The sequence below is a fragment of the Limnohabitans sp. JirII-31 genome (genome assembly GCF_002778315.1).
In the GTDB taxonomy this organism is placed as follows: Bacteria; Pseudomonadota; Gammaproteobacteria; order Burkholderiales; family Burkholderiaceae_C; genus Limnohabitans.
Genome location: NZ_NESA01000019.1, coordinates 1 through 42243, shown reverse-complemented (window position 1 = coordinate 42243; position 42243 = coordinate 1). Strand labels below are relative to the sequence as shown.

Annotated in this window: 24 protein-coding genes and 1 pseudogene; 16 read left to right on the top strand and 9 right to left on the bottom strand. The window is 59.2% G+C overall.

Annotation, left to right across the window (positions count from 1 at the left end; translation table 11 throughout):
* The first annotated feature begins 434 nt into the window (after nucleotides 1-434).
* Genes B9Z41_RS16420 through ureG form a run of 7 tightly spaced genes read left to right on the top strand, consistent with a single transcriptional unit; the run spans nucleotide 435 to nucleotide 4974 of the window.
* Entirely contained in the window at nucleotides 435-737 is a 303-nt protein-coding gene (locus tag B9Z41_RS16420) for an urease subunit gamma (RefSeq protein WP_100148165.1), read from the top strand.
* Nucleotides 738-779: 42 nt separating this feature from the next.
* Nucleotides 780-947: a hypothetical protein gene (locus tag B9Z41_RS17070; RefSeq protein WP_158236208.1), complete on the top strand. Its 168-nt coding sequence runs from the start codon at nucleotides 780-782 to the stop codon at nucleotides 945-947.
* Between the two features lie 12 nt (nucleotides 948-959).
* The gene (locus tag B9Z41_RS16415) at nucleotides 960-1289 is read left to right on the top strand and encodes an urease subunit beta (RefSeq protein ID WP_100148164.1); all 330 of its coding nucleotides are present in this window, start codon (nucleotides 960-962) and stop codon (nucleotides 1287-1289) included.
* Nucleotides 1289-3031 (top strand): urease subunit alpha, encoded by a 1743-nt coding sequence (gene ureC, locus B9Z41_RS16410; protein ID WP_100148163.1) that lies wholly within the window; start codon nucleotides 1289-1291, stop codon nucleotides 3029-3031. Before B9Z41_RS16415 ends, ureC begins: the two co-directional genes overlap by 1 nt.
* Nucleotides 3031-3618, top strand: coding sequence for an urease accessory protein UreE (gene ureE, locus B9Z41_RS16405; RefSeq protein ID WP_100148162.1), 588 nt, complete (start codon nucleotides 3031-3033; stop codon nucleotides 3616-3618). Before ureC ends, ureE begins: the two co-directional genes overlap by 1 nt.
* Nucleotides 3608-4321, top strand: coding sequence for an urease accessory protein UreF (locus B9Z41_RS16400; RefSeq protein ID WP_100148161.1), 714 nt, complete (start codon nucleotides 3608-3610; stop codon nucleotides 4319-4321). Before ureE ends, B9Z41_RS16400 begins: the two co-directional genes overlap by 11 nt.
* Nucleotides 4318-4974, top strand: a complete 657-nt coding sequence (ureG, locus tag B9Z41_RS16395; protein WP_100148160.1) for an urease accessory protein UreG — start codon at nucleotides 4318-4320, stop codon at nucleotides 4972-4974. Before B9Z41_RS16400 ends, ureG begins: the two co-directional genes overlap by 4 nt.
* A gap of 13 nt (nucleotides 4975-4987) precedes the next feature.
* On the opposite strand, the gene B9Z41_RS16390 is transcribed toward ureG, so the two are convergent.
* A complete protein-coding gene (locus B9Z41_RS16390) occupies nucleotides 4988-5842 on the bottom strand; it encodes an FkbM family methyltransferase (RefSeq protein WP_100148159.1) in 855 nt (284 codons plus the stop codon).
* Nucleotides 5824-7674 (bottom strand): peptide transporter, encoded by a 1851-nt coding sequence (locus B9Z41_RS16385; RefSeq protein ID WP_100148158.1) that lies wholly within the window; start codon nucleotides 7672-7674, stop codon nucleotides 5824-5826. Before B9Z41_RS16385 ends, B9Z41_RS16390 begins: the two co-directional genes overlap by 19 nt.
* Before the next feature lie 98 nt (nucleotides 7675-7772).
* On the opposite strand from B9Z41_RS16385, the gene B9Z41_RS16380 reads away from it, so the two are divergent.
* The 3 genes from B9Z41_RS16380 to B9Z41_RS16370 all read left to right on the top strand — a co-directional run bounded on the left by B9Z41_RS16380 (nucleotide 7773) and on the right by B9Z41_RS16370 (nucleotide 30046).
* A complete protein-coding gene (locus tag B9Z41_RS16380) occupies nucleotides 7773-8387 on the top strand; it encodes a flavin reductase family protein (protein ID WP_100148157.1) in 615 nt (204 codons plus the stop codon).
* Between the two features lie 531 nt (nucleotides 8388-8918).
* Nucleotides 8919-28298: an autotransporter-associated beta strand repeat-containing protein gene (locus tag B9Z41_RS16375; RefSeq protein WP_100148156.1), complete on the top strand. Its 19380-nt coding sequence runs from the start codon at nucleotides 8919-8921 to the stop codon at nucleotides 28296-28298.
* Nucleotides 28299-28318: 20 nt separating this feature from the next.
* The gene (locus B9Z41_RS16370; protein ID WP_100148155.1) at nucleotides 28319-30046 is read left to right on the top strand and encodes a ShlB/FhaC/HecB family hemolysin secretion/activation protein; all 1728 of its coding nucleotides are present in this window, start codon (nucleotides 28319-28321) and stop codon (nucleotides 30044-30046) included.
* A gap of 17 nt (nucleotides 30047-30063) precedes the next feature.
* On the opposite strand, the gene B9Z41_RS16365 is transcribed toward B9Z41_RS16370, so the two are convergent.
* The 4 genes from B9Z41_RS16365 to B9Z41_RS16350 are packed head-to-tail and all read right to left on the bottom strand — an operon-like array spanning nucleotide 30064 to nucleotide 33813.
* The gene (locus B9Z41_RS16365) at nucleotides 30064-31056 is read right to left on the bottom strand and encodes a tripartite tricarboxylate transporter substrate binding protein (RefSeq protein ID WP_233202756.1); all 993 of its coding nucleotides are present in this window, start codon (nucleotides 31054-31056) and stop codon (nucleotides 30064-30066) included.
* 33 nt (nucleotides 31057-31089) lie between these two features.
* Nucleotides 31090-32154, bottom strand: a complete 1065-nt coding sequence (locus B9Z41_RS16360; protein ID WP_100148154.1) for an Ldh family oxidoreductase — start codon at nucleotides 32152-32154, stop codon at nucleotides 31090-31092.
* Nucleotides 32147-32821: an aspartate/glutamate racemase family protein gene (locus B9Z41_RS16355; protein WP_100148153.1), complete on the bottom strand. Its 675-nt coding sequence runs from the start codon at nucleotides 32819-32821 to the stop codon at nucleotides 32147-32149. The genes B9Z41_RS16360 and B9Z41_RS16355 overlap by 8 nt, the downstream gene beginning before the upstream one ends.
* Entirely contained in the window at nucleotides 32818-33813 is a 996-nt protein-coding gene (locus B9Z41_RS16350; RefSeq protein WP_100148152.1) for a tripartite tricarboxylate transporter substrate binding protein, read from the bottom strand. The genes B9Z41_RS16355 and B9Z41_RS16350 overlap by 4 nt, the downstream gene beginning before the upstream one ends.
* A gap of 66 nt (nucleotides 33814-33879) precedes the next feature.
* On the opposite strand from B9Z41_RS16350, the gene B9Z41_RS16345 reads away from it, so the two are divergent.
* Entirely contained in the window at nucleotides 33880-34356 is a 477-nt protein-coding gene (locus B9Z41_RS16345) for a lipocalin family protein (protein WP_233202754.1), read from the top strand.
* Nucleotides 34357-34375: 19 nt separating this feature from the next.
* On the opposite strand, the gene B9Z41_RS16340 is transcribed toward B9Z41_RS16345, so the two are convergent.
* Together B9Z41_RS16340 and B9Z41_RS16335 are read right to left on the bottom strand one after the other, a co-directional pair.
* Nucleotides 34376-34591, bottom strand: a complete 216-nt coding sequence (locus tag B9Z41_RS16340; RefSeq protein WP_100148150.1) for a SlyX family protein — start codon at nucleotides 34589-34591, stop codon at nucleotides 34376-34378.
* A complete protein-coding gene (locus B9Z41_RS16335) occupies nucleotides 34588-35529 on the bottom strand; it encodes a LysR substrate-binding domain-containing protein (protein ID WP_100148149.1) in 942 nt (313 codons plus the stop codon). The genes B9Z41_RS16340 and B9Z41_RS16335 overlap by 4 nt, the downstream gene beginning before the upstream one ends.
* A 141-nt stretch (nucleotides 35530-35670) precedes the next feature.
* Between B9Z41_RS16335 and B9Z41_RS16330 the strand changes: the two genes are divergently transcribed.
* Genes B9Z41_RS16330 through B9Z41_RS16320 form a run of 3 tightly spaced genes read left to right on the top strand, consistent with a single transcriptional unit; the run spans nucleotide 35671 to nucleotide 38852 of the window.
* On the top strand, nucleotides 35671-36654 hold the full coding sequence (locus B9Z41_RS16330; RefSeq protein WP_100148148.1) for an aldo/keto reductase: 984 nt from the start codon (nucleotides 35671-35673) through the stop codon (nucleotides 36652-36654).
* Between the two features lie 39 nt (nucleotides 36655-36693).
* Nucleotides 36694-37770, top strand: coding sequence for a S9 family peptidase (locus B9Z41_RS16325; RefSeq protein ID WP_100148147.1), 1077 nt, complete (start codon nucleotides 36694-36696; stop codon nucleotides 37768-37770).
* 53 nt (nucleotides 37771-37823) lie between these two features.
* Nucleotides 37824-38852, top strand: a complete 1029-nt coding sequence (locus B9Z41_RS16320) for a tripartite tricarboxylate transporter substrate binding protein (RefSeq protein WP_100148146.1) — start codon at nucleotides 37824-37826, stop codon at nucleotides 38850-38852.
* Here the strand turns inward: B9Z41_RS16320 and B9Z41_RS16315 are convergent, their stop codons facing one another.
* A complete protein-coding gene (locus tag B9Z41_RS16315; RefSeq protein WP_100148166.1) occupies nucleotides 38853-39785 on the bottom strand; it encodes a dihydrodipicolinate synthase family protein in 933 nt (310 codons plus the stop codon).
* A gap of 103 nt (nucleotides 39786-39888) precedes the next feature.
* On the opposite strand from B9Z41_RS16315, the gene B9Z41_RS16310 reads away from it, so the two are divergent.
* On the top strand, nucleotides 39889-40461 hold the full coding sequence (locus B9Z41_RS16310) for a tautomerase (RefSeq protein WP_143474222.1): 573 nt from the start codon (nucleotides 39889-39891) through the stop codon (nucleotides 40459-40461).
* A gap of 58 nt (nucleotides 40462-40519) precedes the next feature.
* A pseudogene (locus B9Z41_RS17250) lies at nucleotides 40520-41137 on the top strand (tetratricopeptide repeat protein); the annotation flags it as partial.
* Between the last annotated feature and the right edge of the window lie 1106 nt (nucleotides 41138-42243).

The following is a 42243-nucleotide window of genomic DNA, read 5'->3' as shown; positions in this document are numbered from 1 at the left end:
CAGGCTGTGCAGCACGCCCACCTTGATGGTGTCTGCGGCAAAGGCTTGCGGCACAACGGCAAACGATCCCACCGACAGCGCTGCGGCTGCGGCCAGGGCCTTGAGGTTTCCTCGACGATTCATCATGGGGTTCACTCCAAATTAGAAAGTTCATCACGCGGGACCAACTCGACGCGCTCTTTCACCTTTTGCAAAGCCCGTGCCAGCACACTTTTTCCCTAAAGAAAATTCCAACTTCTATAAAGAGCCGGCTTCATTCCCACACAGCTCGGTGATGCGCACCAAGTTCGACCGCCACACCCCCTTTCAAACAGTCAACGCACAGATTGGGTGCATCCTATGACGCACCATGTCGGACTTTTCGCACCAAAGCATGCACATTTGCGTCACAACTCAGACGGACAATAGGGCACACAAGTTGCAAGGAAAAAACCATGGAACTCACACCTCGCGAAAAAGACAAACTCCTGATCTTCACCGCCGCGCTGCTGGCTGAACGGCGCCAAGCACGCGGCTTGAAACTCAACTACCCCGAAGCCGTGGCCCTGATCAGTGCCGCCGTGATGGAGGGCGCACGCGACGGCAAAACCGTGGCCCAACTCATGAGTGAAGGCCGCAGCGTCTTGACCCGTGCCGACGTGATGGACGGTGTGGCCGAGATGATTCCTGACATACAGGTGGAAGCCACCTTCCCCGACGGCACCAAGCTGGTGACCGTGCACCAACCCATTCTTTGACCTTGTTTTTTGCTGCGTGTCACACGCTGTGGAGCTGCCCCCATGAACAAACTTCTTTCTCTGCTGAGCGCACTCAGCCTCAACGCCTGGGCCCATGAAGGCCATGGCATAGAAGGCGCATCGCACTACCACGCCACCGATGTGGTGGGCTTTGTGGCAGCTGCCGCTGTCGCTGCTTTGCTGTGGTGGTTCACGGGCCGTGGCAAATAAAGCGAGGCGCACATGACACCCGGAGAACTCTTCATCGATGAGGGCGAACACACGCTCAACCCCGGACGGCGCACGCTGACCTTGGTGGTGCAAAACACCGGCGACCGCCCTATCCAAGTGGGCTCGCACTACCACTTTGCCGAAACCAATGGCGCCTTGGGCTTTGACCGCACGGCGGCACATGGCATGCGCCTGAACATTGCCTCGGGCACTGCGGTGCGCTTCGAGCCTGGTCAACAGCGCACGGTGGAGTTGGTCGATCTGGGCGGTGACCGCCAAGTGTTTGGTTTTCGCGGCTTGGTCAACGGCGCTGTTGACGCCCCTGTCAAAGGACAACACTGATGGCAACGATTGGCAAACGCGCTTACGCGGAAATGTTTGGCCCCACCGTGGGCGACCGGGTTCGTCTGGCTGACACCGATTTGGTGATTGAAGTCGAACAAGACTTCACCCTGCGCGCTGGTGGTTATGGCGAAGAAGTTAAATTTGGCGGCGGCAAAACCATCCGCGACGGCATGGCTCAAAGCCAACGCACACGCGATGGCACAGGCTCAGGCCCGCAAGCTGGCGGCGCGGTGGACACCGTGCTCACCAACGCGCTGATCCTGGACCACTGGGGCATCGTCAAAGCCGACATTGGCCTCAAGGGTGGGCGCATCGTGTCCATTGGCAAAGCCGGCAACCCCGACACCCAAGCCGGTGTGGACATCGTGATTGGCCCGGGCACAGAAGTCATCAGCTGCGAGGGCAACATCGTCACCGCGGGCGGCATCGACACCCACATCCACTTCATCGCGCCACAGCAAATTGAAGAAGCGCTGACCAGCGGTGTCACCACCATGATCGGCGGCGGCACCGGCCCGGCGACAGGCACCTTCGCCACCACCTGTACACCCGGGGCCTGGAACCTGGAGCGCATGCTGCAAGCCGCTGACGCCTTCCCCATGAACCTGGGCTTTTTGGGCAAGGGCAACGCGGCCTTGCCCGATGCCTTACACGAACAAATCAACGCCGGGGCCATTGGCCTCAAGCTGCACGAAGACTGGGGCACCACACCGGCGGCCATTGACAACTGCCTGAACGTGGCCGAGGCCACCGACACCCAAGTGGCCATCCACACCGACACCCTCAACGAATCGGGCTTTGTGGAAGACACCGTGGCCGCGTTCAAAGGCCGCACCATCCACACCTTCCACACCGAAGGTGCGGGCGGTGGCCATGCGCCCGATATTTTGAAAGTGGTGGGCGAGGCCAATGTGTTGCCCTCCTCCACCAACCCCACGCGGCCCTACACCATCAACACGCTGGACGAACACGTCGACATGCTGATGGTCTGCCACCACCTCGACCCGTCGATTGCCGAAGACTTGGCATTTGCTGAAAGCCGCATCCGCAAAGAGACCATTGCCGCCGAAGACATCTTGCATGACCTGGGCGCCATCAGCATGTTCAGCTCCGACAGCCAAGCCATGGGCCGCGTGGGTGAGGTGATCATTCGCACTTGGCAAACCGCCCACAAAATGAAATTGCAACGCGGCAAACTCCCGGGCGACAACGACCGTCACGACAACTTTCGCGTCAAGCGCTACCTGGCCAAATACACCATCAACCCCGCGATTGCTCACGGCATCAGCCACGAAGTGGGCAGCATCGAAGTGGGCAAATGGGCCGATCTGGTGATCTGGAAACCCGCCTTCTTTGGCGTCAAACCTGCCGTCATCTTGAAAGGCGGCTTCATTGCCATGGCCGCCATGGGTGACCCCAACGCCTCCATCCCCACGCCCCAACCGGTGCACTACCGCCCCATGTTTGGTGCCTATGGCGGCGCCTTGGCACGTGGCTCGCTCACCTTTGTGTCGCAAGCCGGATTGGCCGCTGGCATTGGCGGACGTTTTGGTTTGCACAAAACCTTGAGCGCCGTGAAAAACATCCGCACCGTGGGCAAGCGCCACATGATCCACAACGACTATGCACCGCGCATGGAAGTTGACGCTCAAACCTACGCCGTGCGCGCCGATGGTCATCTGCTGACCTGCGAACCTGCGGTGAGCCTGCCCATGACACAACGCTACTTTTTGTTCTGATGCTCCAAATCTCCAAATGCATTTCAGGTGGCAAAGGCCTGGCCTCTGCCTTGGTCAAACGTGCGCCCACGGTGGAACTCGACTGGGACGTGCGGCAAAAAAGCCGCTTCGACGCCACCGACTCCACGGGTCGCGCGGTGGGTGTTTTCTTACCCCGTGGTACCTTGGTGCGCGGTGGCGATGTGCTGGTGGCCGAAGACGGCTCGCTGATTCGCGTGGTGGCTGCGCCCCAAGAGGTGCTGCGCATCACCGCCTGCACCGAGCACGGCTCGCCGTTTGACCTCACACGTGCGGCCTACCACCTGGGCAACCGCCACGTGCCCATTGAGTTGCAACCCGACCACCTGAAGATTGAACCCGACCACGTGCTGGCCGACATGCTGCGCGCCATGCACATGACCGTGGTCACGGTGCAAGAAGCGTTTGAACCCGAAGGCGGCGCTTACAGCAGCCAAGGCCATGCGCATGCAGCACATGCACATGCGGGGCACACACATGGCACGCACAGCCATGACCATGCACACGGCACGCATGACCATGGGCATGATCACACCCACTGCGACCACGACCATCCGCATGCGCACTGATCCCAGCGCACCTGCAATCAGCGCGGCCGCCACACCCCCACTGTTGCAACTCATCTGGCTGGCCTCACCTGCGCTGCCCATTGGCGGCTTTTCGTATTCCGAAGGTTTAGAGGCCGCCATCGATCACGGGCTGGTGCACGACGAGCACAGTGCCGCCGAGTGGTTGGTGCACCAGCTGCACCTCACCCAGTCGCGTGGCGACATGGCAGTGTTGGCCCAAATGGTCACAGCCTGGCAACACCACGACGTTGAACGCCTCGCCACCTTGAGCCAATGGGTGCACGCCACACGCGAGAGTGCGGAGTTGCGTTTGCAAGCCGAACAAATGGGCCGCTCCATGCTGGAGTGGTTGCGCAACCAAGACCAGATCGATGCCGACACCGTGGCCCTGTGCAACCGACTGGTGCCCACCTACCCCTTGATGTTTGGCCTGGCCCTCTCACGCACTGGCGCACCGCTGGACCAATGCCTGCAAGCCTATGCCTTTGGCTGGGCGGAGAACATGGTGCAAGCCGCCCTCAAATCGGTGCCCTTGGGGCAAAACTCCGGCCAACGCATCTTGGCGCAACTCGCCCAACACATCGCACCGGCCGTGGCGCATGCCATGCAAGTCACCGACGACACACGCCAAGCGTTTTCTCCCATGCTGGCCATCCTGTCAGCGCAACACGAAACCCAATACTCCAGACTGTTTAGATCATGAGCACACTGCACCACATCGCCAACCGCACCAAACCACTCCCCCCGCTGCGCGTGGGCATCGGCGGGCCTGTGGGCTCGGGCAAAACCACCTTGCTGGAAATGCTGTGCAAAGCCATGCGCGAGCAGTACGACTTAGTGGCCATCACCAACGACATCTACACCAAAGAAGACCAGCGCTTGCTGACGGTGAGTGGCGCGCTGCCTGCCGAGCGCATCATGGGGGTGGAGACTGGTGGCTGCCCGCACACCGCCATTCGCGAAGATGCGTCCATCAACCTCGAAGCCATCGACCGCATGCTGGTCGACTTTCCCAATGCCGACGTGGTGTTTGTCGAGAGCGGCGGCGACAACCTGGCCGCCACTTTCAGCCCTGAGCTGAGCGACTTGACCATCTATGTGATCGATGTGGCTGCCGGCGAAAAAATCCCACGCAAAGGCGGGCCCGGCATTACCAAGAGCGATTTGTTTGTCATCAACAAAACCGATCTGGCCCCTTATGTGGGCGCTGACCTGTCGGTGATGGAAGCCGACACCCAACGCATGCGCGCCTCGCCCAAAGGCGTCAAGCCTTATGTCATGACCAACTTGCGCACCCTCGACGGCTTGCAAACAGTCATCAGCTTCATCGAAACCAAAGGCATGCTGCGGCGCTGAAATTGGCGTTGATTCAAGCCCCGTTGTTGAGATAGGCCACATACCGCTCAAGTGCGTCCGTCGGCAGCGCACCGCGTTGCAACAACAGGTCGATGCAACGGGCACTCAAATCAAAACTTTGGTAGCCATGGTGCATCAACAAACACAGATGCTTGAGTTGCTCGTTGTCCATGGTCACGGGCTGAACAAAGTCTTTGACATAGACCATATCCGCCTCTAACAACTGGTTCAGGCGTGGCCCGTTGGGGCTGATGTTGGATGCCGACAAAGGCGCGATGGGCCAATGCTTGATCTGTGCAAAACAGTGGGGCACAAAGCCCATGCCGCGCAGCACTTGGTCAATGGCCCCAAAGGTGGGCTGCTGCTCATACAAGGCGATGAATGACATTTCGGTTTGAATCACCACCGCTTGCTTGAGTCTTTCCACACCGCTTTGAAAGACATCCAGCTCTGCGCCTTGCACATCGATTTTGAGCATGTCAAACGCAGTGAGTTCAGCCACATCGTCCAAACGCTGGGTGTGCAGGGCAAGCACAGACTCGACCGTGGCATTGGATTGAAATTGGGGAAACACCTCCAACGCAGCCGCACGCGGTTTGAGCAAACTTGTCCAACCTGAATAGCGGCAAATATTCAACTCTGCGGGGCCACCGTGACCAATGGCATACGGAAGGTATGTCTCATGGGGGCCTTTGCGCCGGTTCAACTCAGCCAGGGCTTGCGCTTGTGGCTCAAAGCCCGTGACCGTGCACAGGCCTTGCAGCAACATGGCTTTGTAGGGTGGGTCCCCATCCACAGGATTGGCCCCCACATCCACCACATGGGTGGCTCGCTCGGGCTGGAGCAGATTTACAAGGAAGCGAGACATTGCAAGAACTTCTCACCCATGATGTGGGCCCGCCCCTCAAACAGCACAGTCACTTTGTCGGCTCCGGTGTACTGCTGGCGCAAAGCAAACCGCTCTTCGTGGTTGTTGGCCAAACGCACGGCTGCACGAACATAGTCGTCTTCGGATTGGGCGATCAACCAATCGGGCAAACCCAGTCTGCGAAACAGTCCTTCATCGATGTGTTCATGCACCTCAGGACCTGTTTTGCACACCCCCACGATGCCAGCGCTGATGGTGTCGATGATGCCGTTGGTGTTGCCAAAGGGGAACGGGTTGATGAACATGTCGCACCCGGCAATCACGTCCATGTACGCGGTGTAGTGTTGGTGCGGGTAGACCGTGGCGTGGCGACCTAAAAACTGCGCCACCACACGCTGCACATTGGGATAGGTCAGGCCTTGCGCTTGCCCGATCAAGAAGTGAAAGTGCACCGGCACCGCACTCTCATGCACGATGCGCGCACAAGTGTGCAAGAACCTGGGGTTGAGTTTCATGGTGGTGGCACACATGGCAATCAACACCACATCGGGTTTGAGACGGGGCTTGGCAATCACCTTCAACCCCGCCGCAGCCGCAGACGGGCGGTAAGGCATGCCGTCGCTGGGCAGCTTGAGGAGTTTTTCACTGAAGCAGGCATCGCTGCCCACGTAATCCTCTTCCACCACCACATAGTCGATGGATTGCGAATGGGAGGTGGCAGGATGGCCCAAGGCCATCATTTGCAAAGGGGCCACGCGCAAATTGGCTAACCACATGGTGAGGGGGAACATGCCCACACTGGGCATGTAACAAATGCTGGCATTGCGCTGCTGCGCTTCTTTCTGGATATGTTTGAGTTGGTCCAGCAAGCTGTGGTGCCGCTGGATAATCACCACGTCATCGAACACTTTGCGGGTGATCTCGTCGGTGCAGTTGTCATAGGCCATGGCTACCACATGGAAGTGCTCGCGTGCAGCCTCCATGGTGAGTGAGTGGGTGCGGTAAATCGAGTGCCCGCTGGTGAACCACTCCAGCACCACCAGCAGCACCGGCTTTTGAGGGGCGGGCTTGAGAGACGCGAACTCGTCCGGTGCCCAGTCGTGAAAACCGTTCACCATGAGTTTGCGTCGAATCAAACTGTTGATGGCTTTTTTGATGTCGTGCTTGTCGGCACGGTCTGCATAGCTGCAATGCATGTACAAGTCGTGCATCACACCCAAGGGCAGTTGTTCGATGTCGTCAATCTGCTCCAAGCGTTGGCCCAACCAAGGCAAGATTTGTTCTCGCTTGCTGTGTGCTGCCGGAGACCCTAAAAAACGCGGTGACAACAACACCAAGCACAGACCTGCGGCCATGACCTTGTCCGCCTCCCACAAGGCATCGAGGTCCAGCGGCACTTCAGATTCAGGCGAATAGAGCAAGCAAAATTTCAACAGATCGGCTGGATCAATTTGCAACTGATGCAGGTCAGACTTTTGATCGCCTGTGCGTGCATTGAGCGCACGCATCACATGGTCTGCATTACGAAACGGCGTAGCGGCAAACAGTGTCGACAACCAACGGTGGTGGGCCAACACGTTTTGACGCCACTCAGGGGCGAAAAACAATTGCGAATCGGCCAACAAGCAAGAAGCGGCGGCGGCAGCGCGTGTCCAGATGTGCTGGTTGAGGTCTAGATCGGACACCGACTGCAAGGGCTGCGCCTTGAACTGGTCACTCACATTGCCATAGTTGGCATCCAAGTCTTGCAGCAATGCCAACAGCTCTCGCATGCCCAATTCGCGGTCTCGGCTGTAGGCAAGAGACTCAAATTTTTCCAATGAAAACGCCATCACATATCCACTCAAAAATAGAAGTTTGTATTTTCGGTGACAAACGTTGCGCTCACGCCCGGGCACAATGAAGATATTGCCAGCCAACACACCATCGCATGACCCATTTCTACGAACCCCGCCTCGGCCACGGCCTGCCGCATGACCCGTTCAACGCCATCGTCGGTCCACGACCGATTGGTTGGGTGTCCACCCAAAGTGCCCAAGGCGTGTTGAACCTGGCACCCTACAGTTTTTTCACCGCCTTCAACTACATTCCCCCCATCGTGGGTTTCTCCAGCATTGGCGCCAAAGACTCGCTGCGCAATGTGCAAGAAACCGGTGAATTTGTGTGGAACCTGGTGACGCGCCCGCTGGCCGATCAGATGAACCAAACCTGCGCCCCGGTGGCCCCTGACGTGAACGAGTTTGAATTGGCCCATCTCACGCCGGTAGCGTCACGTGTGGTGAAGGTGCCGCGCGTGGCCGAAAGCCCGGTGTCGTTTGAATGCCGTTGCACGCAAATCTTGCAGCTCGAAGGCATCAATGGCGAAAAAGTGCCCACCTGGCTGGTGTTGGGTGAAGTGGTGGGCGTGCACATCGATGAGCGCTTGCTCAAGGACGGCGTGTACGACACCGCCAGCTCTGGTCATGTGCTGCGCGGCGGCGGTCCGGCGGACTACTTCACCGTGGGGCCAGAAAACCTGTTCAAGATGTGGCGACCAAAAGCCTGAGTTTTTCAGACGCTGCCGGTGCAAAGCTTGCCTTGACTTCAAGTCACATCTAAACGGTCAAAAAAACCACCGGCAGCTCGCTCAATGGAGTCAGGGCCCAATAAGTCGGCTGCGGCACATATGAGCTACGCCGTATTGCTAGCGCTCTCGTTTATAAAAACAAAGTTCTCGTCCCAGCCTAAGAATTACTGCATGAATATTTCGTGAAGACAGCACACGCGTGCAGCGGCTTTTTTTATTCAACTATTCGCCGAGCTAGAAGGCTACTTTTCGAATATTTAACTATCTAAACAATAAAAATATCATTTTTATTGTTTATAATGAATTTAATTAATTTTTAATTTCAATTCATTATTCTGAATTTAATGGGTATTTTAATCACTTTTGCTGAATTTTCAGCGATTCTATATTTTTTCGGCGATTCGCGCATTGCACCCTTTTCGATGGATGGGTCGACGCGATTCTCGAAGGTCAAGACGCGATCGCTCAAAAACCACGCAAGCCTGGCAGCAAAAGGTGGGGCGGTAAGTCATGAACAAGATCCACCGCGTCCTTTGGAATAAGAACACCCAGACTTTTGTCGCGGTTGCAGAGGTAGCCAAATCCTGCGGCAAAGGCACGGCGCGCGCTCGCGTTTGCGCAGTGACAGCAAGCAACCTAGACCTTGCGTTGCAAACGATGTGGGCCGCTTTGGCGAGCGCAGGCTTGTGTTGGAGCGCTGCTTTCGCGCAAACACTGGCTCCTGCCCAGTTGCCTATGGGCGGCCAAGTCAGCGCTGGCAGCGCCAGCATCGCGCAGTCTGGTGGCAGCATGGCCATCACGCAAAACAGCCAGCGCGCCGCCATCAACTGGCAAAGCTTCAATGTGGGCTCACAGGCCAAGGTCAACATCACGCAGCCCAGCAGCAGCAGCGTCTTGCTCAACCGCATCTTGGGCAACTCTGCTTCACAAATCTATGGGCAAATCAACGCCAACGGGCAAGTGATCATGTCCAACCCGTCGGGCGTGTATTTCTCGCCCACGGCGTCGGTCGATACCAGCGCGTTCACCGCCACCACCCACGGCATCAGCGACACCGACTTCATGGCTGGCATCATGAAGTACACCCGCGATGGGGCCACCGGAAAAATCATCAACGAAGGCGCCATCTCTGCAGGCCTGGCGGGCTACATCGCCTTGCTGGCACCGGAGGTGCGCAACAGCGGGTTGGTCGTGGCCAAACTCGGCACTGTGGTCATGGCTGCGGGTGAAACGTTTGAACTCGAATTTGACAAACAAAACCGACTGACCAACATCTTGGTGGCTCCTGCCACCATCGCAGCCTTGGTGGAAAACCGTCAAGCCGTGCAAGCACCGGGTGGCCTGATCATTTTGTCGGCACAAGCCGCCAACCAGCTGCAAAGCGGCATCGTCAAAAACTCAGGTGTCGTACAAGCCACCGGCTTGGTGGACAACGGAGGGGTGATTCGACTGTCCGCCAGCCAACGCGTGGTCAACACCGGCACCCTGCAAGCCGATGCAGCCCCCAACAGCACAGGACAAGGCGGAACCATCACGGCCATCGCCGATTTGAGCAACGCCAACAGCAGCGCTGAAATTGGCGGCACGCTCTCAGCCAAGGGCGGAGATTTGGGTGGCAACGGTGGATTCATTGAAACCTCAGGGTCTCAAGTTGTCATTCAAAACAACACCACCGTCACCACCTTCGCCCCCAAAGGCAAGTCAGGCACTTGGCTGATCGACCCCACCGACTTCACCATCAGTTCAGGCACTGCCGCCCAAACGACCAGTGGCATCGGTGCAAGCACGCTGGTCACGGCCTTGAATGCTGGAGATGTCACCATCAGCACCAGCGCGACAGACACGACGACCAATGGCACGGTTGAACTTGGCAACATCTATGTGCAAGACAACATCATCAAAACATCGGGTGCCGCATCCACCTTGACGCTTGACGCCATCAACCGTATCAAAGTGGATGCGGGCGTCACCATCGGTCACAGCGGAGCCAATGCACTGAACTTGAACTTGAGCACCGGCGGAGGCAATGGCGCTAGAAATTTTGAAGGTATTTTCAGTGGCAGCGGTAGCCTGACCAAAAGCGGCACCGGCATCTTGACCCTCACGGGCAGCAACACCTACACCGGCAACACCACGGTCAGTGGCGGCATGCTGCAAGTTGGCGACGGCACATCGGGCTCGCTCAATGCGTCGAGCGCGGTGGACGTGGCCAGTGGCGCAACGCTGATGCTCAACCAGGCAACGGGGTCGAGCTTTGCAAACGCGGTGAGCAATAACGGCACGCTGACTTTTGCGCAGAGCGGCAACCTCACCGCTTCGGGTGTGATCTCGGGCACAGGTGCACTCATCCAATCGGGTTCGGGTGCAACCAAGGTGAACGGAAATAACACCTACAACGGCACCACCACCGTGAACTCTGGGAAGTTGGAAATAGCATCCAATTTCGGCTTTGAATCCTCCAATGCAGGCAAGGCCTACACCGTCAATGGTGGTGTATTGCAATTCGATGGAGGAAGTATTTTCTCCGCTTCATCCAACACCTCCGTCTACGTGTATGGCGGTGGGCAGTTGTTATTCAATAACTCCAATCCAAGCCAGGACAGTATTTCGTATTTCGGAAACATCACGCTTGATTCAAGCAATGGTGTTGCTGCGCAAGTAAGTTCTAGCAGTTCATCGTATGCCATGAAATTCGGAAGTGATCGTGCGGCCAGGATCGTCACGTCTATTGGTACTGTCGACAACATATTTGCAGCACCCGCAACGTTGGTGAGTGGCCCAAGTGGCTCGCTGACTTTTAACGTCAGCAACAATTTATGGATGTCTGGAATCATCAACGACTATTCCAGCTTGAAAGGTGCATCCGTCACAAAAACGGGTACGGGCACGTTGAAGTTCACGGGTGCCAACAGCTACATCGGCACCACAACCATCAGCAACGGCACGCTGGCGCTGTCTGGCTCAGGCAGCATCGCCAGCTCGTCGAGCGTGGCAAGCTCCGGCGCTGGTGTTGTGGATATTTCGGGCACCACCAGCGGGGCGACCCTGGTCTCTTTGACAGGCACCTCCTCTGCAACCACTGGTGTAGTGCTTGGCAGCAAAAGCCTCACGCTGAGCAATGCATCGGGCACTTATGCAGGCGTCATCGGCGGCACGGGTGGCCTGACGCTGGCTGCGGGCAGCGAAACACTGTCTGGCACCAACACCTACAGCGGCGGCACCTCGGTGACTGGCGGCACCTTGAACGTAGGAAGTGCCAGCGCTTTGGGCAACAGCAGTGCAGCGCTCACTGTCAACGGCGGCACACTGAATTTAGGCAGCAACAGCATCAGCACAGGGGCCGTCACCATTGGAAGTACGGGCGGCAGCATCACTGGCACCACGGGCGTTTTGACCGCAACGGGCTACACCTTCAACAACACGGTGGGCAATGCCGCCACCGTGTCGGCCATCTTGGCGGGCTCAGGCAGCTTGACGCAAGCAGGCACCGGCACCACCACCTTGAGTGGGGCCAACAGCTACAGCGGTGTCACCAACATCAACGCGGGCACGATCCAACTCGGGGCGGCTGGCTCTGGGGCCAACAGCCCCTTGGGCACCAACGCTGCGGGCACCATCGTGGCTGCTGGCGCTGCGCTCGACCTCAACGGTTGGAGCCTCGCCACCAGCGAAGCTCTGACCTTGAGCGGCACAGGCGTCGCCAATGACGGTGCCTTGAAAAACACCGGCGCATCCACGGCCACCTATTCGGGGCTGATCACCTTGGGTGCCAGCACCACCATCACAGGGGGTACTGGGGCCATCAACCTCAGTAACACCGGCACCATCACTGGCGCGGGCTTGAACCTGACCTTGGACGGTGCACAAGGCGGCACCTTGGCCAGTGTGCTGGGAACCGGAAGCGGCCAGCTCAACAAAACGGGCGCGGGCACTTGGACGGTCTCTGGAAACAGCACCTTCACGGGGTACACCAACATCAACGCCGGCGTGCTCAAACTAGGGTCTGTGGGCACTGGCGGCAACACGCCGCTGGGCACCACAGCGGGTAGCACCCTCGTGACCAGTGGCGGCACGCTCGACCTCAACGGCTTGAACCTCAGCACCCAAGAAAACCTGAGCATCAGTGGTTCAGGATCGGGCGGCATGGGTGCCATTGCCAACAGCAACACGTCCACCGTCGCACTCAGCCAAAACATCACCTTGGCGGGTGCTGCCACCATTTCAGGCAACAGCGGCAACATCACCCTCAGCAGCAGCATCGCGGGTGGCAACAATGTGCTCACTCTCGGCGGCGGCACAGGCGGCAGCGTCAACAGCGTGCTCAACACCACCCTTGGCGGTTTGGTCAAAGACGGCGCAGGCACTTGGGGCTTGGCGGGTGCCAACACCTACACCGGCAGCACCACCTTGGCAGGCGGCAAACTCAGGCTGGACCACGCCAGCGCCAGTGCAAACAATGCGACCAATGCCATAGGTCCGTCAGGGCAAATCTTTTTCACGGGCGGGGCCTTGCAGTTCAGCGCCACCAACACAGTGGACTATTCGTCGCGCTTCAACACCAGCGCCAGCCAGGCCTATGCGTTTGACACCAATGGCCAAAACGTCACCTTGGCCACCGTGGCGGCCAGCACGGGCACCTTCACCAAAAGCGGCACTGGCAACCTGACCATCACCGATGCCACCCCCCACTTTGGCAACGCCACCCAGGGTGCGACCACGATCAGCGCTGGAACGCTGACCTTGACAGTCGCCAACCCCAGGGCGATTGCCGCACAAGCCAGCATCAGCGGTGCTGGCACCTTGGCCATTGAGCACAGCACCGCAGCCGGCGCCACCGGCTTTAACAGCACGGTGACCACCAGCACCGACTTGTTGTTCAGCACGGGCGGCGGCAGCTTGGGCGCATTGAGCGTGGGCAAAACAGGGGCCACGGCCAACATCACCCTCGACAGCCTCGCCAACATCAGCATCACCGGTAACCAAAGCTACTTTGGCGGCAACGTCACCATCGCCAACAATGCCTCGTCGACTTACACCAATTGGAGCAATGGCGCCACGCTGACCTTGTCCGGCACGACATCGGTCAACATCTTGGCCCCCGTCTACATCAACAATGCCAACAGCAGCATTGCCATCAAAACCAGCCAAGCCACGGGTGGGGGCAACAACGTGGGCTATTACGGCTTTGGCCTGAGCAGCAGTGGGTTTGCTGGACGCCTGCAATTCAGCGGTGCCTCGGGTCAGACCTTCACCACACAAGACGGCACCAACAGCGCCAACCTCAAAAATTACACCTTCATCACCACACTGGCAGAGCTCAACACCTCTTTGGCCACTGGCAATTACGCACTGCGCACCGACATAGATGCAACCAGCTTTTTGCTGCCAGGCGTGGCAGGACAAGACAACGGCACAGGCATCGGCAACCCCTACCCCTACACCTACGTTCGCAATGGCAGCTTCACCGGCAGCTTGGCGGGCTTGGGGCACACCGTCACCAACCTGAGCATCCGCAGCAACGGCGCCAGCTTCTCGGGCATGTTTTCCCAATTGGGCGGCGGTGCCGTGGTGCAAGACGTCCGGTTTGAAAAAGCCAACGTCACCGGCCTCAACATGAATTACTTTGGCACCCTCTCGGGCTATGCCAACGGAGCCAACATCACCGGCATCATGGCGGCCAATGGGTCGGTGAACCTCACTGGCAGCGGCTCAGCAGCCGGCGGTATCGTGGGCTACACCGAAAGCGGCACGATCCGCGACGCTTGGGTCGTCAACAACCCCGTGACGGGTTTTGCACAAACCGGTGGCATTGCGGGACGCACCTTGATGACGGCCAGCAACGTGCACAACCTCAACAGCACCATCATCAGCAATGGCAACAGCAACTCAGTGGGAGGTCTGTTTGGCGAAAAGTGGAACAACTACGGGCTCTCCGACTCCGACTCCACAGGCAACGTCACCGGCAGCGGCAACTACGTGGGCGGCCTGGTCGGCTACAACTGGGGAGCGGTCACCAACGCTTCTGCCTCAGGCAATGTCACGGGCTGCTTGACGTCGACTTACACCAGTGTCGGCGGGTTGATCGGCTACCACTATTCCGGAGCCATCACCAACGCCAGTGCATCGGGCAATGTGCTGAACTATTGGGCCTATGTGGGTGGTCTGGTGGGCTACAACTGGGACAACACGGTGATGACCAATGTCTCGGCCAGCGGCACGGTGCGCAGCACCAACCACGCAACGACAGGTGGACTGGTTGGTTACGCGGGAAACTCTTTAACACTCAACAATTCAAGCTACAGCGGCACGTCAGTGAGCAGTGGGACCGGTGATCTAGGTGTTGGTGGCCTAGCGGGTTACGTGGATGGGCGCATCACCATCTCCAACTCCAGCGTCAGCAACGCCAGCTCACGCATCACCATCAACTCGACAGGTGCCACAGGCGGCATGGTCGGCTGGGCACGCAATGGTGTCACCATCAATGACTCGTACGTGTCCAACGCCAACATCACAGGCGGCACCTATGTGGGCGGCTTGGTGGGTGAGCAACGCAGAAGCGACGTCCTCATCAACAACGCCTATGCGGGCGGCAGTGGCAACACCAACGTCATTGGCTCCAATTTTGTCGGCGGTTTGGTCGGCGAGATGACCGCTGGGCGCATCAACAACGCCTACTTTTCGGGCAACGTCACCGGCAGCAACAGCTACGGCGGCATCGTGGGCTTTTTAAAGCCAGGTGCGTACCTGTCCAACACCTACTACAACGTCAGCGCTTCGCTCATCAACGGCAACCCCACGCTCACCATCGGCGGTTTGTACAGCGGTCAATTCAGCGATTGGGTGAGCAGCAACGCGAGCACCGTGGCATCACGCGCGTTGACCATTGGCAATTACTTTGACAGCGATGGTGGTTACTACACCATCAACTCCAGCAACACCATCGGCGCCAGAAACGACCTGAGCAACCTGATGGGGTTTGCACAAGGCGACACCAGTGGCAACGCCAACGCCTACAAGTTCAAACTCACCGCCAACGTGGACGTGGCGGCAGCCACCACCAAGTTCGTGCCCTACTTTGCAGCGGCTGAATTCAAAGGCAATGGTTTCGCAGTAAGCAACTTCTCCTGGAACGCGTCAACCTCCAACGTGGGCTTCTTCGGCTTTGCGCACAAGAGCACGATCAGCGACCTGCAAGTCGCCAGCGTTCCCTATGAAAGCGTTGGCAACTACAACGCCGTCAACGGCCAATACTATGTGGGTACGGCCATAGGCTCGCTCTACGGTGGCGTGTTGTACAACTCGAGTGCGATCTTGGGCGGCACCACGCGCGGGCTCGACAACACGGGCGGCTTCATCGGCTACTTTGGCAACGGTGCCATGGGCAACGTCAGCGCCACACGCTTGGCCTCGGTCACCAATGCATCCCAAGCCATGGTCATCGGCACCATGTCGTACAGCGTAGACGGGGACCAGTGGCAAGACTTGCGCGGCAACACGGGTGGCGTGGCGGGCTATGTCGGCAGTTCGTCCGTCAACCAACTCACGTCCAATCTGGACATCAATGCCTCTGGCTACCAAAGCGGTGGCTTGATGGGCTACCTCTCCGTTGGCAACTACGCACATGCGTCCGTCACGGCCAATGCGGCAACCAACCTGAGCGCCAGTGGCAACGTCACGTCAAATAACCTGTACACAGCCGGGCTGATAGGCCAAGCTGTGAGCATCTCAAGCACCTCAGGTAATTGGAGCGCCTCAGGCAATGTCACTGGAGCCAATTACACGGGTGGGCTCATTGGTGCCGTGTCTGGAACGAGCACCATCAAAGACTCCCGTTACATCGGCCCATCTGTCTCAGGCAACACCTATGTGGGTGGATTGATTGGGGTGGCCAACTGCATCAGTGCTGTGGTGCAAGGCTCCTACGCCACCACCAACATCACCGCCACGGGCGACTATGTGGGCGGCTTGATCGGCTACTTCGAAGGCGCATTGGGCGACAGCAGCACAGCCTCTGCATCGGCCTATGGCAGTGCGAGCAACCACAGCTACGCCATGGGCAACGTCACTGGCCGCTATGACGTGGGGGGCCTGATGGGCCGCCTGGGCAGCTATGGCCAAGTCATCAACACCACGGCCAGTGTCAACATCACCGCCGACGCGAACTTTGGTGGTCTGATCGGTTACCTCACACCCGGCGCAGAGGTGACCAACTCCCACTACAACATGGCGGGCATCACCATCCGTGCCTACACGCCTGACAGCCCGTCCACCCGCTTGCTCCTGACCGACGCCAACGGCCTGCTGACCATCGGCGGCTTGTATGGGCCCCAATTCAACACCTGGTACAACGCTGGCGCACTCGATGGGCTGTCCAGCGGGCCCGCCAACGATGCCAACAGCTTCACCCTGTCAGGGGGCTACTACAGCATTGACAGCGTTGACAAACTCAAAAGCTATCTGGGCTATGCCGACCAAAGCGCCCTGAAGTTCAGCCTGGACGCCGCCCTGAACCTGCCTGCGGGCCTGTATGTGCCCTATGTGGCGGGTGAGCTGCGTGGCAATAACGCCATCATCAGCAATTTGTCGTTGAGTCAAAACACATCCAACCTAGGATTCATCGGCCATTTGCGCAACAACAGCACCCAGGCCAGCGCCAATTTATCGCTCTCCAACCTCAGCGTGAGCGGCAGCATCAACGGCATGATGAACTTGGGGCTGGTGGCAGGCTCGGACTGGCAACGCAACATCACCGACGCGAATACCTCGGGCAGTGTGACGGGCACTGACAACTACTACAACATCATTGGCCTTGACAAAGATGATCGAGGCGAAAACAACAACAGCTGGAGCAACGCAGGCGGCGTGTTGGGCTATGGCTGGGGGCGCAATACCAACAACACCACGACCTTGCAGTTGACCAACATCAGCTCATCGGCCAACGTCACAGGGGTCAACGCAGTGGGCGGGCTGGCCGGGCAAATCCAGTTCGGGCGCATCACCAGCAGCAGCAGCACGGGCGCTGTGACCAGCGTGGCCAAAACCAATATTTCGGTTTACCGCACCGGTGGCTTGGTCGGTTACCTCAACTCCAATTACTCAGAAATCAGCAACAGCAACCACACCATCGGCTTGGTCAAGGGTTTTAACTACGTCGGTGGTTTGGCCGGAGAGGCCATGGGCCAACTGGGGGTCAACGTCTCAGTCAACAGCACCCCCAGCTACAACACCTTTGTCTCCAGCAATGTCGAGAGCAACGGGGAACGCACCGGTGGTTTGGTGGGCTCGTTCTCGTCGGGCTACATCACCAACGCCCAAATGAGCGGCACGGTCACGGGTTGGACCAACGCCGGTGTGCCCGGCTACACCGGCAACACCTACACCGGCGGTATCGGTGGCTATGTCACGGGCACAGACGTCAAATACGTGCGCTACATCGGCAGCTTGGTCAAAGGCAGCCAACAAACAGGGGGGCTGATTGGTCACCACGACAACACCCTGTCTTACGCTTACAGCAGTGGCAACGTCACCTCCAACTCCGACTATGTGGGCGGCCTGACGGGCTACAGCAACACCATCAACTACGGCAACAGCACGGCCACGGTGACAGGCGGCACCTACACCGGTGGCGTGGCGGGTTATATGGGTGGCAGCATCAACAACTCGAATTACACCGGGGCCTTGGTCACAGGTGGCAACCAATCCGGTGGATTGGTTGGCCACATAGACAACACCATCGACAACTCGTATTCAACTGGCAATGTCATAGGCACCTCTTCCTACACGGGCGGCTTGGTCGGCTACGCTAGTAACTGGGTACGTACCACGTATGCCACAGGCAATGTGATCGGTCCCAGCGATCACGTGGGAGGCCTGGCTGGCTATGCGACCTACATTGATGCGTCCTACGCCACGGGCAATGTCACGGGTAGCTCATCCTATGTGGGCGGGCTCGCGGGTCGTTTCAACCAGCTAGGCAACAACATCAGCTCTGTCACCTCCTACGCAACGGGCAATGTCACAGGCGCAGGCGAGCGTGTGGGTGGCTTGGTAGGCAGCACAGACGGCGGCAACATCTACAGCGCCTATGCCACCGGCAAAGTGACTGGCAACTCCAACTACGTTGGTGGTCTGGCAGGCAATATAGGGGGCGGCACCGTCACCAACGCCTACGCCACGGGCAACGTCACGGGTCTAGGTGCCTACGTCGGTGGATTCGCAGGCTACAACTCCGGCACGCTCACAGCGCCCACGTCCAGTGGCTCTGTCAGCGGTGGGCAGCAGGTGGGCGGTCTGGTGGGTCGCAATGACTCGGTGGTCAACTCTGGCACCAGCTCGGGCAACGTCACGGCCACGAACAACTACATAGGTGGCTTGGTGGGCTTCAACGTGGGCACCATCAACACCTCGTCTTCCACGGGCTATGTTTACACCGCCAACAGCAGCAACTCGTACTACGTGGGTGGCTTTGCTGGGTGGAACCAGGGCACCATCAGCTACTCGTCGGACACCATCAGCGTGGTCAACCCCACCAGCTTGGTGGGCGTCCGAGGTACGCAACGTGTGGGTGGTTTTGTGGGGCAAAACTCCGGCACCATCAGCAACGCCACCAGCAGCACCAGCACCAGCGCTCAAAACGACTATCTGGGTGGCTTTGTCGGATGGATAGATGGCGGCACCATCAGCAACTCAGGCGCTTGGGGCACGGTGGTGGGCCCCTACTCGGTGGGCGGTTTTGCAGGCTACCAAAACGGCGGCACGATCCAAACCTCTTTTGCCAACACCGTGGTCTCAGCAGGCGACACGGGGTTGACCGCCAGTGGCAGCCGAGTGGGCGGCTTTGTTGGGACGATGAACAACGGCAGCATCACCAGCTCGCGCGCTGCGGGCTCGGTCACGGGTTTGGGCAAGGTCGGGGGCTTTGCGGCCTACATCACCAACAGTGCGACGATCAACACCTCGTATGCCACCGGTGCGGTGACGCAAACCAACACCTCGACCGCATCCACCACAGGAGGCGTCGGTGGTTTTGTCGGTTACCTGGATGCCAACTTCATCGGCAGCATCAGTGACTTTTACGCCATGGGCTCGGTCACCGGCACGCAAAACGTGGGCGGCTTGATCGGTTACGCAGACCGGGGCACGTTGACCAACGGCTACGCCACGGGCATGACCAGCTTCAACACCGCCAGCAACCCCAGCCCAGCCAACATCGGGGGCGTGTTTGGCAACTTCAACGCCACCGCGCTTCGCGTGACCAAGTCCAATTTGTATTGGAATACCGACACCTCCAACCAATCCGCCAGCGGTGGCTTTGGCACCGGTTTGACCACTGCGCAGTTCAAAGACACCCTCAGCAACACCGTGGGTTTCAATGGCTCGAATACCAACTGGAACACCAGCACAGGCCTCTTCCCCTATCTGCAAGTGTTCTACCCAACACAAGCACGCGGCATTGAAGGCTATGCCTACTTGAGCAATGGGTCTGTGGCGCAACGCGCACAGGTGGGGCAATACACATCGGGCACCTTGCTCAACGGCGGCACGGCGTCTACCGGGGTCAACGGTTATTACTACAGCGTGGTGGGCACCAACACCTTGTTCAGCGACTCGGCCATTCCTGAGACGATTGCCAACATCACCGTCACCAGCGGCGGCAGCAACTACGTCAACAACGGCACGGTCAGCATCAGCGGTGGCGGTGGGTCGGGTGCCACCGCCACGTCGACCCGCAATGCATCGAACAACACGATGCAAAGCATCACCCTCACCAACGCCGGAACGGGTTACACATCGGCTCCCAATGTGACCATCAGTGGCGGCGGTGGCTCTGCCGCAGGGGCCACCTTCAACGTGACCCTCAGCGTGCCTTTTTTCAACACCACGCAGTTGGCCACCTTGTTGATGCTCGACGGCAACAGCACCGTCAACAGCACGGTGGCAGGCATGTCGTATACCGACCGCATCCTCACCGACAACACCGCCTACCTCTACAAAGACGCCAACACCAATGTGATGGGCAAGGTGGTCCAGGGCATCACACGCTTGAGCACGCAAAACAGTTCGGCCTCGGGCATGAACACCGACCTCAACACCACCCTCGGCACCACCAAGCGCGCCAGCTTTGCCACCAACTTGACCACCATCTCGTCGCTGGAACTGTTCTCACGTGCCAGCAGCTTTAACCTTGACACCCCGCTGAGCTATGCCGACAACGGCGTGAGCAACGCGGGCAACATCACCGTCAACGGCAACAGCAGCGTGACCCTGACGGGCGGCTCTTTTGTGAGCACCAAGGCGCAGACTTACAACGCCTTGCTGACCTTGGGTGCAGACACCACCATGAATGCCACCACGGTCACCACCAACGCCACCTTGGTGGGTGGCAACTACAACCTGAGTGTGAACAACGTGGCCGCAGCCAACAGTGGCAACTTGGTCACAGGTGGCGACTTCACGGGCCTTGGCAACCTCTGGGTCACGGGCAACAGCAGCCTCAACGGCAACGTCAGCTCCAGCGGCAACCAAACCTACAACGGCACGGTGGTTCTGGAAACCGATGTCAACCTCAATGCCAGCAATGCCACGGCCACTGTCAAGCTCAACCGCACGGTCAACAGCAACGCTGCGGCTGCACATTGGCTGAGCATCAACCTCAGCACCCCAGGCGGCAGCACGATCTTGAACGGTGCCTTGGGCAACACCGGGCCGCTGACAAACGTGACGCTCAATGCCACCAACATCGCACTCAACGGAGCGAGCATCACCTCCAATGGGAACCAGTCGTACCGAGGGTCCATCACTCTGGGCGCCAACACCCAGATGCAGGCCAACAACGCGGCAGCCGTGATCACCCTCAACGGCACGGTCAACAGCGATGGCACGGCGCGCGCCTTGAACTTGAACGCCAGCAACGCCACGGGGCGTGTGGTGGTGTTGGGTGCTGTGGGCAACAGTGCGGCCTTGGCCAACCTCAGCGTCAACACCACGGCCATCGCCCTCAATGGCAGCAGCGCCAACACCACGGGCAACCAGACCTACATCGGCAACATCACGCTGGGATCAGATAACAACCTATCGGCCAGCGGTAGCAACGCCATCATTTGGCTAACCAACACCGTCAACAGCGACAGCACAGCACGGGCTTTGAACCTCAACGCCTCGGGCACCAACGGCTCAGCAGTGCTCAATGGCGCACTGGGCAACACTGCCGCTCTGGCGTCTGTCAACGCCAACGCCAGCGCCATTGCCTTGAACAGCGGCAGCGTCAACACCACAGGCAACCAGACCTACGCAGGTGCTGTGACGCTGGGTGCCGACACCGCACTCACCGGCAACAACGTCATCACCACCAGCGGCTCCACCGTGGCAGGTGCGGGCTACAGCATGAACGTCACAGGCAACGCCAACCTCGGCGGAGATGTGACCAACGTCAGCAGCGTCAACGTCAGCGGCACCACGCGTCTGGCGGCCAATGTCAGTTCTACCGGCAATCAAAGCTATGCAGGTGCCATGACGCTGGGCAGCGATGCCGCCTTGTTGTCAAGCGGCACCAATGCCTTGATCACCACCGCCAGCACGGTCAACAGCGACAGCACCGCACGTGCCTTGAACGTCAACGCCTCGGGCACCAACGGCTCAGCGGTGCTCAATGGCGCACTGGGCAACACCGCTGCGCTGGCGTCTGTCAATGCCAACGCTAGCACGATTGCCTTGAACAACGGCAGCGTCAACACCACAGGCAACCAGAGCTACACCGGTGCTGTCACCCTGGGTGCTGATACCACCCTCTCGGCCAGCGGCGCCAACGCCGTGATCACCGCCAACGGCCCCGTCAACAGCGACAGCACGGCACGGGCTTTGAACCTCAACGCCTCGGGCACCAACGGCTCAGCAGTGCTCAATGGCGCACTGGGCAACACTGCCGCTCTGGCGTCTGTCAACGCCAACGCCAGCGCCATTGCCTTGAACAGCGGCAGCGTCAACACCACAGGCAACCAGACCTACGCAGGTGCTGTGACGCTGGGTGCCGACACCGCACTCACCGGCAACAACGTCATCACCACCAGTGGCTCCACCGTGGCAGGTGCGGGCTACCGCATGAACGTCACAGGCAACGCCAACCTCGCGGGCGATGTGACCAACGTCAGCAGCGTCAACGTCAGCGGCACCACGCGTCTGGCCGCCAATGTCAGCACCACCGGCAACCAAACCTATGTGGGTGCCATCACGCTGGGCAGCGATGCCACCTTGTTGGCCAGCGGTGCCAACGCGGTGATCACCACCGGCAGCACGGTCAACAGCGACAGCACCGCACGCGCCCTCACCGTCAACGCCTCGGGTACCAACGGCTCTGCCGTGGTCAACGCCGCGCTGGGCAACACCAACGCTCTGGCTACCCTCAACCTGACCGCCGCCAACATCGGCTTGAACGCCAGCAGCGTCAACACCACAGGCAACCAGACCTATGCAGGTGCTGTGACGCTGGGTGCCGACACCGCACTCACCGGCAACAACGTCATCACCACCAGCGGCTCCACCGTGGCAGGTGCGGGCTACCGCATGAACGTCACAGGCAACGCCAACCTCGGCGGAGATGTGACCAACGTCAGCAGCGTCAACGTCAGCGGCACCACGCGTCTGGCGGCCAATGTCAGTTCTACCGGCAATCAAAGCTATGCAGGTGCCATGACGCTGGGCAGCGATGCCACCTTGTTGTCAAGCGGCACCAATGCCTTGATCACCACCGCCAGCACGGTCAACAGCGACAGCACCGCACGTGCCCTCACCGTCAATGCCTCGGGGGCCAATGGCTCCGCAGTCTTCAATGGCGCACTGGGGAACACCGCCGCACTGGCTAGCTTGAACACCAGCGCCAGCGCGATTGCCTTGAACGGCAGCACCGTCAACACCACAGGCAACCAGTCCTACAGTGGCCCCGTCACCTTGGGCGCCGACACCACGCTTTCGGCCAGCGGGGCCAACGCGGTGATCACCACCGGCAGCACGGTCAACAGCGACAGCACCGCACGCGCCCTCACCGTCAACGCCTCGGGTACCAACGGCTCTGCCGTGGTCAACGCCGCGCTGGGCAACACCAACGCTCTGGCTACCCTCAACCTGACCGCCGCCAACATCGGCTTGAACGCCAGCAGCGTCAACACCACAGGTAACCAGACCTATGCAGGTGCTGTGACGCTGGGTGCCGACACCGCACTCACCGGCAACAACGTCATCACCACCAGTGGTTCCACCGTGGCAGGTGCGGGCTACCGCATGAACGTCACAGGCAACGCCAACCTCGGCGGAGATGTGACCAACGTCAGCAGCATCAACGTCAGCGGCACCACGCGTCTGGCGGCCAATGTCAGCACCACCGGCAATCAAAGCTATGCAGGTGCCATGACGCTGGGTAGCGATGCCGCCTTGTTGTCAAGCGGCACCAATGCCTTGATCACCACCGCCAGCACGGTCAACAGCGACAGCACCGCACGTGCCCTCACCGTCAATGCCTCGGGGGCCAATGGCTCGGCGGTCTTGAATGGCGCGCTGGGCAACACCAACGCGCTGACAGCACTCAACGTCAGCGCCAGCGCCATTGCCTTGAACGGCAGCACCGTCAACACCACAGGCAACCAGACCTACACCGGCCCCGTCACCTTAGGCGCAGACACCACCCTCTCGGCCAGCGGCTCCAACGCCGTGATCACCACCAACAGCGCCGTCAACAGTGACAGCACGGCACGTGCGCTCACCGTCAACGCCTCGGGTGCCAACGGCTCTGCCGTGGTCAACGCTGCGCTGGGCAACAACAACGCGCTGACCGCCCTCAACCTGACCGCCGCCAACATCGGCTTGAATGGCAGCAGCGTCAACACCACAGGTAACCAGACCTATGCAGGTGCTGTGACGCTGGGTGCCGACACCGCACTCACCGGCAACAACGTCATCACCACCAGTGGTTCCACCGTGGCAGGTGCGGGCTACCGCATGAACGTCACAGGCAATGCCTACCTCGCGGGCGATGTCAGCGGCATCACCACGCTGGACATCAGCGGCACCACGCGTCTGGCCGCCAATGTCAGCTCTACGGGCAACCAAAGCTATGCAGGGGCTGTGACTTTGGGCAGCGATGCCGCCGTCTCAACCAGCGGTAGCAACGCCATCATTTGGCTGACCAACACCGTCAACAGCGACAGCACAGCACGGGCTTTGAACCTCAGTGCAGCAGGCAGTAATGGCCGCGTGGTGGTCAGCAGCACCGTGGGCAACACCGCCGCACTGGCCAGCTTGAACACCAGCGCCAGCGCGATTGCTTTGAACGCCAGCAGCGTCAACACCACAGGTAACCAGACCTATGCAGGTGCTGTGACGCTGGGTGCCGACACCGCACTCACCGGCAACAACGTCATCACCACCAGTGGCTCCACCCTGGCGGGTGCGGGCTACAGCATGAACGTCACCGGCAACGCAAACCTCGGCGGAGATGTGAGCAACGTCAGCAGCGTCAACGTCAGCGGCACCACGCGTCTGGCCGCCAATGTCAGTTCTACCGGCAATCAAAGCTATGCAGGTGCCATGACGCTGGGCAGCGATGCCATCTTGTTGTCAAGCGGTGCCAACGCGGTGATCTCAATTGGCAGCACGGTCAACAGCGACAGCACGGCAAGGGCGCTGAACCTCAGAGCAACAGGCAGCGGTAGCCGCGTGGTGGTCAGTAGCACGCTGGGCAACACCGCAGCACTGGCCAGCCTGAACACCAGCGCCAGCGCGATTGCCTTGAACGGCAGCAGCGTCAACACCACTGGCAACCAGTCCTACAGTGGCCCCGTCACCTTGGGCGCAGACACCACCCTGTTGGCTAGCGGTGCCAATGCGGTGATCACCACCAACAGCGCCATTGACAGCGACAGCACGGCGCGGGCTTTGAACCTCAGTGCAACGGGCAGCGGTGGCCGCGTGGTGGTCAGCAGCACGGTGGGCAACACCGCTGTACTGGCCAGCTTGAACACCAGCGCCAGCGCGATTGCCTTGAACAGCAACACCGTCCACACCACGGGTAACCAGACCTACACCGGACCGGTCACCTTGGGTGCTGACACCACCCTCTCGGCCAGCGGCCCCAACGCCGTGATCACCGCCAACAGCGCCATTGACAGCGACAACACGCCGCGCTCGTTGACGGTGTCCGCAGCAGGAACCAACAGCCAAATCTTGCTGGCCAGTGCCGCAGGTGGCATCCACGATTTGAACGATTTGAGTTTGACCGCATCAGGCTTGTCACTCAATGGCGGAACTATCAACACGTCTGGCAACCAAAGCTACAACGGCTCCGTGACCTTGGGTGCCAATACGCAAATCACCCGCTCAGGCGCTGACGGCCTGATCACTTTCAATGGCACGCTCAACAGCGACAGCACGCCACGCGCGTTGACAGTCAACGCAAGCGGCGCAAACAGCACATTGAATCTTCAAAACTCAGTGGGTGCGAACCAAGCACTGTCGAGCTTTACCAACACGGCGACCACCACCCTGATTGGCAATGCATCGACGCTGTCTGCGGTGTCAATCAAAGCCTTGAACGACCTGCAATTCAGCGGCACGGTTGCGTTGCAGTCGCCCACGCACATCGACCTGGCCACGACTGGCAGTGTCACAGGTCACGTGGTGGGCTCGGGTGAGCTGTTCAAGGAAGGGGCCGGCACCTTGCTGCTGACCCAAGCCAACAGTTTCTCAGGCTCCACCCAGGTCAAGGCCGGAACTTTGGCGATCTCCAACGACCAAGCTTTGGGTGCCAACACCGCCCCCATCAGCGTAGCCCCTGGCGCAGTGCTGGATCTGCAAGCGGTGACGGTGGCTGCCAAGCCCTTGACACTGCAAGGCGGCACCTTGAGTGCGTCCAATGGCAACAGCAGCTGGACCGGGCCTGTGCTTTTAAGCGCCGACAGCCGCATGGATGTGTCGGGCCAGAAATTGACCATCAGCGGCGTGGTAGATGCCAGCCAAGCCGGCTTGGCACTGACAGGCTCAGGGGCAGTGGTGTTGGGCAACACCAGCAACACCGTGTCACGCCTGGCTGCGGCCAACAGCACAGCAGCAATTGACCTGAACAACAGCGCCCCCATGACGATTGGCAGTGTGACCACCGGTGGCGTGACGTACACAGGCGTCAAGAGCACCGGGGACATCACGCTCATCAGCTCTGCACCCACCACCGTAGCACTGGGCAGCAGCGTGGCGTCGACAGGGGGTGACGTGGTGCTAGAGACTTCACGGTTCATCAACCAAGCCGGTGCCAGCGCGCTGAGCACCTCGAATGCGAACCGCTGGCAAGTCTGGAGCACCAACCCCAACGCGTTTGTGGATGCCGCCTCTGGCGACAGCCTCAACACACTGAGCAACAACTACGTGTACTACAACGCGCGTCGTGACACGCTGCAAAACGTACCCGCTGGCAATGGCTTGCTTTACGCCTATGCCCCTGTGGCTGTGGCCAGCTTGACGGGCACGGTGGTGCGCAACTACGACGGTACGACCCATGCGTATCTGACGGATGGGAACTACGCTCACGTCAACGGGGTGCGACAACTCTCGGGGGCGGAAGATGTGCTGACGCTCAACAAACCGACCAACGGCTTGTATGTGAGCGCAGGCACGGGGCCCACGGCCAAAGACGTCGGTGCTCAAAAAGATGTGCAGGTCACGGGCTTGGTGCTCACGGCCACACAAGATGGCAAGCCCGTGTACGGCTACACCTTTGTCAACAGCGTCACGGGCACTGTGGGAGAGGTCAAGCCAGCCCCTTTGAACTTGGCTTTGACCAAGGTATACGAAGGCAACAACCGCTTTGACAACACCCTCAACAGCAGCAACTTCTATGCATTGACAGGCATGATTGGCAGCGAGGCTTCGCCCTCGATCAATGCAGGTATCGTCACCGTGGCCAGTCCCAATGCGGGCGTTTACAACCAATTCGCCAGCACCAGCTTCACCCTTGACAACCCCAACTACACCTTGGTGGGTGGTACGCAAATGGCGACCATCCAAAAAGCGCCCCTGGGTATCGCCGTCAAGACATTGTTCAAAGCCAAGACCGACCTGCCTGATATTGCCGCCAAAGATTTCACCGTGGTCGGTTTGCAAAATGGCGAGACGATTCCAAAGATCGACGTGCTGTCTCTGGCGTACAAAGATGTCTCTCGCAACGACGATAACTACGTCAAATCCATCGCGGTCAGTCCCGGTGCTGGGGTGGCCAACATGGCCAATTACGTCATCACGCAAGCCGTGAATGCGGTGCCCAAAGCGTCAGATGGTGGCAACACCATGAACATGGTCAAGCTGACCTCTCCTGATGAGGTGGTGAGCTTCCCTGCGGCACCGCCCCCGAGTCTGCCAGTCGCCACTGTCGCTCCACCTGCACCTGCACCCGCACCCGCACCCGCACCTGCACCTGCACCTGCACCTGCACCTGCACCTGCACCTGCACCTGCGCCTGCACCTGCGCCTGCGCCTGCGCCTGCGAGCGAAGCCTCGACCAACCAGGCCATCCCCGGTATTCGCATCAACACCATCTCGCTGCCCACGGCCCAAACCGCTGGCTTGGTCACCGTGATATTGCCCCAGGGATCGACCAATGTGACGACGACAGCCTTGGTGATTGCATTGCCACAAGCGGTGATCTCATCAGCCACCACACCCTCTGGTGAAAACACAAGCGTGAATGTGACCTTGCCAAACAACCAACCCTTGCCCGCGTGGATCCGCTACGACGCCAGCCAAAAAGCCTTGGTCACCTCGGCCGATTCGGCGGCGATGCTGCCCATCACAGTGGTGATCAGCATCGGCGATCAGCGCACGGTGGTGGTGGTCTCAGAATCACTTCAACCCTAAACCCTGACTCCTTCACACCCATGACCGTTTCCCACAACGATTGTCTTCGTCGTACGCTGCATCCACTTTCACTGGCAAGCTGGCTGGTTCTGTCGCTACTCTCATCTGGCGCCGTGCATGCCGCCGATGTCGATGCAGGTTCGCTGCAACAACAAATCGAACGCAATCAAAGCTTGAAGTTGCCGCGGCAAATGGCACCGCTGTTGCCCAAGCCCATCGCCACGACACCCAGCGCAGGTTTGAAAATTTTTGTCAAACGCTTTCAGGTCGAAGGCAACACCTTGCTGGATGACGCCACCCTCGGTGCTCTGCTTGAGCGCTACCAAGGCAGAGAACTGTCTTTCAGCGACATTGAAAGCCTGATCGCCGAGCTGGCTGCGTTGTTTCGTGAGGCAGGATGGACAGTTCAGGTTTACTTGCCGGAACAAGATATCAAGGATGGGGTGATCATCATCCAAGTCGTGCAGGCACGACTGGGAAAAGTACTGATTGAAGGCGAGGTTCCCAAACCCGCCACCCCAGAGGGTCTGAGAGCACTCATTCAAGCCCATCAAGCCAGCGGCGAGTATTTGAGCGCCAAGGCCGTCGATCGGGCGTTGTTGATTGCCGATGATATTTCCGGTGTCTACGTCAATGGCAACCTGAAAGAAGGTCAAGCGCAGGCAGAAACCGACTTGGTGCTCCAGGCCATGCCCAAGCCCCGTTTTGAAGGCAATGCAACCACGGACAACACCGGCTCAAGAGGGACAGGCGTCAACCGGTTGCTGTTGAATTTGAATTTCAACAGCGTGATCAATGATGGTGATGTGATCAATACCAACTTCATCGAAACCAAAGCGAGTCGCTACACACGCATGGGCTGGTCAGTGCCTGTGGGCAACGATGGGTTGAGGGTCGGTGCCAATGCATCCCATCTCTCCTACAGCGTGTTGCAGTTTCAAGAGACGGTGGCGCCCACCGGAACAGCAGACACCACAGGCGTTGAAGTCAGCTACCCATTGCTGCGCTCTCGCACACAAAACATTTATGTCAGTTTTGCCATCGATGAGAAGCGGTTTCAAAACTACAGCGAGGGGCAAATTAAAAGCAATTACTCAAACCGCCCCAAGTCCTTGGGGGTGTACGGCAACAGCTTTGACGACTGGGCCGGTGGCGGCGCCAACACCGGCAGCTTGACCTTCGTCAATGGTTTCTTGAATTTGGATCAGTCGCCCAATGCACCTGAGATTGCGGTGACCACTCAAACAGCTGGCGCTTATCGAAAGATTCGTTACGCGCTGAGTCGACAACAGTTCTTGACTTCTGAATGGTCTTTGTACGGCTCGCTGTCCGGCCAAGTGTCACGGGCAGGCAAAAACCTCGACTCGTCGGAGAAGTTCTACCTTGGCGGAAGTTCTGGCGTGCGTGCCTACCCCAGCAGCGAAGCGGGTGGCGGCAAGGGCGTGATGGGCAATATCGAGTTGCGCTGGCAAGCCGACGCTCGGCTCATGTTGGCTGGGTTTTACGACATCGGCCATGTGGTCATGTACCCAGCCAAGAACCTGCAAGATGTGACGGCGCTCAATCAGTACGCTCTCAAAGGGGCCGGGTTTTCCGCCGCATGGCAATTGGCCAATGGCGCTGCTTTGAAAGTCATTTGGGCCCGACGAATCGGCAACAACCCAAGTGCCAACATCGAAACCGGCAAAGACTTGGACGGCTCGTTGGTCAGAACACGAATCTGGACATCCCTCAATCTGCCGTTTTGATTTTCAGGGGTTGGCTGTCAATCCGCCGTGATGCCCGCCTGCCGAATCAAGGCTTCATAGCGCGCCAATTGCGCGCGCAGGGCAGTGGCCAACTCTTCGGGGCTGCTGCCTCGCGGCGTTAAGCCTTGCGCCATGAGTTGCTCGCGCACACCAGCGTCACCCAAGGCTTTGACCACCTCTGCCTGCACCTTTTGCACAATGGCTTTGGGCGTTCCTGCGGGCGCCATGATGGCAAACCACGAGTTGAACTCAAAGCCCGGCAAGCCAGACTCCGCCACCGTGGGCACCTCGGGAAACTGCGACAAGCGCTTGGGCGTGCTCACCGCCAACAAACGCAGCTTGCCCGCCTTCACCAAAGCATTGACGGTGGCAATGCCTTGAAACTCTGCGTCCACCTCGCGCCCGGCCAAACCCACGGCGGCTTGTGTCGCGCCCTTGTAAGGCACGTGGGTGAGTTGCAAACCGGCTTGCGACGCAAACAAGGCCATGGCCATGTGCTGTGGGCTGCCATTGCCGCCCGAACCGTAGTTGATCTTGCCCGGCGTTTTACGCGCCGCTGCGATCACATCGGCCACGGTGTGCCAAGCTGAGTCAGCCGGCACCACCAGGCCCCACTCGACCGTGGCCACCAACGACACGGGCTCAAAGTCACGCACGATGTCCCAAGGCAACTTGGCATTCAAGTTGGGCAGCATGGTCATGATGCTGTCGTTGAAGCCCCCCAGGGTGTACCCATCGGGGGCCGACTTGGCCACGCGGTCGGTGCCAATCACGCCCGAGGCACCCGCTTGGTTTTCAATGGCGATCCCGGTGGCTAAACCGACCGAGGCTTTTTGCATCACGATGCGCGCCGCGTTGTCGACCGCGCTGCCTGCCGCCAACGGAACCACCATGCGAATGGGCTTGTTCGGGTAACCCGCTTGCGCCCAACTGGCCCCCGCACTCAGCCCCATGGCACTGACCGCACTGGCTTGGGCCAAGCCTTGTTGAAGGAACACACGTCGTTGCATGGCTGTCTCCTGAGATATTTTTTGTAACTTTTTTTAAGCGGCTGTGTCCAGCAAGGCTGGCACGTTGAGTTGCGCCGACACGGTGTTGAGCTGCGTCAACAGCGCCGGGGCAATGGGAATGCCGTCGCGTTCATAGGCGGTGCGTTTGGCTTCACTTTGTTCACCAGGCAACCAAATGCGCTCCACGCCGGGCATGCGTTCGCTGCCGCGCAACTCGCGCACCAGTTGGTCCACACGGGTTTTGAATTCACCCACATCGCCAAAGGCTGCCGGGTCGATCACCGCGATGGCTTGGCCGGTGTTGGTCACGCTGTGGTCGTCGTGGTTGAAGTCAATCACCGAGCGGCCCATGGCCGCGCCATTCAAGGTGCCGGCCAAGAGGCCCACCACCAAGGACAGGCCATAGCCTTTGTAGCCTCCAATGGGCATCAAGAAACCTTCTTCGCTGCGCTTGGGGTCGAGCAGCGGTTGGCCTTGACGGTCAATCATCCAGCCCTCGGGCATCATCTCGCCGCGCTGCGCTTTGGCTTTGACCTTGCCATAAGCCGCCACGGTGGTGGCCATGTCCAGCACGATGGGTGCTTCTTCGGCGGTGGGGATGGCCACGGCAATTGGGTTGGTCGACAACAACATGTCCAAGCCACCCCAAGGTGGCAAGTGGTTGGCATTGCCGACTGCAAAGTACAAACCCAACATGTCATGCGCCAGCGGCATGCGCGCGTACAACGAGGCGGGGCCCGCGTGGTTGCTGAAGCGGCTGCCCACCCAGGCAATGCCGCAAGTGCGGGCTTTTTGAATCGCCAGTTCGGTGGCTTGTTGCATCACCAAGTGACCCATGCCGTTGTCGCCATCGATCAAGGCCATGGCGGCGCGCTCTTGCACCACGCGGATGTTGGGTTTGACATTGACGCCACCGGCCAAGATGCGGCGGCTGTACTGCGGCAGGCGAATCACGCCATGACCGTCAGACCCTTGCAGATCGGCTTGCGCCATCAAGCGGCCCACCGTGGCGGCATCGGCATCGGGCAGCCCCAGGGCTTGCATGGCGGTGGTGATGTAGCGCGACAGCTGCGCAACGGAGACTCGAATATCAGACATGGTGCATCGCAAGTTGCAGCGCCAAGACGGCGCAATCGGGACTGGACAACACGGGCACAGCGCTGTGACGCTGCGCCAACGGTTGGGCGGCTGCCATGGAGAACTGGGCCAACATCACCACGTCACAACGCGGCAACTGGGCCAAGGACTTGGCAATTTTTTGGTGGTGTAACTCGGCTTGGCCCGCAGCCAAATCGGCCATGGCTTCGGGCACAAACACGGTGTGCAAATCAATCGCCTGACCACGCGCTTGGGCCATGGCATGGAGCTCTTGCCCCATCGAAGCCAGCGAGGCTTCAAAGGTAGCCACCAGACCCAGCGACAAACGGCCATGGGCCGCAGGCGTTTGCAGCGCTTGCTCAAACATGGCTTCGTTGGGTTTCAAGGTGGGCAGTCCGGTGGCCTGAGCCGCCGCCTCAATGGCAGGGCCAAAGGCCGAACAGGTGAACAGCACGCCGGTGCAACCGGTGCCCTGCACGTAATGCGCCAGGTCTACAAAACGCTGCACCATGGCGGGTGTGAGGCTACCCGTCTGGGCCAAGTCACGCGACAGGCTGTCGTCGAGTACGTTCATGCATTGGGCTTGGGGCCACAGGCGTTGAAAGGCGTGTTGAATCGGCTCCATCGCCAAGGCCGTGGCGTGGATCAAGGCAATGCGCGATGTCATTGCTTGTCGATTTTGGCTTTGACAATCACGTCATGCCAGCGGTGAATGTCTGACGCCAACAGCTCCGCAGCTTGCTCGGGCGTACCGCCTTGGACGTTGACGTTCACATCGCTCAAACGCTTTTTGACATCGGGCATTTGGAGGATGGTTTGAATTTCTCGGTTCAAACGCATCACCACCTCACGTGGTGTGCGAGCGGGCACAGCCAGGCCATTCCAAGAAGCAGCCTGGAACTTGGCCAAACTGCCGCCTGACTCGTGCACCGCCGGCACATCGGGCAGGTTGGGCGAACGCTTGTCCCCCAACACCGCCAAAGGACGCAAGGCGTTGGACTTGATTTGAGGCATCACTGGGCCCAAGATTTCAAGCATGGCGTCCAAGTTGCCACCACGCAAGGCTGTGATCACAGGCGGCGTGCCGTTGAAGGGCACGATCTGCGCCTGCAAACCCGATGCCGACAAGAACAACTCTGCGGCCAGTTGCTGCGTGGTGCCAATTTGCGGCGTGCCAATGTTGAGCTTGCCAGGGTTGGCTTTGGCATAGGCCAGCAAGTCGGCAAAGGTTTTGAAGCGGCTGCCTTCAGCCACGGCAATCACCAAGTCGAACGAGGCCAGCTTGGAGACGGGTGTGAAGTCTTTGATGGTGTCAAACGGCAAGCTCTTGAACAACGAAGCACTGACCGCCGTGCCGCTGGAGATCAGCAACAGGGTGTGACCATCGGGCTCCGAACGTGCCACCTGCTCGCCCGCCACGATGCCGCCCGCACTGGGTTTGTTTTCAATCACCACCGGTTGGCCCAAAGCCTCAGAGAGTTTTTGGGCCACGGTACGTGCCGTGATGTCAGCGGCACCACCCGCAGCATTGGGCACCAAAATTTTGAGCGGCTTGTTCGGAAACGCAGCGGTTTGGGCCAAGACACTGGTACACGCCAAGACGCCCAGCGAAAGCGCCAGGGCCAAGGAACGGAGGGGGTGTGTAAGATGTTTTTTCATAACACAGCACTTTACACAATTGCCATGCTCTTTAGATCACGCTTTCTTCTTGTTTTGACATGCGCCATGTGGTGCCTGAGCAGCCACGCCGAGGCCCCTGTCAGCAGCGTGGCGCAGGTGGACTTGGCACGCTATGTGGGCAAGTGGTTTGAGATTGCCAGCTTTCCCATGTTCTTTCAGCGCAAGTGCGTTGGCAACACCACCGCCGAATACGCCCGCAACACCGATGGCAGTGTGGCCGTGACCAACCGCTGCGACACCGCCGACGGTTCCACCCAAGCCCAAGGCAAAGCCACGGTGGTCGAAGGAACAGGCAATGCCCAGCTCAAGGTGTCATTCTTCTGGCCGTTTCGCGCGGACTATTGGGTGATTGGCCTGGACCCTGAGTACCGCTGGGCCGTGGTGGGCAACCCCAACCGCAAATACCTGTGGGTGTTGTCGCGCACTTCGGTGTTGCCACCCGATTTGCTGGAGGCCGCTCTACACAATGCCAAGACGCAGGGCTTCGATTTATCGCAACTCAAGTACACACGCCAAGACTGAGTCGCCCGGGGCCCATGCTTCAGTAATGCGGCGGTAACTCATCGCGCAAATTGCGCGACTGCCCGCCCCCGCCCTCTGGCATCTGTTGACGCAACTGCGACACCTCGCGTAACAAAGCATCGATGTGTTGCTGCTGCTGGTAAATCACTTGGTTGAGTTGCTCCACCAGGTCTTCGGTGAAGCTGGCCTTGATTTCCAAATCGGTCAGCCGTTGGTCAATGTCGTGAGGGGTCATGGTGTGAAGCTTGAGTCAGGGGTGCGAAGCGCAAGGTCGATCTTAGGCCTTGTCCAATCGGCACACAGCATACGGATGAATTCGGACGTGAAGCCGCGCAGGTGTTGCTGGCGATGCAACCACACATAACTGGCGGACGGGGAAAACAAGTGACGAGCTTGAATACTTTGGAGCCCCGTATCGCGCTTGGCATCAAAGGCAATCTCGGGCAAGGTGGCAATGCCCATGCCCGAGGCCACAAAGGCCTTGATCACATCGGCATCGGTGGCGCTGAGCACCACGTTGGGTTGAATTTTTTGAGCGTCGAACGCACTCATCACCGCCACGCCACCGGCAAACGATTTGTCGAGGTTGATCATGGGGTAATGCGACAAGTCCTTCAAGCTGATGCGTTTTTTTTGTAGCAAAGGGTGGCGCTCGGGCACCAACACGCAACGGCTGATTTGGTACCAAGGCAAGCGCGCCAACTCCGGCGTTGCGATGGTCGGTGCGGTGCACACGCCCATGTCAGCCTCACCGGCACTGACCCATTGCACGATTTGGTCGGGGTTGCCTTGGCGCAAACTCAAACGCACCTCGGGGTATTTGAGTTGGAAGCGTCGCACCACCGGAATCAGCAAATAGCGCGCATGCGCGTGGGTGGTGGCGATCACCAGGTTGCCCTGGGTTTCGTTGGCAGCATCCGCGCCCACACTGCGCAGGTTGTCGATGTCACGCAAGACGCGACGCGCAATCTCGAGCGCACTGCGTCCCGGCTCGGTGAGCGCAGCAATGCGGTTGCCTTGGCGCACCAACAGGTCTACGCCCAGCTCTTCTTCTAACAAACGAATTTGCCGACTCACCCCGGGCTGCGAGGTGTGCAGCGATTGCGCCGCCTTGGTCAGGTTGAGGTCTTGCTCAACGATTTCCGTCAGGTAACGCAGTTGTTGCAGGTTCATGAGGCATCAGGATGGGTAGGCATGGCGCAGTGGCAGAAGCACTGTTGACTATGCGATTTGGTTATCGTAACCCAAGCAACAATTATTATTCGACATGCTTTATTTTCCCTACACTGCGCCCACAACAAGGGAGACCAAGCGATGAAACGCAAACGCCTCGGTGCATCCAGCCTAGAGGTTTCGGCCATGGGCTTAGGCCACAGCATGGGCTTTCAAGACTTCAGCGAACACGGCCTGAACGAATTCAAGCAACTGGTCCATCGGGCGCTGGAGCTAGGCATGAATTTCTTCGACAGCTCTGACGCCTACTGGGATGGGCTGCACGAAGAATGGCTGCGCCAGGCCTTGGGCGCCCAACGCCACCAAGCCGTGGTGGCCAGCAAGTTTGGCAACATCACCCTGCCCGACGGCAGCAAAGCCACCAACGCCCGCCCCGAATACGTGATCTCGTGTTGCGAAGCCAGCCTAAAACGCTTGGGTACCGACTGCATTGACCTGTACTACCTGCACCGCGTGGACCCCAACACACCGATTGAAGACACCGTAGGCGCCATGTCGCGCTTGGTCGAGCAAGGCAAGGTGCGCTACTTAGGGATCTGCGAAGCAGGCGTGGATACCCTCCAGCGCGCCCACCGTGTGCACCCCATGACCGCGCTGCAAACCGAGTTCTCGCTGTGGTATCGCGACACCGAGATTGAGATGATTGAGCTGTGCCGCCAACTCAATATCGCGTTTGTGGGGTACTCGCCTTTGGGGCGTGGTTTGTTGACAGGCGGCATCCAAAGCTTTGACGACTTAGACCCCAAAGACCGACGCCGCATTCACCCGCGCTTTCATGGCGACAACCTGGCCCACAACCTCACGCTGGTGGCGCGCATGCAAACCATTGCCGACCGCTTGGGGCTGACCACCGCGCAACTGGCCATGGCCTGGACAGTGGCGCAAGGTGACGACATCGTGCCCATCACCGGCACTCAGCGCGTGACGTACTTGGAACAAAGCGTGGCTGCGGCGGGCTTCACCTTGAGCGCCGACGACAGCGCAGAGTTGGAAGCCATCTTCACCCCCGAGTCGCGGGCTGGCGAGCGTTACCCACGCGCCATGCTGGCGGGCTTGGGCATTTGAGTTTTTTCTTTCATCACACCTACTTTTTACAGAGGCACCATGAGCAAAGATCCCCGCGTTGAATCGGCCATTTCACATTGGGCCCCCCGGTTTGTGTCGAACGGCGTGTTACTGACCGACTTTCAAGAAGTCACCCGTGGCATTGAGCGCTGGGAAGACTGGACCAGCGCCTGGTGCAAACGCGCCGAAGTGCACGAAGCTCTGGGCCACGAGGCGTTGGCCGATGGCTACAAACTCAGCGCCAGCGAACACCTGTCGCGTGCCGCGGTCTACTACCACTTTGCCAAGTTTGTGTCGGTGCATGACATTGACGAAATGCGCGCCGCCCACATGAAGGCCGTGGCCTGCAAGCAGTTGGCGCTGCCGCACATGCGTCCACCCGCTAAGCGCGTGGAGATTCCGTATGAGACCGGCCATTTGGCGGGCTTCTTGAGGTTGCCTGCGGGCGCCGTCAAACCACCGGTGTTGATCATGGTGCCGGGCCTGGACTCTGCCAAAGAAGAACTCGAAGCCTATGAGCAACCGTTTCTCGCGCGCGGCATCGCCACCTTGATGGTGGACGGCCCTGGCCAAGGCGAGGCCGAATACGACTTCCCGATCCGTGGTGACTACGAGGTGCCCGTCAAAGCCATGGTCGACTGGGTGCTCACCTGCCCCGAGGTGGACAGCACCCGCATTGGTCTGTGGGGCGTGAGCCTGGGCGGTTACTACGCACCGCGTGCCGCAGCGTTTGAAAAACGCCTCAAGGCCTGCATTGGCTTGGCCGGGCCCTATGACTTCAGCGACACCTGGGATGCTTTGCCAGATTTGACGCGTGAAGCCTTTCGCGTGCGCAGCCACTTGGCCACGCAGGCTGAGGCGAAGGAATACAGCCGCAACTTGACCATGAAAAACGGCGTGGCCCAACAGATTGAATGTCCGCTGTTTTTGGTCACTGGCAAGTTGGACCGCATCATTCCCTGGCAAGACACACAGCGGATGGCGCAAGAAGCCTCGGGGCCGGTGGAGTTGCTGATCGTCGAAGACGGCAACCACATCGCCAACAACCGCCCCTACCGCTACCGCCACCGCACCGCCGACTGGATGGCTGAGCAACTGGGCATGCCGCGCATTTGAGTGCCCCGCACACGCCACACACCCACATATCCACACACACATCAGGAGCCACCATGCCCACAGCCAAGACCTCGTTGAAGTCCACTGCCTTGCAGCGCCCCTTGGGGGCCCACGCATCGACCACGCGACGCGCCGCACTGGCGGTGTTGAGCGCGGTCTGTCTGGTGCCTTTTGGGGCACAGGCACAAACCTATCCCAACCGCCCCATCAAGCTGATCTCAGGCGCAACGGCAGGCAGCGCGTCTGACATCGTGGCGCGCTCGGTGGCCGAGCGGCTGCAAACTGAGTTGGGCGTGTCGGTGGTGGTGGAAAACAAAGCCGGTGCGGCTGGCACGCTGGGCATTCAAGCGCTGCTGGGCGCACCTGCCGATGGCCACACGGTGCTGGTCTACACCAGTGCGCACACGGTGCTGCCCTTGATCAACAAAGTGGCCTACGACCCCTTGAAAGATTTCTCGGCCATCACCCCCCTGGCCATCGTGCCCAATGTGATGGTGGTCTCGCCCGCCAAGGGCTACAAGAGCGTGCAAGACGTGATCAACGCTGCCAAAGACAAACCTGGCCAACTCAACTACGCCTCGGTGGGCTTGGGCAGCGCCACCTACATGAGCGCTGAAAAGTTCAAGTTGGCCACCGGCATTGACGCCGTGCACGTGCCCTACAAAGGCTCGCCCGAAGCCATCACCGAAACCATGACCGGGCGCGTGGACTATTTCTTTGCGCCCTTGGTGTCGGCGCTGCCCATGATCAAGGCCGGCAAATTGCAAGCCTTGGCGGTGGGCACGCCCAAGCGCTCAGCCCAGTTGCCCGATGTGCCCACGCTGGCCGAGTCAGGTGTGGCCAAGGCCGACTATCTGTTCTGGACCGGCATGTTGGTGCCCGCCAAAACACCGCGTGATGTGGTGCAACGGCTCAACCAGCTGTCGCTCAAAGCCTTGCAGTCCAACGAAGTCAAAGAGCGTTTGGCCAGCCTGGGCGCCGAGCCTTTGCCCATGAGCCCCGAGCAGTTTGACGCCATGATCCGCGAAGAGATGGTCGCCAATGCGGCCATCATCAAGGCGGCGGGCATCAAGTCGGAGTGATCAGAGCGTCGCGAGACGACGTTGTTGCCGCTCAGTCAAGCGCGCAATATCGGCCACATCGGCCGCAGAGAGTTTGGGCCCAGGCTTGCGCACCGCCGCTGAAGCAATGATGCCGCGCTGCGCAAAGATGTGTTTGCGCACCGCCAGGCCCACACCGGCTTGTTGCTCATAGCGCGCCAGCGGCAGGTAAGCGTCAAAGAGGTCGTGCGCGCGCTCCACATCGCCGCTGGCGTGCGCACGACACACATCCACCATCATCTCGGGATAGGCAAAGCCGGTCATCGCGCCATCGGCACCGCGCGTGAGCTCTTCGGGCAAGAACAAGCCGCCGCCATTGCCCGTGAGGATGGACACGCGCTCGAGCTCACCCCGATCGCTCGCCGCCCGAATGGCCGAGAGCTTGGCCAAGCCGGGGCAGTCTTCGTGTTTGAGCATCACGCACTGGGGCGAGTTCTTGAGGATTTTCAAAATCACATCGGGCGACATTTGCACGCCCGTGGCCACCGGGTGGTCTTGCAGCACCCAAGGCACCTTGGGGCCCAGCGTTTCGTTGACCATGTCGAAGTACGCCACGATCTGCTCATTGGTTTTGACCGTGCCGGGTGGCGCCACCATGACGCCCGCAGCACCCATGTCCATCACGCTTTCGGTCAGTTCGCGCATGGGCGCAAAACCGGCAGCCGATGCACCCACCACCACGGGCACGCGCCCCGCCACACGCGACAACACCTGCTTGACGAAGGTGCGCGACTCTTGCGCCGTGAGCTTGGGCGCCTCGCCCATGATGCCCAACACTGTCAGGCCCGTCACGCCGGTTTCCAACAAAAAGTCCACCATGCGGTCGGTGCTGACCAAGTCCAGTTCACCGCTGTCGGTGAAGGGGGTCACGGTGATCAGGTACACGCCGGTGGCGGATCGGTTCAATGCATTCATCGCAGTCTCACTCCTTGGGCGCATGCTCGCACCCTCTGGGCTTTTGAGCAGGTCATTCATGCGACACTTTTCGCACTTCGCACTCGCCTTTCAAGGAGCCTTCATGCCCGTCATCTCTGTCACCCTGCTGCCCGGTTACGCACCCGAGGTGCAACACCGTTTGGTGCAACGCTTAGCTGTGACCGCGCGTTCGGTGATTGCCGCAGCGGACGCAGGCACCACCGTGTTCATTCAAGAGGTCAGCACCTACCAGCGCGACGGCAAGGTGTTCACCGGCGGGGGGGCAGCACGCCCTGTGGCCAGCGAGGTGGTGATGGCGTTTTTGAATGCCCTGGGCGAGCGCAACTTGGACTTGGCCGCCACCCACCTGAGCGCCAACTTTGCCATGACGTTTCCCGACAAGGTGCAGATGCACACCTTGCAAGAGTTGGTCGCGTGGTCACGCCCGCGCTACCAATCGATCACCAAAACCGTTGAACACCTCGACGAGTCGTGGCGCGGCGACGGTGCGGTGGTGTACGCCAGCGGCTGCTTGAGCGGCGTGTTCCACAACGGCCACAGCTTTGAAGGCATCCGCTTCATCGACCGCTTCGAGGTGGTCGACGGCAAGATTGAGCGGCAAGACGTGTGGAACGACTTGGGTGTTCTGTTGGCGAAAATAGCGGCAGGGAATTGAACAAACGCTGCTTAGCACCCAAGCGCCACCACGCCAATTTATTGCGCATCACAAGCCCATGCCCAAGTCCAAACCGTTGACAAAGGTGTCTCCATCGACACCGACGCATGAGAACGCGAAAAAATTCATCGCTGGACTGACTGCGTTTCAGCATAGCCAATTGGTCCAAGCCAAATCAATTCTTGAAGACTTACTCAAAGATGATCCAAATTATTTTGATGCCTTGCATCTGTGCGGCATTGTCTTGCGGCAACTTCGAGAACCAACAAGATCGATTGCGTTTTTGAGAAAAGCCTTGGCAATCAATTCGGACCACGCCGATTTGCACAGCAATTTAGGCAATGCGTTGAAAGACGATGCGCAATATGAACAAGCTATTACACATTGCAACATGGCCATCCGTTTGAATCCACGCCATGCCAACGCCTACACCAATCGCGCCATCGCGCTACAAAGACTGGGCAGACTCGACGAAGCGCTCAAGAGTTTCGAGGCAGCCATCCATATCAAGCCCGGCCATGCAGAGGCTCATTTCAACCGTGGCAACGCACTCACAGAACTCAAACAACTCGAAGCTGCTGTGGCCAGTTACGACCAAGCCATCAACCTCAAGTCCGACTATGCCCAGGCTCACGCCAACCGTGGTGTTGCGCTCACAAGTCTCGGTCAGCTGGAAGCTGCATTGGCCAGCTGTGAAAAGGCTATTGCCATCCAACCGAATGACGCACAAGCCATTGCCCACTGTAGATTGGTTCAGCAAGAACTGAGACTGTTAGAACCTGCATTTGCCAGCTATGAGAAAGCCATCAGTCTCAAGCCGGACTTGGCTGACGCGCATTGGAATAAATCACTCGCACTGTTGCTTTGTGGTGAATTTGAAACCGGCTGGAAGTTGTATGAGTGGCGGTGGAGGAACGGAGGTTTAGGTTTCAAACTTCCTAACTTCTCTCAACCCTTGTGGCTGGGTGTTGAATCTTTAAGGGGTCGAACCATCTTGCTGTGCAGCGAACAGGGGTTGGGTGACACCATCCAGTTTTGCCGATACGCCAAACAGGTCAAGGCATTGGGTGCCCGTGTGGTGATGGAAACCCCTGCTGCTTTGTTGCCGTTGCTACAAAGCTTGGAAGGTGTTGACGAGTGGGTCGCGAAGGGACAAGCACTGCCTGCCTTTGACTACCACTGTCCTTTGATGTCTTTGCCCTTGGCGTTCAAAACAACGCTCTCCACCATTCCTTCACCAGAGTCCTACCTGCGCAGCGACAACGCCAAAGTCGCGCAGTGGCAGGCCAAACTTGGCCCCAAAACCAAGCCACGTATTAGCTTGGTGTGGAGCGGTAGCACAGGACATAAGAACGACCGCAACCGCAGCCTCAGGCTGAATGAGCTACTACCGTATTTGCCGGATGGTTTTGAGTATGTGTGCCTGCAAAAAGAAATCCGGGAAGTGGACGAACACGCACTCAGGCAATCACCGATCCAACACTTCAGCGATGAACTCAAAGACTTTGCAGACACGGCGGCCTTGTGTGAGCTGATGGACGTGGTAATCAGTGTGGACACCAGCGTGGCGCATCTGTCAGGTGCTTTGGGCAAGCCGACTTGGGTGTTGCTGCCCTACACCCCCGATTGGCGCTGGTTGTTGGACAGAGAAGACAGTGAATCGCCCCGTGTTTTGAGGAGGCTCCAACCTTTGAGAAGATGGAGCTATGAGCAAATCAAATCGTTTTTCCCCCGAAGTGCGCGAACGCGCTGTTCGCATGTTGCAAGAGCATCGTGGCGAAT

Bases quoted from the DNA above. Each gene is read 5' to 3' on its own strand.
- ureG (WP_100148160.1), top strand. From the start codon at position 4,318: ATGAGCACACTGCACCACATCGCCAACCGCACCAAACCACTCCCCCCG.
- B9Z41_RS16345 (WP_233202754.1), top strand. From the start codon at position 33,880: ATGTGGTGCCTGAGCAGCCACGCCGAGGCCCCTGTCAGCAGCGTGGCG.
- B9Z41_RS16320 (WP_100148146.1), top strand. From the start codon at position 37,824: ATGCCCACAGCCAAGACCTCGTTGAAGTCCACTGCCTTGCAGCGCCCC.
- B9Z41_RS16375 (WP_100148156.1), top strand. From the start codon at position 8,919: ATGAACAAGATCCACCGCGTCCTTTGGAATAAGAACACCCAGACTTTT.
- B9Z41_RS16315 (WP_100148166.1), bottom strand. From the start codon at position 39,785: ATGAATGCATTGAACCGATCCGCCACCGGCGTGTACCTGATCACCGTG.
- B9Z41_RS16365 (WP_233202756.1), bottom strand. From the start codon at position 31,056: ATGCAACGACGTGTGTTCCTTCAACAAGGCTTGGCCCAAGCCAGTGCG.
- B9Z41_RS17070 (WP_158236208.1), top strand. From the start codon at position 780: ATGAACAAACTTCTTTCTCTGCTGAGCGCACTCAGCCTCAACGCCTGG.
- B9Z41_RS16360 (WP_100148154.1), bottom strand. From the start codon at position 32,154: ATGTCTGATATTCGAGTCTCCGTTGCGCAGCTGTCGCGCTACATCACC.
- B9Z41_RS16340 (WP_100148150.1), bottom strand. From the start codon at position 34,591: ATGACCCCTCACGACATTGACCAACGGCTGACCGATTTGGAAATCAAG.
- B9Z41_RS16415 (WP_100148164.1), top strand. From the start codon at position 960: ATGACACCCGGAGAACTCTTCATCGATGAGGGCGAACACACGCTCAAC.
- B9Z41_RS16400 (WP_100148161.1), top strand. From the start codon at position 3,608: ATGCGCACTGATCCCAGCGCACCTGCAATCAGCGCGGCCGCCACACCC.
- B9Z41_RS16350 (WP_100148152.1), bottom strand. From the start codon at position 33,813: ATGAAAAAACATCTTACACACCCCCTCCGTTCCTTGGCCCTGGCGCTT.
- B9Z41_RS16310 (WP_143474222.1), top strand. From the start codon at position 39,889: ATGCCCGTCATCTCTGTCACCCTGCTGCCCGGTTACGCACCCGAGGTG.
- ureC (WP_100148163.1), top strand. From the start codon at position 1,289: ATGGCAACGATTGGCAAACGCGCTTACGCGGAAATGTTTGGCCCCACC.
- B9Z41_RS16330 (WP_100148148.1), top strand. From the start codon at position 35,671: ATGAAACGCAAACGCCTCGGTGCATCCAGCCTAGAGGTTTCGGCCATG.
- ureE (WP_100148162.1), top strand. From the start codon at position 3,031: ATGCTCCAAATCTCCAAATGCATTTCAGGTGGCAAAGGCCTGGCCTCT.
- B9Z41_RS16335 (WP_100148149.1), bottom strand. From the start codon at position 35,529: ATGAACCTGCAACAACTGCGTTACCTGACGGAAATCGTTGAGCAAGAC.
- B9Z41_RS16355 (WP_100148153.1), bottom strand. From the start codon at position 32,821: ATGACATCGCGCATTGCCTTGATCCACGCCACGGCCTTGGCGATGGAG.
- B9Z41_RS16325 (WP_100148147.1), top strand. From the start codon at position 36,694: ATGAGCAAAGATCCCCGCGTTGAATCGGCCATTTCACATTGGGCCCCC.
- B9Z41_RS16385 (WP_100148158.1), bottom strand. From the start codon at position 7,674: ATGGCGTTTTCATTGGAAAAATTTGAGTCTCTTGCCTACAGCCGAGAC.
- B9Z41_RS16370 (WP_100148155.1), top strand. From the start codon at position 28,319: ATGACCGTTTCCCACAACGATTGTCTTCGTCGTACGCTGCATCCACTT.
- B9Z41_RS16380 (WP_100148157.1), top strand. From the start codon at position 7,773: ATGACCCATTTCTACGAACCCCGCCTCGGCCACGGCCTGCCGCATGAC.
- B9Z41_RS16420 (WP_100148165.1), top strand. From the start codon at position 435: ATGGAACTCACACCTCGCGAAAAAGACAAACTCCTGATCTTCACCGCC.
- B9Z41_RS16390 (WP_100148159.1), bottom strand. From the start codon at position 5,842: ATGTCTCGCTTCCTTGTAAATCTGCTCCAGCCCGAGCGAGCCACCCAT.